General features: G+C 59.0%; 50 protein-coding genes, 1 other RNA gene and 1 pseudogene (1 of these 52 running past the window's edge). 20 read left to right on the plus strand and 32 right to left on the minus strand.

Features of this window, described 5'->3' with window-relative positions; translation table 11 throughout:
- Positions 1 to 1,021: amidohydrolase family protein (locus WKF55_10730; protein ID MEJ7760049.1), on the minus strand; the 1,021-nt coding region annotated here is incomplete at its 3' end.
- A 124-nt stretch (positions 1,022 to 1,145) separates the two neighbouring features.
- Between WKF55_10730 and WKF55_10735 the strand changes: the two genes are divergently transcribed.
- Positions 1,146 to 3,404 (plus strand): DUF5916 domain-containing protein, encoded by a 2,259-nt coding sequence (locus WKF55_10735; GenBank protein ID MEJ7760050.1) that lies wholly within the window; start codon positions 1,146 to 1,148, stop codon positions 3,402 to 3,404.
- A gap of 102 nt (positions 3,405 to 3,506) precedes the next feature.
- On the opposite strand, the gene WKF55_10740 is transcribed toward WKF55_10735, so the two are convergent.
- From WKF55_10740 to WKF55_10770, 7 genes are all read right to left on the minus strand, one after another.
- A complete protein-coding gene (locus tag WKF55_10740; protein ID MEJ7760051.1) occupies positions 3,507 to 4,616 on the minus strand; it encodes a Fic family protein in 1,110 nt (369 codons plus the stop codon).
- Between the two features lie 274 nt (positions 4,617 to 4,890).
- The gene (locus WKF55_10745; GenBank protein MEJ7760052.1) at positions 4,891 to 5,229 is read right to left on the minus strand and encodes a DUF86 domain-containing protein; all 339 of its coding nucleotides are present in this window, start codon (positions 5,227 to 5,229) and stop codon (positions 4,891 to 4,893) included.
- Positions 5,210 to 5,527 (minus strand): nucleotidyltransferase family protein, encoded by a 318-nt coding sequence (locus WKF55_10750; protein ID MEJ7760053.1) that lies wholly within the window; start codon positions 5,525 to 5,527, stop codon positions 5,210 to 5,212. Before WKF55_10750 ends, WKF55_10745 begins: the two co-directional genes overlap by 20 nt.
- A gap of 43 nt (positions 5,528 to 5,570) precedes the next feature.
- Complete coding sequence (locus WKF55_10755; protein MEJ7760054.1) at positions 5,571 to 5,786, minus strand: type II toxin-antitoxin system HicB family antitoxin; 216 nt, start codon at positions 5,784 to 5,786, stop codon at positions 5,571 to 5,573.
- A gap of 319 nt (positions 5,787 to 6,105) precedes the next feature.
- Entirely contained in the window at positions 6,106 to 9,078 is a 2,973-nt protein-coding gene (locus tag WKF55_10760; GenBank protein ID MEJ7760055.1) for a protein kinase, read from the minus strand.
- A 77-nt stretch (positions 9,079 to 9,155) separates the two neighbouring features.
- The gene (locus WKF55_10765; protein MEJ7760056.1) at positions 9,156 to 9,440 is read right to left on the minus strand and encodes a hypothetical protein; all 285 of its coding nucleotides are present in this window, start codon (positions 9,438 to 9,440) and stop codon (positions 9,156 to 9,158) included.
- A 282-nt stretch (positions 9,441 to 9,722) separates the two neighbouring features.
- The gene (locus WKF55_10770; GenBank protein ID MEJ7760057.1) at positions 9,723 to 13,139 is read right to left on the minus strand and encodes a DEAD/DEAH box helicase family protein; all 3,417 of its coding nucleotides are present in this window, start codon (positions 13,137 to 13,139) and stop codon (positions 9,723 to 9,725) included.
- Positions 13,140 to 13,621: 482 nt separating this feature from the next.
- Here WKF55_10770 and WKF55_10775 point away from each other — a divergent pair, with 482 nt between their 5' ends.
- On the plus strand, positions 13,622 to 14,188 hold the full coding sequence (locus WKF55_10775) for a nucleotidyltransferase domain-containing protein (GenBank protein MEJ7760058.1): 567 nt from the start codon (positions 13,622 to 13,624) through the stop codon (positions 14,186 to 14,188).
- Positions 14,154 to 14,585, plus strand: coding sequence for a hypothetical protein (locus WKF55_10780; GenBank protein MEJ7760059.1), 432 nt, complete (start codon positions 14,154 to 14,156; stop codon positions 14,583 to 14,585). The genes WKF55_10775 and WKF55_10780 overlap by 35 nt, the downstream gene beginning before the upstream one ends.
- Before the next feature lie 234 nt (positions 14,586 to 14,819).
- Here the strand turns inward: WKF55_10780 and WKF55_10785 are convergent, their stop codons facing one another.
- From WKF55_10785 to WKF55_10835, 11 genes are all read right to left on the minus strand, one after another.
- Positions 14,820 to 16,004, minus strand: a complete 1,185-nt coding sequence (locus WKF55_10785; protein MEJ7760060.1) for a restriction endonuclease subunit S — start codon at positions 16,002 to 16,004, stop codon at positions 14,820 to 14,822.
- A complete protein-coding gene (locus tag WKF55_10790) occupies positions 16,001 to 17,551 on the minus strand; it encodes a class I SAM-dependent DNA methyltransferase (protein MEJ7760061.1) in 1,551 nt (516 codons plus the stop codon). The genes WKF55_10785 and WKF55_10790 overlap by 4 nt, the downstream gene beginning before the upstream one ends.
- A 149-nt stretch (positions 17,552 to 17,700) precedes the next feature.
- Complete coding sequence (locus WKF55_10795) at positions 17,701 to 18,366, minus strand: hypothetical protein (GenBank protein MEJ7760062.1); 666 nt, start codon at positions 18,364 to 18,366, stop codon at positions 17,701 to 17,703.
- A gap of 286 nt (positions 18,367 to 18,652) precedes the next feature.
- On the minus strand, positions 18,653 to 19,000 hold the full coding sequence (locus tag WKF55_10800) for a hypothetical protein (protein ID MEJ7760063.1): 348 nt from the start codon (positions 18,998 to 19,000) through the stop codon (positions 18,653 to 18,655).
- A 725-nt stretch (positions 19,001 to 19,725) separates the two neighbouring features.
- On the minus strand, positions 19,726 to 21,417 hold the full coding sequence (locus tag WKF55_10805; GenBank protein ID MEJ7760064.1) for a ThiF family adenylyltransferase: 1,692 nt from the start codon (positions 21,415 to 21,417) through the stop codon (positions 19,726 to 19,728).
- A 77-nt stretch (positions 21,418 to 21,494) separates the two neighbouring features.
- On the minus strand, positions 21,495 to 22,559 hold the full coding sequence (locus tag WKF55_10810) for a cyclic GMP-AMP synthase DncV-like nucleotidyltransferase (protein ID MEJ7760065.1): 1,065 nt from the start codon (positions 22,557 to 22,559) through the stop codon (positions 21,495 to 21,497).
- 96 nt (positions 22,560 to 22,655) lie between these two features.
- Entirely contained in the window at positions 22,656 to 23,753 is a 1,098-nt protein-coding gene (locus WKF55_10815; GenBank protein MEJ7760066.1) for a patatin-like phospholipase family protein, read from the minus strand.
- A 108-nt stretch (positions 23,754 to 23,861) separates the two neighbouring features.
- Positions 23,862 to 24,422: a hypothetical protein gene (locus WKF55_10820; protein MEJ7760067.1), complete on the minus strand. Its 561-nt coding sequence runs from the start codon at positions 24,420 to 24,422 to the stop codon at positions 23,862 to 23,864.
- Positions 24,423 to 24,481: 59 nt separating this feature from the next.
- Complete coding sequence (locus tag WKF55_10825) at positions 24,482 to 25,456, minus strand: ATP-binding protein (GenBank protein ID MEJ7760068.1); 975 nt, start codon at positions 25,454 to 25,456, stop codon at positions 24,482 to 24,484.
- Positions 25,457 to 25,959: 503 nt separating this feature from the next.
- The gene (locus tag WKF55_10830; protein MEJ7760069.1) at positions 25,960 to 26,373 is read right to left on the minus strand and encodes a hypothetical protein; all 414 of its coding nucleotides are present in this window, start codon (positions 26,371 to 26,373) and stop codon (positions 25,960 to 25,962) included.
- A gap of 48 nt (positions 26,374 to 26,421) precedes the next feature.
- Positions 26,422 to 26,700 carry a hypothetical protein gene (locus tag WKF55_10835; GenBank protein ID MEJ7760070.1) on the minus strand — a complete coding sequence of 93 codons (279 nt, stop codon included), beginning with the start codon at positions 26,698 to 26,700 and terminating at the stop codon, positions 26,422 to 26,424.
- A gap of 64 nt (positions 26,701 to 26,764) precedes the next feature.
- On the opposite strand from WKF55_10835, the gene mnmG reads away from it, so the two are divergent.
- Positions 26,765 to 28,702 carry a tRNA uridine-5-carboxymethylaminomethyl(34) synthesis enzyme MnmG gene (gene mnmG, locus WKF55_10840; GenBank protein ID MEJ7760071.1) on the plus strand — a complete coding sequence of 646 codons (1,938 nt, stop codon included), beginning with the start codon at positions 26,765 to 26,767 and terminating at the stop codon, positions 28,700 to 28,702.
- Here the strand turns inward: mnmG and WKF55_10845 are convergent.
- The 5 genes from WKF55_10845 to WKF55_10865 form a co-directional block, all read right to left on the minus strand.
- Positions 28,632 to 29,585, minus strand: a complete 954-nt coding sequence (locus WKF55_10845; protein ID MEJ7760072.1) for a DMT family transporter — start codon at positions 29,583 to 29,585, stop codon at positions 28,632 to 28,634. The two genes, mnmG and WKF55_10845, sit on opposite strands and share 71 nt — an antisense overlap.
- 93 nt (positions 29,586 to 29,678) lie before the next feature.
- Complete coding sequence (locus tag WKF55_10850) at positions 29,679 to 31,859, minus strand: hypothetical protein (protein ID MEJ7760073.1); 2,181 nt, start codon at positions 31,857 to 31,859, stop codon at positions 29,679 to 29,681.
- Position 31,860: 1 nt separating this feature from the next.
- Positions 31,861 to 32,868, minus strand: coding sequence for an FkbM family methyltransferase (locus WKF55_10855; GenBank protein MEJ7760074.1), 1,008 nt, complete (start codon positions 32,866 to 32,868; stop codon positions 31,861 to 31,863).
- Positions 32,861 to 33,640, minus strand: a complete 780-nt coding sequence (locus tag WKF55_10860; GenBank protein ID MEJ7760075.1) for a glycosyltransferase — start codon at positions 33,638 to 33,640, stop codon at positions 32,861 to 32,863. Before WKF55_10860 ends, WKF55_10855 begins: the two co-directional genes overlap by 8 nt.
- Positions 33,619 to 33,852, minus strand: coding sequence for a hypothetical protein (locus tag WKF55_10865; protein ID MEJ7760076.1), 234 nt, complete (start codon positions 33,850 to 33,852; stop codon positions 33,619 to 33,621). The genes WKF55_10860 and WKF55_10865 overlap by 22 nt, the downstream gene beginning before the upstream one ends.
- Before the next feature lie 43 nt (positions 33,853 to 33,895).
- On the opposite strand from WKF55_10865, the gene WKF55_10870 reads away from it, so the two are divergent.
- Entirely contained in the window at positions 33,896 to 34,444 is a 549-nt protein-coding gene (locus WKF55_10870; protein ID MEJ7760077.1) for a hypothetical protein, read from the plus strand.
- Positions 34,445 to 34,463: 19 nt separating this feature from the next.
- Here the strand turns inward: WKF55_10870 and WKF55_10875 are convergent, their stop codons facing one another.
- Both WKF55_10875 and WKF55_10880 read right to left on the minus strand, forming a co-directional pair.
- Entirely contained in the window at positions 34,464 to 35,015 is a 552-nt protein-coding gene (locus WKF55_10875; GenBank protein MEJ7760078.1) for a DMT family transporter, read from the minus strand.
- Positions 34,910 to 35,326: pseudogene (locus tag WKF55_10880) on the minus strand (EamA family transporter). The gene WKF55_10875 and the pseudogene WKF55_10880 overlap by 106 nt, the downstream one beginning before the upstream one ends.
- A gap of 144 nt (positions 35,327 to 35,470) precedes the next feature.
- On the opposite strand from WKF55_10880, the gene WKF55_10885 reads away from it, so the two are divergent.
- From WKF55_10885 to WKF55_10925, 9 genes are all read left to right on the plus strand, one after another.
- Positions 35,471 to 36,445, plus strand: coding sequence for an ion channel (locus WKF55_10885; protein ID MEJ7760079.1), 975 nt, complete (start codon positions 35,471 to 35,473; stop codon positions 36,443 to 36,445).
- A 239-nt stretch (positions 36,446 to 36,684) separates the two neighbouring features.
- Positions 36,685 to 37,410, plus strand: coding sequence for an SIMPL domain-containing protein (locus WKF55_10890; protein MEJ7760080.1), 726 nt, complete (start codon positions 36,685 to 36,687; stop codon positions 37,408 to 37,410).
- A gap of 416 nt (positions 37,411 to 37,826) precedes the next feature.
- On the plus strand, positions 37,827 to 38,633 hold the full coding sequence (locus WKF55_10895; GenBank protein MEJ7760081.1) for an AAA family ATPase: 807 nt from the start codon (positions 37,827 to 37,829) through the stop codon (positions 38,631 to 38,633).
- Complete coding sequence (locus tag WKF55_10900; protein MEJ7760082.1) at positions 38,623 to 39,531, plus strand: ParB/RepB/Spo0J family partition protein; 909 nt, start codon at positions 38,623 to 38,625, stop codon at positions 39,529 to 39,531. The genes WKF55_10895 and WKF55_10900 overlap by 11 nt, the downstream gene beginning before the upstream one ends.
- Positions 39,528 to 40,610 carry a BMP family protein gene (locus tag WKF55_10905; protein MEJ7760083.1) on the plus strand — a complete coding sequence of 361 codons (1,083 nt, stop codon included), beginning with the start codon at positions 39,528 to 39,530 and terminating at the stop codon, positions 40,608 to 40,610. The genes WKF55_10900 and WKF55_10905 overlap by 4 nt, the downstream gene beginning before the upstream one ends.
- The gene (locus WKF55_10910; GenBank protein ID MEJ7760084.1) at positions 40,607 to 41,380 is read left to right on the plus strand and encodes a Nif3-like dinuclear metal center hexameric protein; all 774 of its coding nucleotides are present in this window, start codon (positions 40,607 to 40,609) and stop codon (positions 41,378 to 41,380) included. The genes WKF55_10905 and WKF55_10910 overlap by 4 nt, the downstream gene beginning before the upstream one ends.
- A complete protein-coding gene (locus WKF55_10915) occupies positions 41,377 to 42,930 on the plus strand; it encodes an ATP-binding cassette domain-containing protein (GenBank protein MEJ7760085.1) in 1,554 nt (517 codons plus the stop codon). Before WKF55_10910 ends, WKF55_10915 begins: the two co-directional genes overlap by 4 nt.
- Positions 42,931 to 42,977: 47 nt before the next feature.
- A complete protein-coding gene (locus tag WKF55_10920) occupies positions 42,978 to 43,880 on the plus strand; it encodes an ABC transporter permease (protein ID MEJ7760086.1) in 903 nt (300 codons plus the stop codon).
- Positions 43,881 to 43,884: 4 nt separating this feature from the next.
- Positions 43,885 to 44,799, plus strand: a complete 915-nt coding sequence (locus WKF55_10925; protein ID MEJ7760087.1) for an ABC transporter permease — start codon at positions 43,885 to 43,887, stop codon at positions 44,797 to 44,799.
- A gap of 15 nt (positions 44,800 to 44,814) precedes the next feature.
- Here the strand turns inward: WKF55_10925 and WKF55_10930 are convergent, their stop codons facing one another.
- Entirely contained in the window at positions 44,815 to 45,738 is a 924-nt protein-coding gene (locus WKF55_10930) for a hypothetical protein (GenBank protein ID MEJ7760088.1), read from the minus strand.
- A 62-nt stretch (positions 45,739 to 45,800) separates the two neighbouring features.
- On the opposite strand from WKF55_10930, the gene WKF55_10935 reads away from it, so the two are divergent.
- Complete coding sequence (locus tag WKF55_10935) at positions 45,801 to 46,772, plus strand: 1-acyl-sn-glycerol-3-phosphate acyltransferase (protein ID MEJ7760089.1); 972 nt, start codon at positions 45,801 to 45,803, stop codon at positions 46,770 to 46,772.
- A gap of 14 nt (positions 46,773 to 46,786) precedes the next feature.
- Here WKF55_10935 and polA read toward each other — a convergent pair whose 3' ends face one another.
- Positions 46,787 to 49,750 carry a DNA polymerase I gene (polA, locus tag WKF55_10940; GenBank protein MEJ7760090.1) on the minus strand — a complete coding sequence of 988 codons (2,964 nt, stop codon included), beginning with the start codon at positions 49,748 to 49,750 and terminating at the stop codon, positions 46,787 to 46,789.
- 348 nt (positions 49,751 to 50,098) lie between these two features.
- Between polA and WKF55_10945 the strand changes: the two genes are divergently transcribed.
- The gene (locus tag WKF55_10945) at positions 50,099 to 50,668 is read left to right on the plus strand and encodes a hypothetical protein (GenBank protein MEJ7760091.1); all 570 of its coding nucleotides are present in this window, start codon (positions 50,099 to 50,101) and stop codon (positions 50,666 to 50,668) included.
- On the opposite strand, the gene WKF55_10950 is transcribed toward WKF55_10945, so the two are convergent.
- On the minus strand, positions 50,665 to 52,071 hold the full coding sequence (locus WKF55_10950) for a GWxTD domain-containing protein (GenBank protein ID MEJ7760092.1): 1,407 nt from the start codon (positions 52,069 to 52,071) through the stop codon (positions 50,665 to 50,667). The two genes, WKF55_10945 and WKF55_10950, sit on opposite strands and share 4 nt — an antisense overlap.
- A gap of 1 nt (position 52,072) precedes the next feature.
- Between WKF55_10950 and WKF55_10955 the strand changes: the two genes are divergently transcribed.
- Positions 52,073 to 53,050 (plus strand): serine/threonine-protein kinase, encoded by a 978-nt coding sequence (locus WKF55_10955; GenBank protein ID MEJ7760093.1) that lies wholly within the window; start codon positions 52,073 to 52,075, stop codon positions 53,048 to 53,050.
- On the opposite strand, the gene WKF55_10960 is transcribed toward WKF55_10955, so the two are convergent.
- The gene (locus tag WKF55_10960) at positions 53,012 to 53,968 is read right to left on the minus strand and encodes a HAMP domain-containing sensor histidine kinase (protein ID MEJ7760094.1); all 957 of its coding nucleotides are present in this window, start codon (positions 53,966 to 53,968) and stop codon (positions 53,012 to 53,014) included. The genes WKF55_10955 and WKF55_10960 overlap by 39 nt on opposite strands.
- A gap of 76 nt (positions 53,969 to 54,044) precedes the next feature.
- Here WKF55_10960 and pyrE point away from each other — a divergent pair, with 76 nt between their 5' ends.
- Positions 54,045 to 54,596 carry an orotate phosphoribosyltransferase gene (gene pyrE, locus WKF55_10965; GenBank protein MEJ7760095.1) on the plus strand — a complete coding sequence of 184 codons (552 nt, stop codon included), beginning with the start codon at positions 54,045 to 54,047 and terminating at the stop codon, positions 54,594 to 54,596.
- A gap of 11 nt (positions 54,597 to 54,607) precedes the next feature.
- Here the strand turns inward: pyrE and WKF55_10970 are convergent, their stop codons facing one another.
- Entirely contained in the window at positions 54,608 to 55,312 is a 705-nt protein-coding gene (locus WKF55_10970) for a helix-turn-helix domain-containing protein (protein MEJ7760096.1), read from the minus strand.
- A 359-nt stretch (positions 55,313 to 55,671) separates the two neighbouring features.
- Here WKF55_10970 and rnpB point away from each other — a divergent pair.
- Positions 55,672 to 56,055, plus strand: an RNA gene (gene rnpB, locus WKF55_10975) — RNase P RNA component class A.
- Positions 56,056 to 56,388: 333 nt separating this feature from the next.
- Positions 56,389 to 57,036, plus strand: coding sequence for a hypothetical protein (locus WKF55_10980; GenBank protein ID MEJ7760097.1), 648 nt, complete (start codon positions 56,389 to 56,391; stop codon positions 57,034 to 57,036).
- 7 nt (positions 57,037 to 57,043) lie between these two features.
- On the opposite strand, the gene dnaN is transcribed toward WKF55_10980, so the two are convergent.
- A protein-coding gene (gene dnaN / locus WKF55_10985; GenBank protein ID MEJ7760098.1) for a DNA polymerase III subunit beta crosses the window boundary here: on the minus strand, positions 57,044 to 57,671 show its 3' portion. Its footprint extends 482 nt past the window's final position; 628 of the gene's 1,110 nt are visible here — the last part of the coding sequence; its start codon lies off the right edge, out of view; its stop codon occupies positions 57,044 to 57,046.

Here is a 57,671-nt window from a genome sequence, read left to right on the forward strand (position 1 = left end):
TGTCGCGGACGCGGCAGACGAGGTCACGCCCGTTCTGTCCGTGCGCGCCGGCCACGGCATCGGTGCCATACACCACCTTGAGCCCGGGCGTCGCGCGGTAGCGCTTCACGAGCGCCTTTCGCAACACGAGCGCGTTCTCCATCGCCGCGAACCCCGCGTCGTTGTAGTTGCCGATGCCGCGGAAGCGTTCCTTGTGATCGAGGTAGTTGCGGTTCACCAGCTCGCATTGCGGCTCGAACCAGGTGCCTGCCGCCGCCATCATGCGAAGCGCTTCGTCGTCGACGAGCACGCCGTGGACCACTTGTGTGCATCCTGCGCGCACCGCCGCCTTCGCGGCCGAAGCGGCATGGGCGTGGACGATGGAACGAAGGCCCAGCGCCTTCGCCTCGCCGCACGCCGCGTCGAGCTGCTCCTGGGTCATCGTCTGTCCGCCGCCATCGCGGATACTCTTCGACGCGAAGATCTTGATCACGTCGGCGCCCTGCTCCTTGAATCGCCGCACGATCATGCGCACGGAGTCGGGCGGACCGGCGCGCTCACTGAGCGAACCGAGCGAGGTGACGATCCGGGGGCCCGCGAGCACCCCGCGTGCAACGGCGTCGCGTACCGGTGCGTCCTCCGGCCCTCCGACGCTCTGCACCGTGGTGAAGCCCGCCTGCAGCATCCGCTGCGCGTTGCCGGCAGCGTTCAGGATCGCGGTGCGTTCGTCGTCTCCGTCATTGGCCTGATGCAGCTTGCCTTTCGCCGTCACGTACCAGCCCAGATGCACATGTGTGTCGATCAGTCCCGGCGCCAGCACTCGGCTGCCGAGGTCGATGTCGGCGCGTCCGGCGCGGGCGCGCACCGCCTCGATGCGGCCGTCGCGCACGACCACATCCATGTTGCGACGAACGGCGCCCGTGCCGTCGATCAGCGTGGCCGTGCGGATGACAACCGTCCCAGCGCTGGTGGACTGCGCCGGTGCAGGGAGCGCGACGATTGACAGGAGGCTCGCGGCGATCAGGATACGAGAACGGGTCATGGGAGCTCGATGGGCGGCAGGAGAATCACGGGCGGTTCCCAAAATCGCCCACGCATGTGAAAAGCGCGAGGAGCCGTCTAGGTTTCGCCCTTCCCCCGTCGTCCCCCGCCGCACGCTGATCGCCTTGCCTACGCCCACCACACTGACCCTCCCCGCGCTGCTCACGATGCTCTTACTGGGCGCAGCCACCCTTCCGGTGGCAGCCGGCGCCCAGCAGGGCGATGAAGTTGTGGCGTCGCCGGTGCGCGACTACCCCATCGATCCGGAGCGTGCACCGAGGCCGACGATGCACGCGGTGCGCACGTCCCTCCCTCCCGTGATCGACGGTCGGCCCGACGAGCTGGAATGGCTGCGCGCCGATTCGGCGACCGACTTCGTGCAGCAGCTGCCCACTACGGGCGCAAAGGCGCTCTACCGCACGGTCGTTCGCGTGCTGTACGATGCCGACCATCTGTACGTGAGCTCGATCAACTACGACCCCACGCCGGGCCGCGCCATCACGGCGGGGATTCAGCGCGACTTCGCGTCGTCGAACAGCGACGTATTCGCCGTCGCACTCGACACATACGGGGACCGGCGGAATTCCTTCCTCTTCATCGTCAACCCGAAGGGCGCAGTTCGCGATGAGCAGACCTACGACGATTCGCGGACGATCGTTGAGGCATGGGAAGGTGTGATCGACGTGCGTACGGCGAACGTACGCATGCCCTCTGGCGATTCGGCGTGGACCGTGGAAATGGCGATCCCCCTGCGCACCCTGCGCTTCGACGGCACGCGCGATGTGCAGGACTGGGGACTCAACTTCCTGAGACGCGTGCGGCGGGTGAACGAGTCCTCGTACTGGTCGCCCCTGGAGCGACAGTATCGCGTGCATCGCATGTCGAAGGCGGGTACCCTCACCGGCCTTCAGGGGCTGCGGCAGGGGCGCAATCTCCAGATCAAGCCGTACATCGTGGCGTCGAATGCGCAGGGAGCACAGGTGCTGCCCGGCGCGTACGGCACGAAGTCCGACGTGGGCGGAGATCTCAAGTATGGTGTGACACCGGCACTGACTCTCGATCTCACGTACAACACCGATTTCTCCCAGGTGGAGGTCGACCAGGAGCAGGTGAATCTCACTCGCTTCTCCCGTTTCTTCCCCGAACGGCGCGACTTCTTCATCGAGAACGCCGGCGCGTTCACTTTCGGCGACGTGGAGGAGCGCAACTTTCGCACGGGCGCCACGCTCCGCGACTTCACCCTCTTCAACTCGCGGCGCATCGGCATCACGCCCGACGGCCGTCCCGTCCCCATTGTTGGAGGAGGACGCTTGTCGGGTCGGGCCGGCGAGTGGAACGTGGGACTGCTGGGCATGCAGACCCGCTCGCTCGACACGATTCCCGGCGAGCAGTTCGCCGTGGGCCGTGCGCGCCGCAACGTGTTCGGCAATTCCGACGTTGGCGTCCTCGTCTCGAGCCGATCCGGTAACGGGAGCTACAATCGCAGTTACGGCGCCGATGCCAACCTGCGCCCCATCCCGAACATGGTGATCAACTCGTACGTCGCCGCCAGCGATGCGCAGGGTGACAGCGCGGACGGCTACGCGGCTCGCACATCGCTGGGCTATCGCGGCCGGCTGTGGAACAGCTCGGCGATGTGGAAGCGCGTGTCCGACCGATTCGATCCCGGTCTCGGCTTCGTGCGGCGACGTGGCATGCAGCAGTTCTTCGCCACCACCGGCGTGCACGCACGCCCCACGCTGCCGCTCACGCAGGAGGTGAATCCGTATGTGCAGGCAGACTACATCACCGACCTGTCGAACGAGATGCAATCGCGCTCGCTCCAGGCCGGCCTGAACCTCTCCTTTCGCCCGGAGGGTCAGGTAGGGGTGGAGCTGTCGGATGAGTTCGACCGGCTCGACGCCCCGTTCACCATCTATCCGGGACAGGTGATCACGGCCGGGAGCTATGCGTGGCGCGACGCGACGGCGCACTACAGCACGGGCGACGGTCGGCCGCTGTCCGCCACCCTCAGCGCGACGGCGGGCGGCTTTTACGACGGCACGCGGCGCGCGGCGACGACGAGCCTCGTCTGGCGGGTGCTATACAACCTCAGCCTCGAAGGCTCGGCTCAGCGCAACGACGTGACGCGCGGTGCGGGCGCGTTCACTGCTGACTTGGCCAGCCTGCGTGTACGATACGCATGGTCCACGAGCCTGTTCGGCAGCGCGTACACGCAGTACAACAGCCAGACGCGGGCCTTCGTGACGAACGCGCGCATCAACTTCCGCTATCGTCCGCTGAGCGATGTCTACCTGGTGTACACCGAGCGGCAGGACACCAGGAGCTGGGTGCGCAACGAGCGCGTGCTGGCGCTGAAGGTCACGCACATGACTGCCTTCTGACGCTTCCCAGCGTAGCTGCACCACCGCCCAATGTTTCATGTGACGTAAACTGGTGCGTCATTATTCCAGTTCGCGGCATATCATCCGATTCGTATTGCAATCTCATCGCACCGGCCCCTGCATGCCGGGAGCAGTGAGAATGTCGTAGAGCGCCATGTTGAGGTAGAAGCTCGAACGCCCCGCTTTCTCCTTCACGAGGAATCCTGCGGCGGAGAGCTTGTCGAGATACTTCGTCGCCGTCAGTCGCGAGACGCCGAGGTCATCTTCAACAAACTGGATCTTCGTGTATGGATGCGAGAAGATGTTGTTGATCAAATCCTGGCTGTAGATCTTCGGTAGCTCCTGACGGATTCGATGCTTGTAGTCGAGAAGCAGGCTCTTGATGTCTGCCACGGTCCTGATGCCATCGCGTGCAGACTCCGCCACTGCAGTGAGCATGTAAGTCACCCACTCCTCCCACGCATCGTGTTCCCGCACAGATTGAAGGAGCCGGTAGTATTCATCCTTCGTGCGGATGATGTACCGGCTCATGTAGAGAACCGGCACATCGAGCAGGCCTTCCTTCACCAGGTAGAGCACGTTGATGATTCGCCCTGTGCGACCATTCCCGTCGTAGAAAGGGTGGATGGTCTCGAACTGGTGGTGAATGAGCGCCATTCGGATCAACGGATCGACGGCTAGCCGCTCCTCATTCATGAATCGTTCGAGGTCGGACATCATGGGCAGGATGCGGTCCGGCAGAGGCGGAGTGTAGACCACTGCGCCGCGTTCGTTCTTGAGTGTGGTTCCTGGCACTTTTCGGAAACCAGCCTCGTTCATTTCCAGTGCTGCCTGGATGCGGAGGATGTGGTTGTTGCTGAGCACGCCTGTTTTTCGCACTTCTTCGAAACTAACTACCAGCGCCTGACGGTAGCGGAGGACTTCCTTCACCGCCGGGCTCGCACCGCTTTCGGGCATGAGAGCATCCCGGAAAAGCTCGTCATGAGTAGTGACAATGTTCTCGATGGCCGAGGAGTCTTTTGCCTCCTGCATGCCGAGGGTGGCTACGAGGATGTTCTGGTTGGGGATCGACGCGGAGACCCCTTTCAGCTCAGCGAGCTGCCGGTTAGCTCCCGCCAGCGCCTTGAGCACGCCGACTGTTTCGAAGCGCTCCGGCTTCAGGTGATGGAGCGGTTGAGTTGGCACCCGTGTCTTGGTCAAAGGTCTATGCATATCCATAATGATATGTATAGAAAATCAAAAAATCTATACATATTGTGAGAGACATGCATAGTATCGGCGTCTTTTCGATATCAATCGACCGTCGATCAGCCATCGGTACTCCAAAAACGCCCACCGACCGCCCCATGCTCCCAGGTTGTTCACGCCCGGGGCCCAGACGCAGATGCGTAATCGCGTCTTCTGGTGTGATCGGCGGGAGGTCCATTGAGACCGGCGTGTTAACGGTTGGTGGTCTGTCAGCCTAACGCCCGAGTGGCAGCCATCGTTAGCTCGCGTCCAGAATCCGCCGTACTTGATCTCGGAGCGCCGGAATCTTGGTTTGTAACACATCCCAGACGATGTCGAGGTCGACCCCGAAGTAGTTGTGGACGAGGCGATCCCGCATCCGCGCCATGGAGCGCCACTGCACATCCGGATTCGCTTCGCGAATGTCCGCCGGCACCCGCTTGGTGGCCTCGCCGATGATCTCGATACTTCGCACGACGGCGCGTTGGACCGTGGGGTCCTCCTCCAACTGCGCGCGTGACAACCCGGCGCTCACGCCGACGAGATAGTCTGCCTCAGCAAGAATGTGCCGCAGGAACTCACGCGGCTCGTACGACATCCATGGCTTCCGCGAGGATGTGCGGCTTCAGGAAGGGGGACAACGACTCCGGGGTCACCAGCTCGACGCGATGGCCAAGCACGCGCTCGAGGAGGTCGCCGAGCGCAATGAGGTGGTCGTAGGACTTCTGACCGGGGACGAATTCCACCAACAGGTCGACGTCGCTGTCGAGGCGCGCCGCGTCGCGTCTAACCGACCCGAATAGCGCCAGGCGCTGCACCCCCAACCCGAGAATCTCGGCTTGGGCGCTCGTCAGGCGGGCCTGCACATCGGAGCGGGAGGGCACGGACGCGATCATACCCAAATCTAGCCCCAAGCGTCAGGAATCTGGGGGCCCCGGGTTACGCCGCGACGTCCACGTAAGTCGCGCTTGATCGCGGTGGAGGCACCGGCTCGCCTGATTCGCGCAATCCTTCAAGGTGAAATGCAACGCCTTCGCGCATCGTCTTCTCTACCTCTTCGCGAGTAAATCCGGTTGCAATGCAGCCGGGAAGATCAGGAAGAAATGCGGAGTACCCCGTTGCTGATTCCTCGATGATTACTAGATATCGGCTCATAAGTCGTCCTCCCGTGAGCACTCGATGCGCCTGCGTGAGTATGCTCTTCAATGTACGTGGCGCAACGTCATCGTTGCCAGATGTCAACGTTCAGTAGAAATGTCCTCTGGTGCGTTCAGTAGACGTGTCCTCTTGGTTAAGAGAGTAATTCCCAATAGGGGCGGGGTGTGCAGCTTGTCCGGCTCACGGATTCGTGGTGACTATGCGTCTCTTCTTCCGGACAGAATTGCGAAGCACCTCAGCGACGCGGTCGTGAGCGGGGTTGTCGTTGTCGACGAGCGGAAATCACCCGCTGGTATATACGTCATGAGGCAGGGAATCAAGCCGTCGGTCGCGCTCCCCCGGAGCTCAGCCGCACTGCCGCGGCGACTGCCTCCTCGAACCCCAGGCTGGCTCCCTCTGCCGAGGCAGGTTGGACATTGCCCTCGTCGAGCGAGGGGTTTCCGATATAACGGTCGAGAAGAACATTCCAGAAAGTTCCCTGCACCTCGACGCCGATTCGCTGCCATTCGGATTTCGCCGCAGCAACGAGAGGCAGAGAATCAGGATTGTAACCAAGCCCGGCCAACGACATCCCGACTCCCTGAACATCGAAACTCATCTCCAGCCTGTCGCCGAGTGCTTGTGCGAGCACGAGGCTTTTCCCATACAAGCCGAGGCTCTTCGCGCAATCACCCTCGATGAGCGCGCAGTCCGCGAGGAAATGCCATCCGAAATGTTCGCTCCTCTGGTCGCTGTGCGCGCTGGCGAAAGCCAGAATTTCCTTGGAAAGGCGACGGGCTTCGCCAACCTTCGACAGGGCGACCTTCACCTGCGCGAGCGCTACCTTTGCGCGGACGATCATGGCCGGATCCTTCTGCTCCTCCTGAGTGCGCAGGCATTCAATGAGAGTGACTTCGGCTGCATCGTAATCGTTCGCCAGGAATTGCGCCCAGCCAATCCCTTCGAGCGCGAGCGAAACTTCCCCGGGATCGCCGGCCGAGCTCCACATCTCGACCGCCTCGCGCATGAATCTCAGCGAGCCGGCTCCGTCTCCCTGCCATCCAACCATCAATGCCATTCCCCATAGTGCGCGGGCGCGCGAGCGCGATGGAGGACCCGGCTCAGCCAGCGCCGCCGTCATGTGCTCACGGCCTTCGCCCAGATGAGAGCGTGCCCACCAGAACCATCCGAGAGCCCCGGCCAGCCTGAGGTGTGTTTCGGGCCCGCCATCCCGTGCGGAATCAAGCGCGTTCCGCAGGTTGTCATGATCCGCCTCGAGTTTCGGAGCCCAGAAACTCTCTCGCGTATTCCGCTCAGCATACGCCGCCTCAGCGAGCGCGGTGAAAACTGCGAGATGCCGTGCGCGCGCATTCTCCAGCTCGCCGGCATCGATGAGACGCTCGCGCCCATATTGGCTCACCGTCTCGAGCATCCCGTAGCGGGTTTCGTCGGACCCTTCCTCAGGCTGGACGATCACGAGTGACTTGTCGACAAGTCGTCCGACCGTCTCGAGTACCGCAAACTCGTCGGCGCCCGGTTCGCACATGCCCATCCCCGCCGAGAGAGTCCAGCCCCCGGCGAAGATCGAGAAGAACCTGAAAAGGCGCCGCTCGTCTTCGGGGAGCTGCTCGTAACTCCACCGGATTGTCGCGGTAAGCGTCTGGTGCCGCGGCATTACGCCGCGGCTTGAGCCGGAGAGGAGCCGGAACCTGTCGTCGAGACGCGCCCTGATCTGTTCGGCGCTGAGCACTCTAGTGCGCGCGGCAGCAAGCTCGATCGCCAGAGGAATTCCATCCAGCCGCCTGCAGATCTCCGCGATCGCTTCCGCGTTTGCTTCCGTTAACGAGAATCCTGGGGAGGCCATTACTGCGCGGTCCGTGAAGAGCCTGACGGATTCAACGTTCGACAGCTGTGCCGCATCGATCGTCTTCCCGCGCGGCGGGAGCGCAAGCGGCTTCACCGCCACAATCCGCTCGCCACTTATTCCGAGCCCTTCGCGACTTGTCGCAAGGATAGCCACCGATGCGGACGAGGCGAGAAGCGTGTCCGCGACGTCAGCGCACGCATCGATCAGATGCTCACAGTTGTCGAGGACGAGGAGTGTTTTTCTTCCTGCCAGATGCTCGCGGACGACATCGAGAGACTCCTTGCCCGGAGTTTCGGGCAGCCGGAGCATCGATGCGATCGTCGCGGGTAGAAGCACAGCTTCGCTCAACGGGGCGAGATCGACTACCCAGACACCGTCGGGAAAGTCGGGAAGCAGGCTTTGCGCGATTGCGAGGCCGAGCCGGGTTTTACCTGAGCCACCGATGCCCGTCAGGGTGAGCATGCGCGTCTCGCGCAGCATGTCGGCGCACTCCCGAATTTCCTTCTCCCGACCGATGAAACGTGTCCGCTGGTGAGGGATGTTGTTCGGCGGCCGGCCGACCATGGCCAGCGACTCGGGCATAGTCGAATAACGTGCCGTCGCTGCCGCCGACAATGCTTCGGCGAATCGCACTGCTGTTGCCTGACGATCGTCCGGGTTTTTCGAGAGCGCTCTCGCGATAGTGTCTGAAACCGCTCCCGGGACCGACGGAGTGAGGTCCGTGATGGCGGGAGCCGGCGTTGCGACGTGCGCCGCGAGGACTGCTATACCCTGTGTTCCGGGGAAAGGTGGCCTGCCGGCGAGCATCTCGAAGAGGACGCAAGCCAGGGAATAGATGTCCGAGCGACCATCTACCGTGTCTCCCGTCGCCTGCTCCGGGCTCATGTAGTGCGGGGTGCCGACGACGAGTCCCGATTTAGTGAAGCCGGCAGCCTCGGGCTCTACTGCCGCTGTCATTGCTCTGGCGATTCCGAAATCGGCGACGACGGCGATGCCGTCGGCGAGCAGGATGTTCTCCGGCTTTATGTCGCGGTGGACGATTCCGTGCCGGTGAGCGTGCGCGAGCGCGCTGGCGATCTCGCGCGTTAGACGCAGCGCTTCGTCGAGCGGAAGGGTTTTCAGCCGGTTGAGGTGCGCCCGGAGTGACTCGCCTTTGATGTATGGCATCACGTAGAAGAGCGTGTCGCCCTCGACACCCGAGTCGAACAGCGCGACGATGTGCGGGTGGTTCAGTTGTGCCGCGATCTCGATCTCGAGCAGGAAGCGGTCGTGGGCGATCGCGGCAGCGACATCGGGTTTGAGGACCTTTATTGCGACATCACGCCGGTGCTTGAGGTCCTTCGCCAGGTAGACCGTGGCCATGCCGCCGCGCCCGAGCTCGCTTTCGATCCGGTAGCGGTCGGCGAGGAGGCTTGCGAGTCTGTCGGGAGTTGCTTGTGACAAGGTGGGCATGGCCAGGTGATGAGGCTGGTCAATTTGCGGCGGGGTTTCCGGGGAAGCCAGCCGCCGGGTGCTCGATGTCAACGTTCAGTAGAAATGTCCTCCGCTCGCGACACACCACCTCTGTGTCCAAGATCCGCCAACGAGCGCCCCGCTTCGTTTCGTGCCTCAGCCAGAAGGTTGCCAACACTGCCGTCGACGACTGCCTGGCTGATTTCTTCCGGACTGTAAACTCGAGCGCCCTCCAGCGGCGGTCCACCGACGATATCGCTATCGCCCACCTCAGTTAATAGATGCATAAATGCATCATCAGGAAGGTGAGCAAGCTTGAGATTCTTCTCGACCTGTCTTTTCGTGCGCCTCATTTCACACTCCCGAAAACAGCGATGCCCGCTTTGTAAGCGACAATGACTTCGAGGCCAATCCGCAGCTTCTCAATATCCGCGGCGTTGCCCGAAAGTGTTACCTATTGTGAGTTCTCTATAAGATGTCACCCTGTTTCTCTAAATTCTGTCACCCTCTGAGGGGTGGCGACGAGGATGTTCTGGCAGGGCCCAGACACAGATGCGTAATCGTGTCTTCTGGTGTGATCGGCGGGAGTAAGGGCCTCACCGAAAGGGTCGAATAGTCCGGTCGAGGTGCCCGACCTACGCCGCGACCGCTGTCGCCCTCACAGCCGCAAGTGCCGCCAGTAACGCATCAATCTGAGCAGTGCTGAACAGCCCGTCCGGCCCGTGCGGCGTCAGGTCGGTGAACGGCGACTCGTAGAGCCGCGCGGCCTCCATCACGCCATGCTCGGTGAGGTGGTTTACGATCAGATTCACGAACTCGATCTGGCTCGCACTCCAGGTCTTACCGTTCAGAAATCCGCCCAGCGCACTCTTCGCCGCCTCGCGATCCATCCCAACAAGCGACCGCACGAACAAGCCAAGGCCCTGCGATTCGCTCTTCGCGCGACCAATCTCGTCAGCCGCGCCAATTCCGCTCTCGACAAGCATCCGCTCGAGCTCGTCGAGATCCGACACCGTGAGTGCCTTGTTCGACCGCAGCTTGTGAATCGCGACGTGATCCTGATGCGCACGCAGAAACGCCTGCGCCTTCGCCCTGAACTTCGCGTAGTCCGTGCCTTCCCCGAATCCAGGAAGTACCACGTCAGTCTCGCCACCCATCTCATCCGCGAAATCGGTGTAGATCGGCTTGCGCTTCTGCTTGTCGATGAACTTCACGAGATCGCGCATCCGCCGGCGAACGATCTCAAGCATCGGGACCGTGACATCCTCCCACCACTCGTCGGTCTGCACCTCCTGAATCAGCGCCATTTGGTCCCGGACCATGGGAATTGCGGGTCTTTCTTCCAGCAGTTCTGCAATCGCAATGACCTTATCGCGCAACCGCTCGAACCTCGGCTCGGCGCGAAGGCGTGCCAGTTGCAGGTAGAGTATTAATAGATCGAAGCGCTTCGCCTCTTCGGCCTCTGCTTCACGCTCCGACGGTAGTCCCGCGACTTCCTGCGCAAGCTCCGACAACGACTCGGCGGAAAGCACCGTCCACGCCTCCGGCCTGGCGTATTTTTCAACCACCCGGCGCTGCGGGCGAATCACAAAGTTATCGAGGTTCATCGCTGCCACTTCGTTGTGAAGTCGCTCGCTAACAGACCGCCGCACCTGTGCACCGCTGCGAGGATCCCCGTAGGTGGCCGGCGGTTCCTTCACGAGAATTCGCGACGCTTCACCATCGGGGGTCTTGTCCAGCTCGCCGATAAGCTCGAGGCGAGTCGTGAACAGACGCTTGCCAAGTGATGCGCCAACTGACCCGTCGGTGGTGTCAGGATTCTGGCCGAAATACTCGAGGTTCTGGCAGTAATCGAACAGGTAGAAAAACTGCTTGTGCTGCCCGGGGCCAAACAGGTGCGGGGAGAGCCGTGTTCCACGGCCGAGCATCTGCCAGAACTTGGTCTTCGACCGAACCAGCTTGAAGAACACGAGGTTCACGACCTCCGGCACATCGATGCCCGTGTCGAGCATGTCCACCGACAACGCGATGTGCGGCGATTTCTCCCTGTTCGAGAAATTGTCGATCAGGCTTTGTGCATACTCGGTCTTGAACGTGATGACGCGCGCGAACTCGCCTTTGTAGTGCGGGTAGTTCACATTGAAACGGTCGGCAATGAAGTCGGCGTGGGCCTGGTTCTTTGCGAACAGGATAGTCTTGCCGAGACGGTCGCCACCCGCGACCGTCAGACCGCGTGTCATGAGGTGCGCGAGCACCTTGTCCACGGTGTCCTTGTTGAAGAGCCACTTGTTGACCGCCTGGGCCTCAACACGATCCGGCACGTCGCCGTCTTCATCCCATTCCAGCGCGTCCCACTGGTCCTTGTCGTCCTCCGACAGCTCGTCGTACATGATTCCTTCACGCTGGAACTTGAGCGGCACCGAAACAGCTCTTGGCGGAACGAGAAAACCATCGCCCACTGCTTCCCCGAGCGAGTACGCATCTGTAGGTACGCCATCTTCGAGATCGAACAGCCCGTAGGTATTGCGATCCACTTCGTCCTTTGGTGTTGCCGTAAGCCCGACCAGCAGCGAATCGAAGTAGTCGAAGATCGCGCGGTATTTCTGGAACACCGAACGATGTGCTTCGTCGATGATGATGAGATCGAAGTGACCGACGCCGAAGCGACGCTGTCCTTCGCGCGTCTCATCGATCCTCCCCATCATCGTCGGATAAGTCGAGATGAAGACGCGCCCCTCGCCGTCCTTTTCCGTGACCAGGTTCACGGGTGATGCATCGGGCAGGTGCCGCTTGAATGCATTCACCGCCTGATTCACCAGTGCTACTCGATCAGCGAGGAACAGCACCCGCTTGGCCCAGTTGCAGCGCATGAGCAGATCGGCGAGCGCGATCACCGTGCGCGTCTTGCCCGCGCCGGTGGCCATCACCAGCAGTGCCTTGCGGTCGTGATCCTGCTCGAACGACTCGGCGATGCGGCGAATGCCGCGCGTCTGATAGAAGCGCTCGACGATCGTTGGATTGATATCGGCACCCGCGAGCGGCTTGCGACTCGTGCGCCGCTGGATGACAAGCTCCAGCTCGGCTTTTTTGTAGAAACCCTGCACCGCGCGTGGCGGGTAGTTGGCGTCGTCCCACAACCAGTGGTCGTAACCGTTGGAGTAGAAGATCAGCGGGCGCTGGCCGAACTGTTTCTCCAGGCAGTCTGCGTAGAGTTTGGCCTGCTGCTGCCCCGCGCGCGCATCGCGACGCGTACGCTTGGCTTCGACCAAACCCAGCGGTTTGCCGTCGTCACCCCATAGCACGTAATCCACGAAGCCCTTGCCCTTGTTATTGGGCATGCCGGCGATTTCAAACTCCCGGTCCCGCGGTTGATCGAGCGGCCAACCTGCTTCCTTCAGCAACAGGTCGATGAAGTAGTCGCGGGTCTCGGCTTCGGAATAGTCGTGCGCATCGGGCTGCGCGGTGGCCGACTTGCGAGCGGCGGCTACCTCCGCGCGCAGGCGCGTCAGCTCTTCATCGAGCGTGGACTTGTCAGCCAGTAGCGCAGCGAGCTTCTCGTCGCGCTCGCGCAGGGCGGTTTCGAGTTGAAGCAACTGCTCCGCGGTTTGCCTGGGCGCCGCAGTCGCTCGGGGCAGCGCGTTCGCGTCGAACACCAGGCCGGGCGCCGGACGCGCCACGCGGCCATAGGTTCGGCCGAGCCAGTATGCCACATGGAAGAGTTCGCGCACGGCAACCAGCGCGTCGTCCGTTGGGATTGCACGGTGGCTGTGCACTGCGCGATTACCGAGCGAGTTGATCACGCGCGCTTTGCTGAATACAGCTTCGCCCGCTGCCTGTTTGAAGGTCGGGTCGTGGATCAGCGCCGAGAGGTTGTCCTGGTAGGGGAGCTTAAGCGCGGGGTCGTGCTTGTAGACCCAGGCCACTGCCAGCTCGAGCGCGCGACGGGAGTAGAAGCAGGCCGTGCGCGGATCGGCGTGGACTGCGGCTTCCGCCTTGGTGGCGGAGTCGAATACAGTCGGCCATTCGCGCTGGAGGAAGGCGAACTGGGTCACGGTCCTCGCCTCGGGCGCGCACCCTCGGTGTCTGAGCTTGGTGTCACAGCTTGGCACAGCTCCGTGTCATAGCTTGTCATTGTTTCATGCGGCGACTCGTTGCCGGTCACAACCCGGATTGAACTTGGTGCGTTCCGGCAGTCACCGTGAGCGCCTTGCTGGCTGCGTTTTTATCAGGCGGTGTCATCCGAAATTAGCGCGACGCGCTATTCCAGGATAACAGTTCTCATAATATCGATACCGAACGGGCCAGGCTGGCGAACTGAACATCGCAATAATGGCCAATACAGCGAAGAGTGACACTTGACCTAGATATAGGTCATTTGGCATATTTATAGGCCATCAACCGAGAGGACGCGCTGGGACTGCTCACCGACCCCCTGGATACTGCGCTTAGCTCTACCAGTAAGGTGCGGCTGCTTCGTTTGCTGATCCAGCAGGATCGGACAGTGTCCGGTCGCGAGGCTGCGCGACTTACGGGGATGAGCAGGACAGCCATGCTGGCGGCCATCGACGACCTGTCAAAGCTTCGCCTGATTCACAGAGATGAATCAGGACGACAGTTCCTCTGCCGGATCAATCGCGATCACCCTTTGGTCGAGGCAGCGCTTGTGCCTTTGTTCTCCGCGGAATCAACATGGCCGACCATGCTATTCGCGGCGATTCGCAAGGGACTAGCATCTTTCGGAAAGACCGCCATCAACTCTCCCACCACGAGGAACTTCGGGATAGTCGCGGCATGGATTTTCGGAAGTGCGGCGAAAGGGACTGACAAGCCCGGGAGTGATCTCGACGTGTTCATACTGATGGAGACGGAAAAGTCCGTCGAGCCGATGGTCGATCATGTTTCCGAATGCCTCCCGATCTGGCACAGGGAGTTTGGGACAGACGTGCGACCTGTCGTCATGAGTCTCAAGCGGGTGAGAACTGAATTACGCGATCAAAACAACTTCCTCATAAACGCGATACGATACAGCCGGATGGTCAGCGGCGAGATACCTTTCGAACTCAAGCATGGTAAAGCGAACAGCGACGCGAAGAGTAGATAGATCTCAGGCTGCGAACTATGCCGAAGCCGGCCGGGTGTTCCTTGCCAGCGCGCAGGCACTGTCGGATGTTGCCGACGAGGGCGCGCCTTATGGGAACGCTATCGCTTTGCTGGCTATACATGCTTCAATCAGCTACACGGATGCGCTATCGATCGCCTATGGCGAGCGGAAGAGCACCGACGACCACGCGAGAGCGATCGACACATTACGGTCAATTCTCGGTCCCCGGCTGCCACCTGGTCGAGCGAAACAGCTCGGCAAGGTCCTCCTCGAAAAAGACACCGTTTCGTACCAGGGGTCGTACTACACGATTGAAGATGGACGCAGGATTCTGCACACCGCTGAATTGTATTGTCGGTGGGCGAGAGAGCTATTCGAGGAGCGACCCACGGTTTGACATTGCGCCGCGGTCGCGGTCTAAAGGCTCAACGTAAACAAGCGCTTGAAGTCGTGGCCTGACTTCGATGTGGGTGGTGTGATGCGCCTCCAGCAGCAGCGCATGCTGGCTCATGCGTTCGATCCGCGTATTCGACGAGTTGCCCCCTCGAAAAATCGCGCGCCCGCTCGATGGTGGTGAGTGACGCCGTGATCGGGTGCGAGATTGTGAAGAGTGGCGCGAGGGCGGGCACGGCTACAGCTCTCCCCGGAAGGCTCGGTGCTGGAGAGATGAGAAGAGGGTGTCAAGTTCTAGGAGGGAGGCACGGTAAGCAGATTTCAGACTGCTAACTCCGCTCGCGCGACTGGCAAACTCATGCTGGAGAGAAACTGGTGGACGTGGGATCAGCAACTCTCGTCCATACTGTTGCGCGTTGATATTGGGTTGCGCAACCACGCGCTGGCGCACTGACACCCACGAGCGGTAAGCAGCGGAGCGCGTGAACTCAAATAGGTATTCGGCCGACAACTTGTCGGCCTTCGGGCGAAACCGAATCATGTAGCCAGCGAAGACACAATCGCCGTGTATTGGCCGATGAATGTACGTCTTGCCAACCGTCGCGCCCGAGCGGGCGAACAGGACGTCGCCCGCATCGAGCAGATAGCGCTCCCAGTCCCGTGCATCGCCGGACGGTGACACCTTCTCTGCAGCAAGCTCGCCGCCCTCGGTGACATCGGTTATCCGCACGTACCGCGGTAAATTTGAATCGTACTCCATCGACGCTACACCCGCACCGTACTCGCCAGACAGGCTGCACATCTCAGCAAGCGGTGCTACCGGCCAGCCCTTCGGATTCGTGGCGGGGTCGCCGAACATGTCGAGGAAGATTGATTGGGTGAGGGTGTCAAGTTGGGCGAGAGTGGCGCGGCGCTTGGCCCGCAGCGCGTCCGCCCGATCTAGCACGTCCGCAATTCGCCGCTGCTCAGGGAGGGAAGGAAGCGGCACCCGAAGAGCTTTTAACGTCGTCGCGTTAACCCCGGGTTGTGCGAGCCCCCGCGCACTCTTCGTGATCTGTGCCCAGTAGCTTGGGGTTTGAAAGAAACGACTGACGAAGCTCGGCTCTGCGGTATGTCCAAGTCGGACGCGAATTAAGTAGGACGCGAACACCGTCTGCCTCGGACAGTCGCGGATGAGAAAACTCTTCCCAGTCGTGGCGCCAGTTCGCGTGAACACTATGTCGCCCGGCTTGAGCTGCGCATCGGATGCAGATCGCGCGTCGCACTCGCACCATGGCACACTGTCCCAATTCACAGCGCCGTCCTGAATGTCTGTAATGCGAAGGAACTTTGGGCCGACAGGCCGCTGCGAAGCCGAGGCGGTTACACCATACTCCACAGACTCTGTGAGGTCGCCAAGCGCAATGGTTTTCCACGCAGTCACTTGAGCATCCCCTCCAATTCCTTCATCCCTTGCGTGATCTCCTCCTCCAGCTTCGCGAGCTCAGCAAGGATCTCCTTCGGCGCGCGGTGTTCGATCACCTTATGCACCACTTCCTTGTATCGATTGAGCGAGAGGTCGTAGCCCTGCGCAGCGATGTCGGCCTTGGACACGCAGAAGCTCTGCGCAGTGCGCGCCCGCTCGCGCTCGGCGCCGTCTCGCCGCGCCCAGCGCGCCAGCACGTCGGGAAGGTTGTTCTTCGTCTGCTCGTCCTCAATCAGCGCAGTGCGCGGCGCTGGACCAAGTTTGTCTTCTGACAGTAGCGGAGTGCGCTTGTCGTCGAGGCTCCAGCCGTCGGCGTTGACATCGTAGAACCACACCTGATCGGTGCCACCGGAGTTGGTCTTGGTGAAGAACAGGATCGCGGTGGACACGCCCGCGTAGGGCTTGAATACGCCGCCCGGAAGCGACACCACCGCATCGAGCTTCTGCTCTTCCACCAGCAGTCGCCGCAACTCCTTGTGCGCTTTGCTCGAGCCGAACAGAACGCCGTCGGGTACGATTACAGCAGCGCGGCCGCCGGGTTTCAATAGACGCAGGAACAACGCGAGGAAAAGCAGCTCGGTCTTCTTCGTCTTGACGATCGAAAGCAGATCCTTGGCGGTGTTCTCGTAATCGAGGCTGCCGGCGAAGGGTGGATTGGCGAGCACCAGCGTGTAGGCCTCTTCGTCGGCCGCGTGATCCTGCGCCAGCGAGTCGCGGTAGCGGATGCCCGGGTTCTCCACCCCATGCAGCAGCATGTTCATGCTGCCGATGCGCAGCATGGTGTTGTCGAAATCGAAGCCGTGGAACATGTGGTGGTGGAAGTGATCGCGCAGCTTCGTGTCGTGCAGAAGGTTCGGCCGGTGCTCACGCAGATACTCGCCCGCCGCCACGAGGAAGCCCGCCGTGCCGCAAGCCGGATCGCAGATGAGATCGGTCGGTTGCGGCGCCGTCATCTCAACCATGAGACGGATGATGTGGCGCGGTGTGCGGAACTGGCCGTTCTGTCCGGCGCTGGCAATCTTGCCGAGCATGTACTCGTAGAGGTCGCCCTTGGTGTCGCGGTCTTCCATCGGCACACCGTCGAGTAGGTCAACCACTCTGGCCAGCAGCGCAGGAGTGGGGATGGTGAAGCGCGCGTCCTTCATGTGGTGCGCGTAGGTGGAGTCGTCGCCGCCCAGCGTGCGCAGGAAAGGGAAGACATGCTCACCAACGACCGCATACATCTCCGCTGGCGCCTGGTGCTTGAAGCGTGACCAACGCAGCTCTTCGTATGGGAGGCCGCCGTTCCTGCCGATGTCGTCCTTGCCCGTGGGGAAGACGCGGCGCTCCATGGGGACCTTGAGCCGGGCGGACTTGTTCTCCTCCAGCGTGTGCAGGTCGTCGAGACGGCGGAGGAAGAGCAGGTAGGTGATCTGCTCCATCACCTCAAGTGGGTTGGAGATGCCGCCCGACCAGAAGGCGTTCCAGATCTGGTCGATTTGGGACTTGATGGCGCCGGTGATCATGTCATGGTCATTCCTTGTTAGGCACTTGGCCGCACCAATTGTTGGGGATGTTAATCAGCGCCTGGCGTCGGGGTCAGCCGTTGTTGATGATCGGGAACCGTGCTAGGTCCGTGGCGCGCATAACTCTCCAAGCAAGTTGCTGCTCAAATTCACATCGCGAATGGATTACCGCATTGCAGAATGATGAGCCCATACTTTATCGCCAAGTTTTCAATCGTCTCGGGATCATTGAATCCCACGTAAGTAAATTCAAGCTCCCCGACTCCGTCGGAAACTCTTGTGATGGTTGGGAAAACCCCAATTCGCTTGATAAGTTCTGCCTCGAAAGCACGCACATTACTGTTCACACCCTTGACTCGCACTGGGAACCGATACCCCCCGTCCTCGTCTTTCGCTGCGGAGTCCTTGGCTATGCGATACCGATGATAGTTGAGGCGCCGCTCGTAACCGGCTGGCAGGTTGATGTACTTAGGCCGTTCACCTTTCTCCTCACGTCTGCGAGTTTTCTCCGGTATTAACGGCGATCCGCGATGAATAGGTTCGAGATCCACACTGTCCGGACCAATTGTTACTTCGCATCGTAGGATCAAGAAGTCGGGACTACGACGCTCCATTATGTTGTCTGCTTCCAGTTTGAGCTGTTGTCCAGTTCGTGTGTTGGTGAGCTGGATCCTAGTTGGTTTGTGGATTACGCTGTCGAGTCTCCACTTGTCATCAACCTCAGCTAGAGATTGACCTGGGGAGTCTTTTCCGAATGGTTTCGGTCGCAACCGAAACAGAAGGCCGACATTCTTGGTTAATTCCTTGGCATTCATGAGAATCTGATCCGCGCGTACGTGGCGTACCGCATTCAAGGCAGTGCATGGTGTTGAAGGCGTGAGAGACGAAGCAACCAACAGAGTAAGACTCAAGTCAGTTTCAGCGCAAGTTGGGGTTATCCACAACACCCTAAGCCACTTTGCGAAAATCTGCGCTGACGAAAGCCACGAACCCAGCATCGACCTTGGAAGTCCCAAGTACCGCGGCAGTTGTCTATGGCCCTGCGGCGCATACAGCTTGTGCTCAATGTTCAGCACCCTTTTCTGACGAACAACGCGCATATCAACGGGCGCTGTTCGATCCTTGAAAGAATGCTGCGTCGAAATTGCAATGCAACCGCGAAGATTGCGCAGTCGTGGTGAGTTCGTGGCGATAAGACGCCAATATTCGTTCGCCGCCTTCTTGTCGCTTTGCAAGTGTCGCGGCGAAGCACTCAGTGAGCAAATCTTCTTGGAGGCGCGTGAAGCCGCCGATGCGGCAGAGCAGCGTATCATTAGAGTCGCGGGCCACACGTGCCATCAACAGGAAGCTCCTGATGCTGTATAAACGCTTGCGTTGAGCTGCGAACGCTCCAATGAAACGCGGCGGCGGAGCCGCCGGTACCGACAGATCTGCGTTCGACTGCTCCAACGCGTTAGACCGCGTGTGCCTCGAGTGCGGACACGAGGTCTTTGGGCAGAAGCAACGGGTAGGCTCATCCGCGGCGAGATGGTCCCGCCTCTTACCCACCTCTCGAGGCCCAGGTCGATCGCCGAATCTACCTCTCGATGATCTGGTTGACGGGGAGGCTTTACCACAGTGCTGGAAAGTCGTCGACGCGACTGAACCGACTTGCCGAGATTTGTGCAAGACCAACGGCCGATCTCAATTGCGCCTAAGTCGGGTTCGCGTTAGGGAGAGACTCGAGAAGCTCCCGAAACGATCATGGACCGAGACGAATAGACCGTCCGGTGGTTCAACTTGGCCAACGATCACTAACAGAAATCCGCTGAGCGCATGTTTAGATCTGCAGACTGAGTCCGAGATGCTGGCGATGTCGAGGCCAGACGGACCCGGAAGCGCCTCGGGGTGCGTGTGCCAATCGCCCACATAGTGAAGGCCTTCGCCATGGCGGCTATCGATCTCTAGTTGTTCGGCCGCCCGATCGGGAACGTAACTCGTTCTCGTACGTCTGTCGGTGCGACGTGGTCCCGTCGCCTCCTCGATGATGATGTGGGACAGGGAGAGGCGAGCAAAAAGCTGTCCGCCCGCTTCCCGTTGACGCCAACGCATCTGTCTATATCTCCGGAACTTCTGGACGACCTTCTCAGGCAAGACGAGAACTTGGCCCGAACTTCCGATCGGGTATTCGAGCATCACGCACACGTGGGGCAGTCGGGTCGCCGTTCCCATGGCCGCTTAACCAGCGAATTGGCTGTCCCAGGGGTTGCAGTCCAAGAGCCGCCGCACGCCTTGAGGAATTCCTCCTCGCCGCTCCAGACCACTTCCGAGGATTGCGAGACGTCCTGGGTAAGGTATGTCAGAGTCACGCCTGCTATCGCAGAAACGACATGCCCAAGCGCGACTGCGCCGTACGGTTGGTAGTTCGCGCCGCAGGCGGGCTCCTGGCGAACCGTTGCAGCGTTCCAGCTTGTCCTGGTCGATACTGCAACGCCCACGTTGCTCATGCCGCAATTGAAGCAGCCGCCCTCACCGCAGATCGCTACCGCATGTCCCGCGCAAGCAAAAGGCTCGGTCCATCCGTATACGATAGGAAATCGACGGCCGCTCGCTACGTGCCACTCGTTCAATCCACCCTCTGCCTCCCAATCGCCCATCGCGCTGAAGATCAGGGTCGCCGTTGAATACACGTCAGGCGACGTACGCATAACGTCTTGCCATCGTCGGGGGTGAGCCGAGATGTCGCCAACGTGGGGATGATCCCTTCGGATATGTTCGGTGAGCGCTTCCGCCTTGTTGCGGCCGACGGATGACGCGCCGAGGGGATGTCGCGTCGTGTTGGCCCATTTTAGGCTGTCAGGATCTATCAGCGTCATGTTCGACACCCCGGCCTGAATCAGCGCCAAGGCCACGGGGGCACCAACAGAGCCGCAGCCGAGAACAACAACGCGGGCGGCGAGCAAGCGCTCAATGTGAGCGGATTTATTTCGACCGAGAATCCAGTCGGTGTCGACACGCTCGACCGGCGACCATACAACTTGGCCTCCGGCAACGTAGCGCTGAATAAGCATCCGCGCGGGCATCTTGCCTGGCCTAAACCCGTCTTGGACAGGGTTCCGGCTGCGGCCCTTCGGATAGGTTTTGGCAAGCGGACGCCACGCACTCACCACGGCAACGCATGGTCCGTTCGACGTGGGAGCGCCGAGCGCGATTACGATCCGATTCGGATTCGCCTTCACCAGCCGCTCGAGAATCTCGATTCCACCTGCGGACCGGACCAGTTCCAATAGAGCTCCCCCGCTGGCCGGGTACTCCGCGGGCGTCAGCGCAGCATCCAGCCAGAGAAAGAGTCCACCAGACGGCAAGTCGTCGACATCCTTTTCACCGCGACGGTTTGTGAGCCACCGCGAGATGTCTTGATCCGAATCGGCCAGCAGGGCGAATGGTTTCCCGTTCCACACGCGAATTGCCCTTGTCGGCTGCGCAGGAGCAAGAAGGCTGTAGAAGGCCTCGTGCTTCTCCGGCAGCGCCCAATTCCAGTACGACAGAAACTCCTGTCGAAAGTCGTCGGTATTGGAACCTGCAACGCACTCTTCGATCAGCTCACACGCAGAGCCGATGGTCACACGCGCAGCACCCGCAGGATTTGTCGGATCGACTGCGGCCGTACCCGGCAGGAGACACAAGACGCCGTCGCGCTCGACGTGTGGCCACGTCAGAAAATCCGGTCGGTCGATGAGTGCCGCGCGAGGGGCGGAGCGCGGGAACCATTCATCGACGAGGAGATCAAGCCGCCGTGTGCCGTCGCTGAACTGAATCGTGAACCGCCAGCCAGCGACAAATCCGCGTCCCTCGTATACTCGCAACTCGGTAGAACCGAGTTGCACGGCCGAACCCGGAAGCTCTCGGAGCCACGCCGAAACAGCAGCCGTCGCGGACTGAAAGCCTCGCGCCCCGCTCACCCCTACGCGTAGCGTCCGCCGCCCTGCTTCTGGACAGCGTCGCGTGCTCCTTCAGATTGGCCTGACTCGATCAACAGCCCGGCGCTCAGGACTGAAGCAGATCCGGCCGTCGCGGCTTGCGTGCTCTCCTCGAAGCGATTGCTGAAGAAGTCGGTGTTGAACACGTTGTCCCAGCACTTCACCGCCTTCTCGCGCGTGCAGTTTGCCTCGATGAGCGGCGCCAGCCAGTTGATCGCATCCGACAGACGGTCCTTCAGGTTCACCGCCTTCGGATCTTTCTCGCCGTTGGTGATCGTCTCGTTCAAGGTCACCGGATGCTTGACGACCAAGTCGAGGTTCAGACGATCACGAATCGCCTTCATCGTGTCGTAGAGGGCGGCATCTTCTCGGTTGACGTTGCCACGGAAGCACTCCGCGACCAGCTTCGTGATTCCGAAGCCGCTCAGGAGCCTCCAGCTGTTTCGGCTCTTAGCGAACTTCTTGATCTCGCGCGTAATACGGCGGAGCTGACGACCGTTACTCGTGTCGCCGCTCTGACGATTGTTCTCTGTGTCGAACCACTTCGTAACATCGCGCGCGTCCGAACGCTTCCACTCGCTGCTCGCGAGCTCGTAGTGCACGCTTTCCTGCCCGAAGGCATCCCTTGTTACGACCCGTCGATATACCGGAATGTCGATGTGGTACCCAGCGTCGTAGACGACGCGCACGCAGTTCTTCCGAACCTCAGGTCTTGTCTTGAAGCAACCGTCATCGGCTGCGTCTCGAACCATCTGCCGCGCGTCAAGCGGCGACAGATCGCCCCCCTTCGGCCCAACGAGATCGGTCATCTCGAAGTAGACGCCGTCGTCGATGTCGTAGTTGTTCTCGGGATGCTGGGTCATCGTCCTCATCGCGTACGATCCCTGACCCTTGAATTCGATAGGTCTGGGGTTGCTCGCGTTCTTCAGGCCTTCCTTAACGCGGTCGCGGTTGGCGTTGCGCCGGTCGCGCATGGCGGTGCGCTCGGGCTGCGGGAGCGTAATTTCATCGTCGTGATACGCCAGGATGTCATCTTCGCAATCGAACATAGCATTCTCCTCAATACTCAGCGTCCGCGTGCTTGAAGTTCGGCTCCCACAGCGAACGCGGCATGGGTGCACGACGTGGTTTCGTTACCTGATCCTTCAACCGGCCTTCGTCACCTCAGCGGCTGGCGCATCGGCAAACAGCGCGGTAATGAGCCGTCCCTCGCGACTCCCTGCATCGGCACACCGGCTGTTGGTCATGTCAGCGTCGGTGCGGGCCTGATTAGCGAGCGCATCTATTGCCTCGGGCCTGGTATCGTCGAGGTCCAAGTACGGAAGCAGAGCCGCAGGCACTTGATCCCGCGGAAACCGCAGGATTTCGCAAGGCCGGTTCAGATGCTTCACCAGCATCTTGGCGATGTTGTCGTATGCAAACTCCTGGGCGTCGACCGACAGAGCTGCAGCGGCGCCGCCGAATTTCCAGCCTGCGAGGTCGCGGTGGACGTCGGTCCTGGCGACCTGTTCACCTGCCGGGCGCGGACATGTGCCAAGGCAGAAAATCTCGATCGGCTGGTCACGCGGGGACATCGCGAGGGCATCGACGAGGCCCACGAGCACCGGGTTGTTGGCCCACAAGCCGCCATCGACAAACGCGCGGCAACCTTCAACGCCTCCGTCAACGCAATCGACGATCGCGATTGAGCGATACACCGGTGCCGCCGTCGTCGCCAGGCAAACATCGACGAGCCGTGTAAGATCATCGCGGTGATTCGTCGTGGCTGAAAGGTGCGGCGTCTTGAACACCCAACTCCGGTGCTGACTCAGCTCGACGGCGGCAACCGCAAGAGCGATTCCACGTCGTTCGTAGACTTCGGCGAGCGTTGCATTCCCAAATCGGTCGTGCAGCGCCGCCTCAAGGGCCTTGGAGCCCGATCGCAAACTGCCTTTACGGGCGAGTAAGTCGATGCCAAGGTCAACGCCAGCACGCTGAGGCAGGCGACGAGGAAAAATGGCGGGGCCATGCTTCCTGTAGAACTCAACGAGGTCGGCCGGGAAAATTCCAAACGCCAGTGCGCATGCGATGATGCCGCCGGTGCTTGTGCCAACGATCAGGTCGAACGCGGCGCCCACGTCGATCGCTGGAACATCCCGGCGGCGCGCGAACGTGGCGGCGAGCGACGCGAGGTACGCGGCGGTGTACGTCCCGCGCATGCCCCCGCCGTCCAGACTCAGTACACGGAACGGCCGGACTGTCATGAGTACGACCTATACTGAAGTATTGACTTCTGTTTCGTCGGTTTCATTGAAACAGAATGTAAGAGGGTGCCCAAGGAAATCAAGCCGAAGATACGCCGAATTGCCTGATCAGCCCGAAACTCGGATTGAGTAGTAACGGTGTTCCCGCCCCCCGCTGGGCGACGTGCCCTCAACGCGTTCGAGCAACCCAGCCCGCCAAAGGGTCGTGAGTCGGCTTGAGGCCGTGGAGAGGTTAAGGTCCGCAAAAGTCGTCGATGCGACGCGGCCCTCGGACCATGCCTTCTCCAGCGTTGTGAACTGTTCGGCGGAAAGTCGCTTCCCAAGCACAGTGGGGTGAAAGGGGTCATCCGCGACGAGCAACGCCTCCCCTCGTTTTTCGAGCGCGAGGGCGAGGTTTTCGCGAATGTCGGGGTCGGTCAGACCCCTCGCGATGAACAGCAACTTGGGGCGGTGCTTTCGGAGCGTCTCGACCACGGCCTCACGCTGGAACGAAACATCCGAGCGGGTTAGGCCAGAATAGTCGATCGGCACCAGGGTGCCGTCACTTTGGTTAAGCAGCTCAAGGTTGATGCGGCCGAACACCCACGCGCCAAACTCTGTGCCCCAGGCGTCTTTTTCGTCCAAATAGGCCTGAAGCACGATAGGGAACTCGTGCCGATTCCGTTTCATCGGTTGCATCGAAACAGAACCTACGCGAGGTGACTTGGAGCCGCAATGCAGGCGTCGGGCTACTTCGTCCGAAATTCGATGTAGATGTGAGTCCCCCTAAGGCTTCCAACGGAGTTGTCGATCTCAGCGTTGTGGACGGGTCGCTGAATCGTGGCGGGGTGCAGAACAATGCGCGCGTTGGGAGTCCGCACGAAGAGGGTCGATTCGTACCGAGCGGCCAGCGCAGCGCACTGAGGAAGACCGCAGCCGCGGCCTGCATGGGCGCCGTGTCGTGAGAGGCCCTGATTGAACGCCTGAATGACGAGTTCGGCATCGCTTCGCCGGGCTGCTCGTTGATCACGGATGCCTCGAATCGACGCCGGAATCCCGATACCGCTGTCGGAAACTCCGACTTGGATGCGAGGAGCTCGCGACCTGTGGTACGCTTGGAGGCACACGAATCCCGGCAGCGTGGTTCGACTATGGCTGAAAACATTGTCGACCAGCTCCCCAAGAACCGTGAAGACGTGATTCCGAAGCCGGCGCGTTTGCTCGTCGTTGCTTGGGTAGAAATTGACGAGGCTGTCGACCACCTGCCCGACGATCCGTTGCCTCTCCCCGCCCGTGACGCCGGGAATCAGTGGAGCAATCTCAACGAGACCGCTAGCTTGGCCTCTGTGAGAATCGGCACCCGAGATCGCCGGACGCGGCGGAGAGGTGGTGATTCGCGCGGACAGTAGTTGCAGAAACCCGTTGCGATCCAAGTAGCTGAACAGGCCTTCCGGGGTTGCAAACTCTAGATGAATCAATCCAGTGCCGACAGCCGCCAACTGGTTGAGGAAGGACAGCAGCCAAAGGCCGACGCCGGCGGGCACGGCGGCTCGCGCGGGGAACGTGAAAACGACGGCTCCACCAGCGCGGGCATGAGCCACCAATCGATTTCCACGCAGGATGTCCTCGAATTGACCGAGGGAGAGCCACCGAGCGGGAAGCTCCACTCGAAAAGGCGTGGACGCTGCCGAGCGATATCGGCTGCCAACCTCGGGCTTTGTCATCGGGACGCGCCCAAGCCTTCTGACCATGAACCTGTGGGCGCGTTACGAGCGGCGGACGGTTGGAGCCCGAACCATCCGCGCCTATCACTCCCTCGCCCCCACCGTGGCGAGCAAGCCGTAATCGTTCGGGGCCTCATAGCTCTCACCTCACATGTAACTCAACGAAGGGTCCGCGTGGCCTTGAAAGCGAACACGGCGTAATTCATCTGTACAGCGTTGAACACCAAGGGACGCATGAGCACGCGTATAGATCCTTACAGTTCTCAAATCAGGATGACCAACCAGATCCTGAATAGTCTGAATGTCGGCGCCCGACCCCAGGAGGTGTGTCGCAAACGAGTGTCTCAGTGAAAGGCACGTCGCTCGCTTCAATATTCCGCTGGCGCGCATCGCTCACGCAAACTCGCGCTGAACACCGTGTCATGGAGATGGTGTCGCCACCTGACACTGTTACTCTTTTCAACATACGGATTGCTCGAGCTTCTCGCCCACCTTACCTCGGTTCAACTGTCAGGCACTTTACATATCGGGCAACCCCCCATCCTCGGCTCCTTCCCATACACCAGCGTCACCGGCCCCAGCACCCGCGCAGTATCAGTCAGCGCAACACTCAACGTCATCGAACTCCCAACGACCCGTCCGCTAAATCGAGCAGGATGCGTAATCCCGCGGTCCACCGGGTACGCATCGACGTTATACGTCCCGTCTACTTCGAACCGACCATCCCCATCAACCCGTATCGGCCCGCGCGTTTCACCCAACGTGCACCCGATGTGAACATGAGCCGAGCTGTCAGTTGCGATCAGCCCCGCGTTCTCCCCGCCCCAGGTTCCTGCAATATCCGAGATTGGCGCAGCAGGTGTCGCTCTGCACGCGAGTACCACGACGACCGACAACGCAGCAGCAATCCTCAGCATGCCAGAACTCCCTTCGGTAGTGGGAAACGATACTACCCCCCAACCCCCTCACATCGCGTACAGCCCCAGCCACTCCGGCCAGTTCCCGCTCAACTCAAAAAACTCCTCGAAGTACACCAGCCCTTTCTCTTCGAGATACTCCACCACTTCTCCGATCATATCATCCGACGGCAGCGGCCCCATCACCACCAACGCCCCTTCAACCCTGAACTCGGCATCCGTCAGATTGAACCGCTGATCGATCTCCGACCGCGCCAGCCCCGACCGCTCGAACGCTTCCTTCCTGATGAATATCGATGGCAATCCAGCCGGAACGGCGATAGGCATCTGCTCTCTCTCCAAACATGATGAAGCCGCCAATTCCTGGCGCAGGCAGCGTTACCTTCAATGTATGCCAGGCAGACCACACTCACAGTCGGTTGAAGCTCACTTCGACGTCCTCGTAGTCGGCGCAGGACACGCCGGCACCGAAGCCGCCGTCGCCGCCGCCAGACTCGGCGCACGCGTAGGCCTGGTCACCAGCGCGCTCGAAACCATCGGCCAGATGTCCTGCAACCCGGCCATCGGCGGAGTCGCCAAGGGCACGGTCGTCCGCGAAGTCGACGCACTCGGCGGAATCATGGGCCGCGCAACAGACATGGCCACGCTCCAATTCCGCATGCTCAACCGCAGCAAAGGGCCCGCAGTGTGGGCACCCCGCGCGCAGTGCGATCGCGGACTCTATCGCAGAGCGGTACGCACGCTCATCGAACAGCATCAGACGCTGCACACCATCCAGGGCACCGTCGCACGGCTCATGATGTCCGAAGGATCTCGGGTTACCGGCATCGAAACCATCGAGGGACGGCGCTTCACCGCAAAGTCAGTCGTGATCACCACCGGCACCTTTCTCCGCGGCCGCATCCATATCGGCACCACGACCAATCTCGCCGGCGGCCGTGCCGGCGAATCATCGACGACCCATCTCGCCGAGCAGTTGGAAGAAGCGGGACTGACGGTGGCGCGGTTCAAGACCGGAACACCACCGCGCATCGATGGCCGCTCAGTGAGCTACTCAGCGCTCGAACGCCAGGACAGCGAGATCGACCAGTTCGATTACTCATGGTCGCATTTCCACAACGAACCGCGCCGGAATGGCACGACGACTCGCCATCCGGAACAGATGCCATGCTGGATTGCCCATATCGACAGGCAAGCGAAGCAGATCATCGAGGACAACATCAACCTTTCGGCGATGTACGGCGGCGCGATCGCGTCGCGCGGCCCTCGCTACTGCCCCTCGGTCGAAGACAAGGTGGTCAAGTTTCCAAACGCCGAGCGTCACCAGCTCTTCCTCGAGCCGGAAGGTCACGACACCTCCGAGCTATACGTGAACGGACTGTCGACATCACTGCCCGCTCCCGTCCAACTCGAGATCATGCGCACGGTGCCGGGCCTCGAAGACGTTCGCATGAACCGCGCTGGTTACGCAATCGAGTACGACTACTACCCGCCCACTCAGCTCGACGCGACGCTTCAGGTGAAGTCCATCGACGGGCTCTATTTCGCCGGCCAGATCAACGGAACCACCGGGTACGAGGAAGCCGCGGGGCAGGGAGTGGTCGCTGGACTCAACGCTGGCTTGTCCGCACTCGAGAGGGATCCTATAGTCTTCGGCCGCGAGACTTCGTACATCGGCGTTCTCGTAGATGATCTGGTTACCTGCGGTGTAGACGAACCCTACCGCCTCTTCACATCCCGCTCCGAGTTCCGGCTCACCGTCCGCCAGGACAACGCACTCGGCCGCCTAGGACATTTTGGAATCGAGCTCGGACTCTATTCATTAAAGGAGCGCGAGACAATCGACCACCGGCTCGACGAAGAACGATTGATTCGCGAGCTCGCCGAGCAGACGACTATCTCACCGTCGCAGGCGGCGCCGTTGCTGGCTTCAGCGGGAAGCGCCGCCCTCGATCAACCCGTGAGAATCGTGGAGCTCGCCCGCAGGCCCGGCGTTGCACTGAAAGATCTGCTCGATGCCGCGGCAGTGAGCAATGATTTCTCCGCGGAGGCGATTCTCACCGCCGATCTGGAGATCAGGTACCAGGGCTATTTCGAGCGGGAGAGAGAGCAGGCCGAGCGTATGAAGCAGATGGGTGGCTTTCCGCTTTCATCCGATCTCGCGTACGACGGAATGAAGTCGCTCTCTTTCGAGGCACGGCAGAAGCTCGCCACCGTACAGCCGCGCACGCTCGCGCAGGCCGCGCGAATTCCGGGCGTCAGTCCGAGCGATATTCAGAATCTGGTGATCGAAGTGGAGCGGGGAAGACGGAAGCCGGCGACTGTTTGAGCGGCGTGGCTCCCTGACGTTGTAGGAGAATCACCGCGCCCGCGATAAGTGCTCCGCCCGCTAACACTTCGAGCCCGAACTGATCCCCCAGAAAAACAGCTCCGAGTAGTGCGGTAAAGAATGGCTCCACCGTCGCGACGATACCTGTCGTAACGGGGCCCAATACCTTCAACCCCGCCATCAGCGCACCAAATGCGATGACGGTGCAGATGAGTGAAAGCATCGCGACGTATCCCCAGAGCTTTGGAGTGTCAGGCACCTGTAGCTCTCCCGTCACCAAGCCGGCGATGAAGAACGATGCCGCTACCCCCGCGACCAGATAGAACGTCGCCGTCAGCGCCGGAATTCCCTCCTGCGCGCTGGCAACAGAAGGCAGATACAGCGCGTAGAGTATGGCAGTGCCGAGCGCGAGGGTTACACCGATCGGGTTGAGCGAGCCGGCGCTGGGGGTGCCTACCATCACGACGATTCCCACCATTGCGATGACGAGCGCAACGGTCCTCATCAACGTGAGCGATTCCTTCCCGCGTGCAGCTGAAATCGCAGCGAGCCACGCAGGATATGTATAGAAGAGAAATGCCAGCGGCCCAACGGGGATGTAGTCGAGCGCAAGCAGCGAAAGGTAGGTGATCGTCGCCTGCGCCAACCCTCCGATGAGAACCAGCCGGAGTGCCTGTCGCCTGGTGATTCGCGCCGGCGGCGCAAGCTTCATCAAAACGAATAGTGTCAGCGCGCCCAGCAGATACCGCCAGAACATTGCCGCGGCGAGCGGCAGCCCGGCGCGAGAAGTCAACAGTACTATTGTAGTGAGCGACCCGAAGCAGCACGCCGACACGACGACGAGAAGTGTCGCTCTTGCAACGGATCTGGGTGGCGAAGTCATGCCCGAATTTAAGGGCTTTCTAATGCAGCTTCGCGCCCCTGTTTGCCCGCCATCCCACTACATTGCGATTCCCCCGTATGCCCTACGACCCGTTCAACGTCGAACGCAATCGACGCTCGGAAGCCGATAGACAGGACCACTTTCCAGCCTCACAACTCGTAAAAACCCCTTCCCGACCGCTCGCGTACAGACGCTTGCATCGGTGACCTGGGCTTCTGTCTGCGAACCCCGTCTGGGACTGAAAAACCCGAACGCGTACTGATCAGTGTAGCCGCACCCTGCGGGAGGCATGCCGTCGATCATCGCCATTCCCGAGAGTGCGGGTGCGGCCAGCGAAACGATGTTGCACCGTTCCGGCTCAGGCAGGAGGTTCCAGAAAATGCTGTCCGATTGTGGAATGAACAGCGCTGTAATCCGCTTCTGCGCACGAGGCAGGTCGTCCAGTGTGCGGAGGGCCGAGATGAGTCTGTAGCGGGGAGAATGTTGCAGCCCGGTCCGGAGAATTGCCTCGTCGCTGGAGTAACCCCAGGCAACGGGCGGTACAACTCCAGCGAGCGCGTAAACGTCACGCCGTATCGTGAGGTTCTGGCGCAACGCCGTTTCCTGCGCGCGTGTCACGTTGCGCAGAGCAGTACCGAGCAGCGGCAGCGCCAGGAGCACCAGCGCGACATTTGAGAGGCGCATGCCTGCGATCAATTGCGTTTTCGCAGAAATGCCGGACAGCGCATCCGGGTTCCGTTGGGGCCTGGCGAGCCACCCCGCTCCCATAGCCATGACGAGCGGCAGGGCGATCCAGCGTTGTACGTCGGAGAAATAGAATGCCGAACCGCCGTGGATCTCGAGAACGAGACCGGGAATGAAGCCAGCCACGGCAATCGCCGCGACAAGTTCGGCGTCGAGAAGCCGCCGGTCGCGAAACCGCGCGACGAGATCGCCTGACGTGCGAACGCCCTCCTCCCGCGCACGCGCAACTACATAGACCCACGACCAGAAGAGATGCACGAACGGAAACCAGATCCACCAGCCAGGCTCGATGCTCGATCGCATGAATGCGAGAGGCACTACTCCCTGGTTCTGTGACGGCAGCGAGACCACGAAGTACAACCCGACTGCGGTAATCACCGAGATTCCCGCCGCTGCAACCACGAGCGTATCGCGCCACAAACCCTGACGCAGCGCAGTCCAGCCAACCGCGCCCAGGGTTAGGATCATCAACGAGACTTTGAGAAACCCAAGCGCGGCGAGCATCAAGGGCAGCGCTACCAGCAGGAAGAGGGCAGACGGGCGGCGTCTGGAAACGATGGCACCCGAATCGTGGAACACGAGCAGCACCGCCGCGACAAAGAGGAAAACGGGCAACCCCGTGGTGTACGATTCGGAAATCAGCACGTGTGTATTCCAGATTCCCATTGCCGTGAGACCGGTGGATGGAATCACCCCGATCGTACCGGCCAGTAGCGCTCCGCCCGCGACATAGTCCAGCTCCAGCGGCTTCACCGGTGCTCTGCCCCTGCGTCGCAACGCCGCACGCACCTCCACGACGAACAGCAGAAGCGCGAACCCGAATACGGGAATCATTACGACCGTGGGGCCGAGGTTGTAAAAGGACAGGAGGTCCAGCGCGGCGAGGTCGGCCCACTGAGCGTGCAACCACGAGGCGCCGTAGTGATAGGGTATGTAAGGGACTCCATCCACGCCGGTGCTGGGAATACCGTACGCCTGAATCATGTTCCCGACAGCCGAGTTGAACAGCGCGTCGTGATGAACGTTGCCGCTGGTGGCCAGGGCCTCCTGAAACAGCGGATGCTTGTGGCGCGAGCTCCAGGCGACCCCCCCCGCCCATCCGAAAAAGAGCGACGCGGATCCGATTATTGCCAGCGCCCCGGCCAGTCCGATGGCCTTGAACCAGCGAACCATTACCCAGACGGCCGCACTCACTCCAAGCGCCATTATCAGAGTGGAGGGCGCCGCGCCAATCCTGTCGGCACTCGCGCCAGCCAATGACGTCAGCGCGATGGCGACAAGAGACAGGAATGGCTGGCATTTCCACCATTCCGGCGTACCGGCTGCGACCCTGTCCATGGACAGGCGAGTGGACGCATACAGCGGAACACAGATGATAAAGAGCGCGACACCGAGCGTTACGACGACCGGAAAGAGTGGATTGCCGAAACCGGATCGTGCGAGCAGATAAAGAACCGACAGAATCAGCGCGCCAACTATTCCGAAAACGGCAGCGCTCGCTCGTTCCCTGAACTCGATCGACTCACTCATCTCAGAGAGTCTCTGAATCGGCGCGGGAGAGCACCAGGTCTATTCGCCTGTCACGCCGCTCCAGGCCATCGCGAATCCTGCGCGGAGCTCTCACACAGGCAGGCCACATGTAGCGCCAGGGCCAGTAGCTGTTCTCCACCTTATAGACATTGAAGCCGGAATCAAGAAATGGCCGGAGAACGTCGATCGGGCGCTTCGTCTTGTCGCGCCACCAGCGGGGCGAAAGCTCCAGAAGTATCTCGAGGCTCGGGGGCGCTTCGCGAAGCATCCTGGTCATTCCCGCGAGCACTTCGTCCTCTCCACCCTCGACATCGATCTTCACGACACGAACGCCGGAGAGCTCATGCTGCCGGAGAATTTCGTCGAGCGGTAGCGCCTCGACCGTCGCCTGACGCGGCCTCCCCCAGCGGTCGACTGTGCTCGAAAGGCCGGTGTTGTGGCCCGGACCCCCATAAACCGGAAGCGAGCCGGCCTGTGCAGCCGCCGCCATGTTCACTGTACGAATATTTCCCGGCTCCCCGTTTCGCCGCAACGAATCATTCAGGTGAGCAAATACTGCTGGCGATGCTTCGACTGCGACCGCCAGTCCCTCCGCACCGATCCTGCCGGAAGCCAGCAGTGTGAAATACCCGATATTCGCCCCAACATCCACAAACACGTCGCCCGAAGTGAGGCGGCTCCGAACCAGCTGCGTGATGTCCGGTTCCCAGATACCGAAGACCCACAGGTACAATTGAATCAGGTCCGGAGGATGGCACTCGAACATCAGACCATCAGTCGCGGGCGCATCAACCGTGATCGGCCCCTTCACCGCGTGCCTCAGCCGCAGCAGAAACACGATCGCCGAGAAGGGCAGCAGCATCAGGAGAGTGATTCCCACCTTGCGCGCCGTGCTCACCTGCAGATCGTTGGTACGAAGCCGCCGCACTGATGTCCTGAGAGCGTTCAGCACCCCCGCAAATGCCCGACTGGTCCCTGCGATGCGGGGCGGTGCCAGGTCGTCAGCCATGTGATTGGGGAAGCGTCCGGCTCCCTGGTCCAATGTACTTCCAGTAGATCCTCGCGAGAGTAGCGGCAACTACGAACCGATCCGTGAGCCGGAGCTTCGAGCCCTTTACGTCGCGCCAAACCATCAACGGGCACTCGAATATGACATCGCGCACCGAAGGAAGATCGCTCGCGCGTCGGGCCTGAACCTCCCGTGCGATCATCTCCACGTCGAAGATCCAGCCCCCGATGAACGGTTCCTGGAGACGAGACACGAAACCGTCCGTCACACGGAAAAGCTTGGCGCCGCACTGTGTATCGTAGATTCCCACTCCGAGCGTGGCAGCCGCGGCGGTCGCGAACACCCGACCCATGTAGTGCCGGGCAAGATTCCGGTGGACATGTCTGCCCAGGAGATTGACGCGCGACCCGAATACCATCTCGATGCCCGGCCGATCATCCATCAGCTTCGTGAACACCGGAATGTCCTCCGCCGGCGTCGCAAGATCAGCGTCCCAGAACCCCACGTAATCAGGGTGAGCGGCGCACGCTTCGAGCAGACCGTGCCGGACAGCTTCGGCCTTGCCGCGGTTTCCCGGAAGCGATCGCACCAGGAGCTGGGTTGGATTTGATTCCCGGAGCTGCTCAAGGACCTTCAGGGTGTCATCCGTGCTTCCGTCGTCCACGAACAGAAGTCGAACGTCCGGATTCGCTGCCACGAAAGCGCTGAACGCCGCCGTATCCAGGCGCTGCGCCTCGTTATAGCAGGGAATCACCACGATTGAGTTTGACATGGGATGCGGGAGAATGTATGCGCAGCCCGGTCATTTGGCAGCCGGTCAAGGCGCGTCGGGACTTTCGCGCCATCCAGAAGCACGGCGATAGTGATTGAGTCCTTGTGCACATCCATCCCGAGCCCCTTGGTTTCATCGGTCTCATCGGTCTCATCGGTCTCCAGTCCCTTATCGCTGAGCGCGCCAAGCTGCCGCAGCAAGCCTTGGTTCATATTTGTTCTCGCATCGGCCAATTTGCTTTGCTTCGGCACGCCTTTGTGCCTGTGCAACCGGGGCCTCCCCGCACATCTCTACGAGCCCGGCGAACGCAGGATCATCGAATACCGTATCGACGAGGGGAAAACAGTACGCGATTTCGCCGAGCAGCCGCCGATTACCCCGCATGAAGCTGCGCCGTTGCTGGCGGCTGTAGCAAGCTCGGCAATCGATCATCCCGTGACGATCATCGAGCTGGCCCGCAGGCATGGCGTCGCCCTCGGCGATTTGCTCGAAGCAGCGGGAGCAGGCGAGAATATTTCCAGCGAAGCTGTACTCAAGGCCGATCTGGAAATCAGATATGAAGGCTATTCCGAGCGGGAGCGAGCGCAGGCCGAGCGGATGAAACAGATGGGGGATTTCGCGCTCACTGCTGAGATTCCGTATGACGGTATGCAGTCATTGTCGTTCGAGGCCCGGCAGAAGCTGGGGTCCATTCAGCCCCGCACGCTCGGTCAGGCCGCGCGCATTCCGGGAGTCAGTCCGAGCGACATCCAGAATCTGCTGATCGAGTTGGAGCGGGGAAGACGGAAGGGGGCTGTGGGCTAGGGGTAGGTTTGCCCTGCCATTAGAGCAGAATCACCGCACCCGCGATCATCGCGCCTCCGGCGAGCACCTCTGGTCCGAGTTGATCGGATAGAAAAACCGCTCCGAGAAGAGTTGTGAAAAAGGGCTCGATCGTTGCGACGATGCCAGTCCTGACTGGCCCCAGTGTTCTCAGCCCTGCGAGCAACGCCCCGAATGCCATCACTGTGCAGAGGACAGCAAGTAGTACGACGTATCCCCAGAGTGCTGGAGTTTGCGGCAATCCAAGCTCTCCGGTTGCGACACCAGCGATGAGGAACGACGCCGCAACTCCCGCAACGAGATAGAAGGTTGCCGTAATTGCTGGAACGCCCTTCTGCGCGCTGGCGATTGCCGGCAGGTAAAGCGCATACAGCAGCGCCGTACCGCCGCGAGCGCCAGACCTGTAGGATTGAGCGAGCCTGCGCTGGGCGCGCCCACCATTACTACGATTCCTCCCATGGCGATCGCAAGCGCAATTACTCTTGTTGAAGTGAGTGGTTCCTTGCCCCGGGTGGCTGAGATCGCCGTCAGCCAGGCGGGATATGTATAGAATAGAAACGCGAGCAGTGCCACCGGCATGTAGTCGAGTGCAAGCAGTGACAGATACGTAATGACTGCCTGTGCCAGTCCTCCGGTCAGCCTGAGCCAGGCTGCCTGACGTCGGGATATCGCAGCACGGGGCGCGGTTCGCACCAGCATCATCAGAATTAGCGCAGCAAGCAGATAGCGCCAGAACATCGCCGTGACGAGCGACATGCCGGTGCGCGTTGCAAACAGAACGATTGTAGTGAGTGAACCGAAGCAGCAGGCAGATACGACTACGAGCAGTGTTGCTCTGGCGACAGACCTGTCGGTTGATTGCATGTGCACCAATGTACCCGCGCTGTGCTACCGAGCCGAAAGCACGCCGGGTTTCTGGCCACGATTGCACGGGTTCGCCATTATACCGTATCGATCGAAGCAGATGCTGCGTTATATGGCAACGAGTGTAATGAGGATTCGCGTCACTTGAGCTCACCCACCATTACCGATCTGGAGGCCCTGAAACCTTCGGCGCCCGAGGATCCCTCGAAGGATCTCGGATTTGGATCCGAGGTGGCGAGGGAAAGTCACAAGCGGCTGTTGAACCGTGACGGGAGCTTCAATGTCGCGAGATACGGGCTCAAGCCGTTCTCGGCGCTGAGCTTCTATCACTGGTCGTTATCGGTAACCTGGCCGCGCTTTCTCGGATTTCTCGCGGCTGCCTATCTCGTCATCAATCTTGTGTTCGCTGTCGGATACCTGCTTTGTGGACCTGACGCCATTCAGGGGCTGCCCGCAGAAACGATGGGCGGAGAATTTCTGCGGGCATTCTTCTTCAGCGTCGAGACTTTTGCGACTATAGGGTATGGCCATATCGCGCCGGTCGGAGTAGCGGCAAACGTGCTGGTGACCATTGAGGCACTTCTCAATATTGTCGGTGTCGCACTCGCTACCGGAGTAGTGTTTGCACGGTTCTCGCGACCGACGACGAAGATCATTTACAGCCGGAACGCTGTGGTCGCGCCTTATCGCGGGATATCGGCGCTGATGTTCAGAATTGCGAATGCAAGGAGCAGCCAGATCATCGAAGTCGAGGCGACGCTGATCCTGAGCCGCATCGAGCTGACCCAGAAAGGTGTCGCGAGGAAGTTTCACGACCTGAAACTGGAGCGGACACGGGTGGTGTTCTTCCCGCTGAGCTGGACCCTTGTGCATCCTATTGACGAATCCAGTCCACTCGCGGGGCTGACCGCTGCGGATCTCGAGGGAAGTGATGCCGAGATTCTCATTCTTCTGACCGGCACCGATGAAACTTCCTCGCAGACCGTCCACTCGCGATCCTCTTACAAGCCAGCAGAAATCATCTGGAACGCCAATTTCGCGAGTATTTTCAGACGGAGTGACAGGGAGGGGATAATGGGAATGGATGTCAGCCGGCTCCATGATGTGGAGCGTCTGTGATATTATCGAGCCCCGAGGTATCATGTGGTTTTCCGTGGTGCCGGTACGCACCTGCAAGCTGCGGGCGCGATGACTCACAAAGCCGTTGACTTGGGAGGTATGGTGGAGTGTGCAAGTCCGGCTGTCCAAACACGTCTTACTCCATGGTGGTGTGACGCTCGTTGTTTTGGCGACCACCGAAGACTACGTGCTCTTTGTCTTGTCTGCGTTCGCTCACAATTCTATCAGATCCAAAAACCATGTTGAAAATTGCACTTGTCGCTTGTAGTCTTATTTCGGCGCCACTATCAGCACAAAATACCGACATTAATGCGTCATTTCCAAGTACTATTATGGTAGTGGCGCGAGGTGAGGTAAAAGTTTCGCCGGACCGTGCAGCAATTCAGATCAGTGTGCAAACAAAAGCCCCAACCGCAGCAGCGGCAGCTTCCCAGAATGCTGTCAAGCTGAAGTCAGTGATCGATGCAATTCGGGCATTGGGTCTCGCTGCCAATCAGGTTACCACCAGCAGCTACAACGTTTATCCCGAGCAGCGTTATCAACCAAACCGAGAGCCGGTTATCGTAGGCTACAATGTGACCAACACACTTCTCGTCGAAGTTCGGACGTTGACGCAGGTCGGCCCTGTCATAGATGCTGCGCTGGCAAAAGGTGCGAATATGGTCACATCGCTGCAGTTTTTCGCTTCAAACACCGAAGCTGCCAGGCGCGAAGCCATTGCGCTCGCAATCCAGAAGGCTAAAGCTGAGGCCGAAGCAGCAGCGCGCGCTGCCGGCGGCACTCTTGGAAGTATTATTGAAATCGGCATTGGGGCTTACCATCCGCCACCGCCGCGCCCGCCGATGATGATGCGTTCGACAGCGGGTGACGTTGCCGCGATGGCAGATACTCCCATCAGCCCGGGAGAGCAGACAGTGGCTGTGGAGGTTACCACTCGGTGGAGCTTGGTCGGCGGTACACGCTAGCAGGGGGCGCCAAATCGATTGCGTTTCATTTTCACGTGAAACAATTTTTACGTGACACATCTGGCGCTCGATTGGCTTGCCTATCCTATCCTCTTTCGGTATTCGGTCGAGAGGGGTACCCGGCCGTCGTTGTGGGTTGCGGGTTGCGGTTAGCGGTTAGCGCGTAGCCATGGAACAGGTAACAGGTAACGGGTAACTGGTAAACAGGTGACAGATTACAGTTTACCGGTAACGGGCTGTGCAGCACCCTCTAAGGGAAAATGCGTGCCCGCAAAAGTGAGTCAAAAACGCTCGACTTACCTAGGATCCCGGTCCTATCTCTACCAGTCGCGAGTCGTGTGTGTGGGCTATCTGCCTGATTCAATGCCAGCTCTCCGTACATTTGCTAAAATCAACTTCGAAAAGCGGGCAGGGGTGTGGGTCACGTCATTGCAATCGCAAACCAGAAGGGCGGAGTCGGCAAAACCACTACCGCCGTTAACCTCGCGGCGAGCCTCGCCGTCGCTGAACAGCGAACACTGCTCATCGACGGCGATCCACAGGGAAATGCCAGCAGTGGCGTCGGATTGCGGGTAGCGGAGCCGCGACTCACTCTATATGAAGCGCTGATCGGCCAGACGACAATCGACAAAGTTGTAAAAACCGCGATCCAGATACCCGGTCTCGACGTGGTACCCTCAAACTCAGACCTCGCCGGCGCCGAGATTGAGCTTGTCGATCGTGCCGACCGGAATCTTGCAATGCGCGATGCGTTGTCGACAATCCGCGACAACTACGACTTCATTATCATTGACTGCCCGCCATCGCTGGGGCTCATTACGCTCAATATCCTGAGCGCCGCGGACGCTATCCTCATTCCGCTACAGTGCGAATACTACGCCCTCGAAGGCCTGACCCAGTTGCTGAGCACGGTAACCCGGATTCAGCATGGCGCCAATCCAGACCTTTCAATCGTCGGAGTTCTGCTCACGATGTACGATGCCCGACTCAATCTCTCGCGCCAGGTCGCCGCGGATGCGCGCGCCTATTTTGACGCTACGGTTTTTGAAACCGTTATCCCCAGAAACGTTCGGCTCGCCGAGGCGCCGAGCTTCGGTAAACCGATTATTCTCTACGATATTACATCGATTGGTGCGAAAGCCTATCGGTCACTCGCAACCGAGCTGATGGCAAGAACCGCAACGGATAAACATCATTTAACAACTGAAAAATATGGCAACTGACAAATCTACTCAGCGACTCGGCCGCGGCCTGGACGCGCTGTTCAACGCGAAGCCGAGCGACGATGTAACCAGTGAGGGAACGAGCGCCCTCCGCGAGATCGCAGTCGCCAACATCAGCAGCAACCCATTCCAGCCGCGAAAAAACTTCGCTGCCTCCGAGCTGGGTGAACTTCAGGAAAGTCTCAAGGCCACCGGCCTGCTGCAACCGATTACCGTCCGTCCCGCACCAAATCAGACAAACAGATTCGAGCTGATAGCCGGCGAACGTCGCCTGCGGGCTGCGGCCAACATCGGCTGGAAAACGATAACTGCGGTCGTCAAAGATCTCACCGATCAGGAAATCCTGACCCTGGCACTTGTAGAAAATCTCCAGCGCTCCGATCTCAATCCCATCGAGGAGGCAGAAGGCTACGATCGGCTGATCAAGGAGTTCGGATATACCCAGCAAACTGTCGCGACGATGGTGGGGAAGGACCGATCCACGATTGCAAATGTCCTTCGGATTCTCCAGTTGCCTGCCGCCGTACGCCAGCTTCTCCGGGAAAACCGGATCACCCCCGGGCACGCCCGCCCTCTGCTCGGACTGAAGGACGAAGCAATCATCATCGCCCTCGCAAAAGAAATAGTCAGCAAGGGATTGAGTGCGCGCGACGTGGAACGGCGGGCGAGAGAAGGAGAGAGCGCCCGAGCGACAGCACGTCGAGGCAGGCCGAAACGGGTTGATTCACGCTCTGCAGAACTGAGGAGCATCGAAGAAAAGTTCAGGAAATACCTCCAGACAGATGTGACGATAACATTGAAATCCAATGAAAGGGGATCGATCAGTATCCATTTTTATTCCGCTGACGACCTTGAGCGGCTCAGCGACCTGATCGGGATAGCCCGTACTCCACAATGATTCCACAAGCGTGCAACCTCGTGCCATCGCACTACTTACATACCCGGTCAACCAATTTCGACCGTAAGTTGTCCACATGGATCTGGGTGGCCGGATTAATTATCTTCGGCGCTTGTTCGGGTAACGGGGGCGAAACTCCGCCCAATAGCCAAGCCACACTGAAAGTCGCCCTGCTGACCCCAGGCCCGATTTCGGATAAATCCTGGAACGGCGGCGCATACGAAGGACTGATGCGCATCAAGGACAGCCTCGGCGCTGAAGTCAGCCATATCCAGACCCGCACACCCGCCGAATTCGAAGAAAACTTCCGGCAGTACGGAGCAAAGGGATTCGACATTGTGTTCGGTCACGGCTTTGAATTTCAGGACGCAGCGGTCAGAGTCGCACCATCGTTTCCTAAAACGGTTTACGTGACAACCTCCGGAACCCGAGTCGCAAAAAATGTCACTGGAGTGGAGTTCGCATTCGAGGAAGCATCATACCTTGCTGGAATCGTGGCTGGCGCAGCAACCAAAACAGGCACTATTGGCGTAATTGGTGGCACGGAGCTCCCGCCGGTAAAACGAAGCTTCGCCGCTTTTGAGCAAGGCGCCAGATCAATCAATCCCGCAGTCAAAGTGATTGTCTCATACATCGGAAACTGGGACGACATCAGCGCCGGAAAGGAACAGGCTCTCGCGCAGATTTCACGGAAGGTCGACGTGATCTTCCAGAACGCCGATGCAGCTGGCCTCGGAGTTTTTCAGGCAGTTAAAGAGGCAAACGGCGTAAGAATCATCGGATCGAACGCCGACCAGAATCAGATCGCCCCTCAACAAACCCTCGGTAGCGTCGTCATTGACCTGCCGCGAGCATTCCTGATGATCGCCCGGGAAATCAGCGAACCGAACTTTACCTCCCACGTATTTGCACTCGGCATCAAGACCGGCGTCGTGAAACTCGTGCTGAATCCAGTGCTCGCATCCACCGTGCTGCCTGCAACCAAAGCCGCTATCGACTCCACGACAAAGCTCATGGTTGCCGGCGCATCGACGAGCCCTCTCGATCCTCGTGCCACCAACAGTGAGCCCGCAAGGTGACAAGCACGGCGGAGATCGTTGACTATCTCGACGAACTCCTTGAAACTGCAACGACGCCCGATTTTCCCAATGCTATCAACGGGCTACAGCTGGCCAACACCGGAACTGTCAAAAAAATTGCGGCATGTGTGGATCTCTCGACACGATCAGCAACAGCTGCGGTAGCGGCAGGTGCTCAGCTTATGCTCGTTCATCACGGGATGTTCTGGTCCGGCCTGAGACCTCTCACCGGCGCGGTCTACCACCGCACGAAATTGCTGATCGAGCACAACGTAGCCGTCTATTCGTCGCATCTACCCCTGGACAAACACCCCGAATTCGGGAATAACGTCCTGCTGGCCAGACATCTTGGACTCAATCCGACTAAGGATTTCGCAAAGTTCAAGACAATCAGTATCGGTGTGAGAGGAGTGTCCGACATTCTTACCGCCGACATTGTAGATCGAGCCCGCACGTTTGCGAGAGAAAACGGCGGTGATGTGGTATCGACTTCCATTCCGCCTGAAAGACAGACACTTCATTGGGCCATCTGCACCGGCTCCGGCGCGTCTGCCGACACACTTCTCGAGGCGTCAGCACTGGGCGTCGACACCCTCATTGTCGGCGAGGGACCTCACTGGACGGCGATCGAAGGCGATGAATCAGGCATCGCAATCATCTATGCAGGCCATTACGCCACTGAGACGCTGGGCGTGTTCGTCCTTGCGCGTCATGTTGCCGATCGGTTTCAGCTCGAGTGGACACCAATTCACGCGCCTACCGGACTTTGAGCGCATCCGCTTGCCCACCGGCGGCAATTCATGATCCAAGCGACAGCGGTCAGATATCGCTCGACATGCTGGAAATATCGAAAAAGTTCGGGCATCAGGTAGCACTCGACTCTGTCTCGCTGAGTGTAAAGCCCGGGACCGTCCATGCCCTACTGGGCGAAAATGGCGCCGGCAAGACAACGCTCATGCGGATTGCCTTCGGCCTGATAAAGCCTGACTCGGGTGCTATCCGAATTCGCGGGCACGAAGCGAAGTTCACGTCCCCGGCTGACGCAATCAAACGGCGAATCGGAATGGTTCACCAGCATCACGCCCTGGTGCCATCGATGTCGGTTGCGGAAAACATCGCGCTTGGAGGCAGGGGACGATACAGATCGGACCGAACGGCTGAACTTGTACGCGCCGTTGGCGACAGAACCGGCCTTCGTCTGGAACCCGATAGAATCGTAAGCACACTCACGAGTGCAGATCGCCAGAAACTGGAAATAATCAGGGCATTCGCTCACGATGTTTCCATCCTCATCCTCGACGAGCCCGCAACCATATTATCGGAGGCTGACGCCCGCGATCTCTTTGTGCAGCTGCGCGTCTTCGCCGGGAATGGGGGCAGCGTAGTGCTGATTACCCACAAGTTGCGTGACGCCATGAAACACGCCGACGAAGTGACGGTGCTGCGTCGCGGTCAAAGAGTCCTGAACGCATCGGTTTCGCAACTAACCGAGGCATCGGTGACAGCAGCGATGCTGGGACGGCCTGTTGCAAGAGCGGTGACGCCCGGCCGCGACAGGCCGGCAACTACACTCGAACCGACGATCGTGCTAAAGGATGCCGTTATTTCGTCCACCGGCGGAGTTGACAGCTTAAGCGCTATAAATCTCGAGATTCGTGGCGGGGAGATTGTCGGTATTGCAGCACTCGACGGGGCAGCCCGATCACTGCTGCGCACAATCGCCGGACGTACCATGGTTGTTTCAGGATCGGTTTCCATTCCCACAGCCGTGGGATTTGTCCCCGAGAATCGACAGGAGGATGCAATTCTTCCGGATGCATCACTGTTCGACAACATCGCGTTGAAGAACTCGGGACAGCGAAATGGTCTCCTCGACTGGCACCATATCCGGCAACTTACGATGAACGTCGTACATCAGTTCGATGTGCGAACAGATGACCCTGGCCAGCCGGTAAGCACGCTTTCGGGAGGTAATCAGCAGCGATTCGTACTCGGCCGGGAACTCCAGGGAAATCCGGCAGCGATTGTTCTCGAAAATCCCACTCAGGGACTCGACGTTCAAGCGGCTGCCGACATCCACCACCGATTGCGTACTGCAAGCGACTCTGGCTGCACAGTGGTTTTTTATTCAAGCGATCTCGACGAGATTGCCGAGCTTTCGCATCGGGTCTTTGTCGTCAACAACCGGAAACTGCTTTCTGTTGAGCCGGAAAGGTATGCAATCGGCCGGGCACTGCTCGGTGTCGAGGGCGTGAATTCCAGTGACCGTGCCGCGAACAATGGCGACCCGCGTTATCGATCAGCAGATCAACACCAATGATGAACTGCTTTGCAATAAGGTGCTGATCCACCAATGATGTCGCAGTCATGATCGAATACGTGCTACTCGGCGATGCGCTGGTGAGAGCGACCCCGCTGATTATTGCCGGGCTGGCAGTTGCCGTCGCTTTCCGCGCCGGAGTTCTGAATATTGGCGCCGAGGGACAGTTGCTGGTTGGTGCCGCCACATCAGTCGCTGTCAGTGTGAGCGCAGCCGCTATCGGCATCGCCGTCATTCCACTTGCACTGGTGGCGGGCGCTGTTGCCGGTGCGCTATGGGCAGGTATTGCCGCTGAGCTCAGAAGGCGATTTCATGTGCTCGAGATCATCAGTACGATCATGCTCAACTTCATCGCGCTGCACATGGTGTCGTTCCTGGTAAGGGGTCCGCTCCAGGAGCCGTCGCGAATCTATCCGCAAACCGAATCATTACCACTTGCTGCGCAGCTTCCGATCATCGCTCCCGGAACCCGCCTGCACCTCGGGTTTCTCATAGCGATCGCCATCGCTTGTCTGCTCGCGTGGGTCTTTCGGAGTACCGCCGCCGGCTTTCGCATCCGGGCAGTCGGCTCTAACCGCAGCGCGGCCGCCAGTGCCGGAATGATCAATGTCGACCGCACCACATATCGCGTCTTCCTCATCAGCGGTTCTCTTGCCGGCCTGGCCGGCGCTGTTGAAGTGAGCGGGGTGACGTTCGCCCTTTACGAAAATATTTCTCCCGGATACGGCTACACTGCCATTGCCGTTGCGCTGATCGCCGGGTTGAAGCCGACACGAGTGATCGCGTCAGGCATCTTCTTCGGAATTCTGGAAACGGGTGCTGGCGCGCTTCAACGCGATTTCGGAATTCCGTCATCTACAGCCCTGGTCACCGAAGCGTTACTGATTCTGCTCGCGATTGGCCTCGCCAGCATTCGTGGCCGGTCGACGCATCCGTTCTCAAGCAGGTGACTCGTTGAGTGCATTCGAGGCGTTCATGGAAGGGACGATCCGCACGGCGACACCCCTTGCGTTTGCGGCGCTGGGCGAGACAGTGGTCGAGCGCTCTGGCTTGATAAACATCGGCCTCGAAGGAGCGATCATTGCTGGCGCATTCGGGGGATTCGTGGCAGCAGGATTCGGGGGAGCGTGGTTTGGGTTTGCAGCCGCCGGAATCTCGGGGATTGCGGTTGCATTGGTTTTCGCGTTCTTCGCCGTCCGTCTGAGAGCAGATCAGATAATTGCCGGAACCGCCATCAGTCTTCTCGCACTCGGAATAACCGCAACTCTCAACCGTCTTCTTTTCGGAAGCGATTCATCCACGGCGGGCATTTCCACCATGGAGACATTGCCCATCCCGGGTTTGTCATCCCTTCCGATCATTGGACGTGCCCTGTTTTCGCAACCTCCCATTACCTACCTGCTTTACCTTGCCATTCCAGCAACCTGGTGGTGGATGTACCGCACCCATGCCGGCCTTGGCCTCCGAGCAACGGGTGAAGATCCGCGGGCCGCGATCGTCGCTGGAGTTCCGGTAAACCGGCTACAGTATGGTGCGGTCCTGTTTGGCGGCTTCATGGGCGGTATTGCAGGCGGCACTCTCGTGATTGCGCAGGCAGGCAGCTTCGCCGAGGGGATGTCGGCAGGACGCGGCTTCATTGCAGTGGCAATCGTGGTATTGGGGCGGTGGCATCCGGTGGGAGCAGCTGGCGCGGCAGTCGTATTCGGCGCAGCCAGTGCACTTCAGTATCTGTTTCAGGCGATGGGGTGGTCACTGCCATATCAGGTATTTCTTGCCTTGCCTTATGTCCTGACGCTGCTCGTCCTGGCTAGTGTCACTGGCCGCGCGAGCGCACCCGCGGGTCTTGGGAAGTGGGGCACCACCGACTGACCTTTTCCCTCCAGTTCAACAGCTCGTGTACGCGCTCTTCCACATCACGCGCCACTGACCTCCGCTGACACGTTCGAGAAGTCCTACTCTCCATCCTTCTCCGTCCTCGAATGTTACGGCAATCGCCGTCTGTCCTGTCTCCACCAGGTTCATGACTGCCAGTATTTCGTTCGTTCGGACAGAATCCTCGGCGCCCGATGCGCGTGATTGAAATACTTCACGATACGATCCGCCGGAACGCTCTGCGATTACAAGAAAATGCTCCTGCCTGGGGTTGGCTTCTTCGTTGATCTTTCGCACCACGCTGGCGATGAAACCCCTGGTCGACACGACGGGGAAGCGGTATGCCTTCCTTACGGAGAATGGAAGTCCGTGAAAGGCCGAATCGCCTCGTTGGGAGTAGGGCATGACAATCCGTAAGATTTCCGCAGTAAATGCAGCGGAATCCGCGTCACTCATGCCTTCGATTGAATCGAGTGGTACTCCTTTCATGCGGCCTTCCTCGAACCCAACCCGCCACGGCCGTTTCGGGCGCTGGGAAATCCTGCCTTGCGGCCATGACTGGCAAGAGTCTGCGCTGGTCGATGCGCCGGCCGCCTGAAATACTGCTTCCCCTGCGAGCCCGCCAGGACCAAAAAGTTCGACACGCGAGTTCGACAGCACAGAAGAGTCAGACTGTCTCGAGCTGGCGAGCGTGTTATCAGTCAGTCCGGGAAGAATCACTGCCGCGCTGAGGGGATCATTCGTCGTGGAAAGAATTAGCGCCGGTCCCGCTGCCTCATCCCAGCCAGTGCTCGGTAGCACCGGAGCAACAACGGCTGGCGCGCGAGCGCTCATCGCCGCGGAATCCGCTGCTGCCTTTCTGGAGTCGTCATCACATGCGAGAACGGCGGCATACAGGAGAATGGCTACTGGAACGACAACGCGACGCGAATTCATAAGTGGTAATTTGCAGTCGCTCATGGAAACCCGAAACCATACATGATCCGGTCTGGTCCTGCATGATGTACCGGTTGATGCACTGGGTCACCGGCATAGCGCTGCACTGGTTTTACTCGAGCGTGCGGGTGGAGGGACGAGACCGGATCCCCGGAGACGCTCCAGTACTCCTCGCCGCAAGCCATCACAATGCTCTGGTCGATTGCCTGATCGCGGTGTGGCTCGTCCCTCGCCGGGTGACCATTACCGCTAAAGCCACGCTCGTTGATAATCCGGTAAATGCCTGGCTTTTCCGCATGCTTGGAATCGTTCCCCTCAGACGGGCTGGAGACGAAAAGAAGAAGTCTCCGACTGCCGGGCTCGACGCTGCGCGCAACGCCGGGGCGTTTGGAAGCCTGCTCGACGTGCTGGGCAAGAATGGGATGGTGCTCATTTTTCCGGAAGGGAAGAGTCACAGCGAGCCGGCACTTGCGCCCCTCAGAACAGGAATCGCGCGGATCGCACTCGAAGCTCGCGATGTGCGGAAAGTTCGCGGCCTTCAGATCGTTCCGCTTGGGCTCAACTTCGAGGAGAAGGGCAATCCCGGAACCGCTGTTCTGGCTGAGGTCGGTGAGCCGATTCTGATGGATTCGATGGGGGCGGTGGATGTTGAGACACTTACTGCCGAAGTCGCGCGAAGATTGAAGGCCGTGTCCCTCAAGTCACCCGTGGCTTCAAGCGAAGAGGGAGAGATAGCGGGCCGTAGCAGCGGTGCCCGGCCGTTCGTTACGATCGCGGCTGCGTGGGGAGAGCTGACGCATCGCCACATAATCAACTTTGCACGCGAACAGGCGCAGAAACGGGGGCGGAACGCCGACGACCCGGCGATGCTCACCATGATATTCGGGCTTCAGCTGATACTGATCTCGTATGTGGTTCAGTTTGCCGTTCTGGCCGCGATGTTCAATGTCTGGGTCGCCGCGCTGTACGTCGCGACATTGCCCGTTGGCGCATACTGGGCTGCCTTCAAGAATCACCATCGCCCCTCGGAGTAGCGGTCGAGCAGTACTTACTTCGTTTCGACCCAGTTGATGCCTGTACCGACGTCAACCACCAGTGGTACTGAGAGTTCAGCTGCATTCTCCATCTCAGCGCGCACGAGCTCGCTTACTGCTTCGAGTTCCTCAGGGGGTACCTCGAACACCAGCTCATCGTGTACCTGGAGCAGCATTTTCGCGGCGAGGCCCCGGGATGCAAATGCGTTATGAATCCGGATCATCGCGACCTTGATGAGGTCGGCCGCCGATCCCTGGATCGGTGAATTGGCCGCAGTACGTTCGCCGAATGCACGGATGTTGAAATTGCGCTCGCGTAACTCCGGGATGTAGCGGCGGCGACCAAGTATTGTCTGTACGTACCCGTGCTCCCGCGCGAATGCGACCATCGAGTCGAGGTAATGTCTCACACCGCTGAACCGCTCGAAATACCGAACGATGAACTCCTTAGCTTCTCCGTGCTCGATCTTGAGCTGGCGCGACAATGCGTGCGCACCCTGCCCGTAGATGGTGGCGAAGTTGATTGTCTTCGCCCGGGACCTCATCTCGGATGTGACATCATCCAGCGGGACATCGAAAATGATTGCTGCTGTCTGGCGATGGATGTCACCACCAGCATTGAATGCCTGCACGAACGCGGGGTCCTGCGATAGATGAGCAAGAAGCCTCAGCTCGATCTGTGAGTAATCGGCCGCCATCATCACCCATCCCTGTCGGGGAATGAACCCCCGCCTGATGTCCTTACCCAACTCCCGCCTGATAGGGATGTTCTGAACGTTCGGGTCACTCGACGACAGGCGGCCGGTTGCGGCGACGGTCTGGTTGAAGGAGGTATGGAGTCGGCCTGTGCGCGGATTGACCAGTTCCGGAAGCGCATCGAGGTACGTGTTCTCGAGCTTGGAAAGCTCTCTGTATTCCATCAAAAAGCCCGGCAGAGCGTGACCGGCGTCGGCCAGTTCCTGAAGAACGGTGACGTCAGTCGATGGGCCGGTGGTCGTCTTTTTGAGGACCGGAAGGCCGAGCCTGGTGAATAGGATTTCTCTGAGTTGAGGATTTGAGTTGATGTTGAACTCGGTTCCTGCTGCTGCGTAAATCTCTTTCTCGACCGCCTCTCGCTCCCGCCGAAATCGTTCCTTGAGGGATCGAAACCAGGGTATGTCGATCGTTATTCCCGTCCACTCGACTTCTGCCAGCACATGGACAAGCGGGATTTCCATGTCGTCCAGAAGTGGCTTGAGTTGGGCGCTATTTAGCTGAGGTTCAAAGATCGCGCGGAGCCGGAGAGTCATGTCCGCGTCTTCGCATGAGTAGTCCCGTGCCGCGTCAATCGGGCACTCATCGAATGCGACAGCCGCCTTTCCCTTGCCACAAAGATCGGCGTAGGAGGTCATCGTATGATCCAGGAATTCGACAGCAAGGACATCGAGCCCATGTGACCGACGGCCTGGGTCGAGCAGATAACTGGCGAGCATTGTGTCGAAGTCGAGGCCTTCGAGGCGTACTCCTGCCCGCCTGAGAATGAGCACGTCATCCTTCGAGTTCTGGGCAGTTTTCTTTACGGCAGGGTCTTCGAGCAGATCTCGCAACGGCCCCATTTCTGGGAAATTGAGGGGTGAAAGGTTTATCACTGGCGGGTCACTGTCGCGAGACTGATGCCTCTCTGCCAGTAAACGGCCCGCTTTCCCTGTCCCGACCGGCAGTTTCGGCTGTACCCGACGCGCCGAGAGAGACGCTTCAGGAAGGTCGTCACCTCCCCTTACCAAACCCCGGTCTTCGCTGGAATCGGTGGGAGATCTGTCTCCGGCGGCATCCATCAGAAGCTCGCCCTGATGCCCGCGCCACCCTACGTGGCGAAGCGGAAAGTAGTAGGCCTCGCCCGGACCGACCGCAATGGAAATGGACACCAGGGTAGACCGCAATGGATCCGCTTTCTGCGGACTGTCGAATTCAATGACCGTCTCGGTGTCGACAGCAATGGTACCGACAGTCCTCGCCCGTTCGACGACTTTGACCATCTCTTCAAGGGTATCGACCGTGACATACGAGACCGTTTCCCTGACAGCCGCAATCCGCTCTGGCGGAGGCGCAACCGTCTTCACAAGCGTGTGGAACTCGAGCTCTACGTAGAGCTCTCGCAGTCGGTCATGATCGCTGTCATGGATCTGCATCGATTCCCGGTCAAATTCGACTGGTAAATCGTCGCGTATAGTTACTAATTCCTTCGACAGCCGGGCATTATCCGCAAACTGCAGCAATGCTTCACGCGGACGTTTTTTCGGGATCTCGCTGGCGTGCTCGAGAATCGATTCAAGACTTCCGTATTTTGCGACGAGCTCGCACGCCGTCTTGTCGCCGATTCCTTTCACCCCCGGCACGTTGTCCGACGAGTCGCCGACAAGAGCCAGGTAATCGGTGACCCTCTCAGGGGGAACGCCAAGCCGTTCGCTGGCGTTCTCTACTCCCACCCAATGCTCTTCAACTCCAGCAGGGCCGCCCCGGCCAGGATTGAGCAGCCATACACCGGGCCTGATGAGCTGCTGAAAATCCTTGTCACCCGATACCACAACCACATTCAGGTTCTGCTCGAGCCCCTTGACGACGAGTGTGCCAATCACGTCATCAGCCTCGTAGCCCTTTAGAGCTATGATGGGAATCCGGTAGCCTTCCAGGAGCTGGCAAATGCGCTCCATTCCTCGGTCGAAATCGGCTTGAAGCTCCTCAGTGAGCTTTTCCCTCGTGGCCTTGTAAGCCGGATACACCTCGTGCCGAAATGAAAGTCCCGAGTCGTGGACCCATGCCAGATATTCTGGCTTGTGAGTTTGCAGCAACCGCTGGAGAAAGCTGGAGATGCCCCACACGGCAGAAGTGTTTTCGCCTTTGCTCGTTGTCAGAGGCCGGGAGATGAGCGCATAGAAGGCACGATAGATGAGCGCATACCCGTCGATCAGGAAAAGCCGCGGAGAGTCGGGAAGGTTCATGGCGGAATATACAAGGCCTCATAACCCGGTTATCTGACATGGTAGCGCCAAAACTCAAGGATTTCCGGAATCTCGCGACATACGGTTGTCAGGCTCTTTGCCCTGTCTATGATACTATTCCCAAAGAATTCTAGATTGTCCTACTCGGCCGAGATGGAGCGGGTGATTCCCTGAGCATGTCTTGGCCGCGCTGATGGTGGGAGCCTTTGGAACAGATCGCTCAGATGAATCAACACCGGCCAGCCGTCTTGTAAACACGCCCAATCCAGCCGGTTCTCTGGGCCTGCCCAGAGTGAGCACATTCGTACCGCCGGTGAATCGCTCGCAACTGCTCGCGCTGCCATGATCATGGTTCACGGAAGAAGCGCGACTGCGGAGAGCATTCTGACGCTGGTTCCCGCTTTCGATATGGATCGCTTTGCTTTTCTCGCACCACAGGCGTTCGGCAACACTTGGTACCCGAATTCGTTTCTTGCGCCACTTCAGTCCAACGAGCCGGGACTATCGGCGGGTCTTCAGGCAATGGGCAGCGTCATGACAGTTGCGCACACGGCTGGTATTTCGAATGAGCGGATCATACTACTTGGATTCTCGCAGGCGCTTGTCTCGCTATCGAGTACTCCGCTCGCAACCGCCGGAATCTATGGCGGGATCGCATGCCTCAGTGGCGGATTGATCGGACCCGATGGAACTCCGCGCAACTATCCCGGCAATCTGGGAAATACGCCAGTTTTTCTGGGCTGCAGCGATGTCGACCCACATGTGCCCGCAATACGCGTGCGGGAATCCGCCGCAGTAATGACGGAAATGGGAGCCAGCGTAACGCTGCGCCTGTATGCAGGCATGGGACATCCCGTAAACGATGACGAGATTACCGCCGTGCACGCCATGATGACCAAACTTATCCGGTCTTCCTAACGCACCAGCAAACGGGCATTCAAGTTCTGGAACTCCGTCTCACTGGATGGAGTCAGACGCCACCGACCGATTCCGGTTTCATCATAAAAAACGAGTCGCACCCTGTGTTGGGTGTACTCCCAGTATTGAAGCCGGCCACGCTGGGTAACCGAAGTTCTCGACAGTGGAGCGTTGGTCGTCTGCTCATAAAGCTGGTCCGGCTCTCCAAGCGACACGAAGACCTTGCTGCGATCGGCAAGAAAACCGGTCCTGGCGGGCCCGTCTTCCCGAAACCTGACCGCAGCCTGCTGCAGTCTGGCAAAATAGGTCTGAAGGCCTTCATGCTCAGGGGTAGCCGGCGCGGGATCACTTGAGCGAATGAATTCAGCCCACGCTGCCCCACGGCGGTCGACAGGTGTATCCCGGAGCGATCTGATACGATCTGGTGCCGCGTAATATCTGAGCTGAGACAGCAGATCCTCGAAAGAAAGAAGCGGAATGTCGCTTCCAAAACTGACAAAGACTGGCGTTCGGACTGTATCCGTGGCATCGCTACGTGTGAACGTGATATTGGCAATGCCAATACCAACACGCGATATAGGAATTTTCACCGCACCACTCAGAAGATTCCCGTGTCTCAGCAGTACCGTTGTATCTCTGAACGTCGCTACGCCACGATCATTCTGAACAACGTACGACACGGGGAGACGCGCCTGTTGGCCGTACCCTTCCAGATACACTGTGACAGAGCTATCCCGTCCAAAGACAGCACTGGATCGGGGGCTGGCCAGAATTTTGGGAAGCGAGTCAAGCGCCAGTCTGGGCACAGCTTCGTAAGCAAGCAGCGGTGTCGATAACCGGCCACCAGTCATACGTGGAACTGTAACCGCACCGTCCTGAGCAGAATTGCGATTGCTTGCAACGTCTCTGACGAGAAACGAGATGTTGTAGTCCGATGGGGGAATCCGAAAGTAATGCTGAAAGATCACGCTCTCGTCGGTTCGATTGACTTCCTTGAACGTGGCAACCCGCACCACCTCCATGGTGTTTACCGATTTTACTTCGGTTCCGCCTTTCGTCAACCTGACCCGCACCTCATAGGGGGCACGATACGTTTCGCCGTCCCTTATGAAGCTGAGCGCCCGGTTGGGTATGGATATGCTGACTAGCATCATCGTTGAGTCAGGTGATGCCGTTGCGAAGTAGGCAATCTTCCCGACGTACGAAATCGGAGTGTTCGTGGCGATGAGGCCCATCTGATGATAGACCGCACTTGGGTCGTTGGGCAGCGACGCCCCAGTGCCAGACGGAAAGGGCGGTGGCGATACTCCCACCGGCGTGTTGGACCGCTGGCTTGCGCACGCAACCCCCGTCAGGGCCACAGCACACAGCAGGGCAGATCGAATGATTCCAGTAGCAGGCATTATGGTATCTACCCTATCCAGGCAAATCGGTTTCTGTTACCTTCGCCGCGTGTCTCAGCAGAGCTTGGTAGGGTCTAAGATAGCCGGGTATACGATTCAGAGTGAGGTTGGCGAAGGCGGTACAGCGACAGTCTTCAAAGCCACTCATTCGGTCCACGGCACTGTGGCACTGAAGATACTCCGGGAAAAACTGCGCAGCGACCGCACCGCAGTCGCAAGATTCGTAAGAGAAGCACAATACGGCACTCGTGTCCAGCACCCCAACGTTGTACGCACGATCGAGATCGGGGAGACTGACGGCCTTCACTTTCTCGCCATTGAATGGGCAGCGGGAGATCTTCTCGAAAAGTATGCGAAACAGCACGCGCCCCTGCCATCCGAAGAAACGGCCGTCATCATATCCCAGATTGGAGCTGCAGTTCACGCATCGCACTTGGCTAACATCGTCCATCGCGATCTCAAGCCCGAGAATGTGATGTACGATGCAGGAACCCAACAGGTGAAGCTGCTCGACTTCGGAATTGCAACAGATGTTGAGTCACCTGCAGATGAAAGACTTACGAGAGCAGGATTTTTTGTTGGATCACTGATGTACATCGCTCCGGAAGCACTATCAGGAGAAATCGTCACGCCGGCTGCGGATCAATACAGTCTGGCGACCATTGCATATTACCTGTTGACTCGGTGTCTCCCCTATACCGCAAAGGCGCCACGAGAGATGTTCACTCAACTTCTCACTCTTCCGCCGATATCACTCAACGCGGCGAAAGAACGGCTGAAGTTCAGTACAACATTTGAAGCCGTCGTGATGAAAGCACTCTCAAAAGATCCTGGCGCTCGTTATCCGGATGTAATGACGTTCGCCGATGCTTTCAGGCATGCGGTTTCATACTCATCCTTACCCGAAAAGCAGGAAACGCCTGCTGATGATACCGGCATTTTAGCCAGAATGCGGGGAATTCTTCGCCGCGGATCCTGACTCCGCACCCATAACAGGAAGCCAGAGTGTAAACGTAGAGCCCTTGCCCGGCTCACTAATCAGGGAAAGCTCACCGCCCAGCAGTCTGGCCAGACGTCTGGAGATTGAGAGACCCAACCCTGTCCCCCGGTTGGAAGGAGCGGATCGTGAGGCCGACTCAACTTGCTCAAACTCCTCGAAAACTCTCTGAAAATCCGCACTTGAGATACCTATTCCAGTATCTATAACCTGGACTGAAAGCCAGGAATGCGGATAGCGTTCAGAATCTGGCAAATCTCGGGATTCAAGGTAGTCGACTGGAAGTCCATCGTTCCTGGCACTTTCCAGCGAAAGCAGGCGTGTTTTGACGACAATTGTGCCACTGTGTGTGTATTTCACGGCATTACCCAGAAGGTTGACCAGGATCTGACGTAGATGGGTGGGGTCACTGTGTATCCTCGGCAACGCGCTGCCCATTACAAGAGACAAAATGAGATTTTTCTCATTCACGAGTGACTCCATCTCGCTTGCGACATCCAGAATAAATGGCCGGATGTCGAGAGTCTCATTGTGTACCTCCAGTCGTCCAGCTACCATCTTTGCCAGATCCAGAATCTGGTCGACCAAGTGTCGGAGATGATTCGCAGATACTTCGATTCGCTCGACCGGCTTAACCTGTCGTGGGGAGAGATCACCATATACACCTTCCCGCAAGAGGTCCACAAAACCCACGATTGAGTTCAGAGGTGTTCGTAGTTCATGTGACACATTCGCCAGAAAGTCATTCTTCATCCGGTTTGACCGGAGGAGCTCAGCAGAGAGTCGTTCGAGCTCCAACGAGCGCTCCACTAACCGAGCTGCCTGGCGGCGTTCATGCTGCAGCAACAAGGCAAGACCCACAACAATGACGGCGACAATCAGATAGACCAGCGGCTGCATCTAACCCCTTGCAATCAATCACGAAATTCAAACCCTGTAATGACTGCCATGATACCCGTGAATAACTCGGCACGCCATGAGTGATCGAGACAGCCTCATTCGCCTTCTTGCCGAAAGATCGGTCAAGACAGGGAATTTCGTACTCGCTTCGGGAAAGACGTCCAGCGTTTATGTCGACGCCCGATTGACGACGATGAGTCCCGATGGGTTGTCCCTGATCGGGCCGCTCGGACTCGATACGATGATACGTGCCGGATGGAAAGCCGAGTCGGTTGGTGGTTTGACACTGGGTGCCGACCCGATCGCTTACTCCATCAGTTACGCCAGTGCCAGACTGGAGAGACCGATTCGAGCGTTCACCGTTCGAAAGCAGGTAAAATCACACGGAGCCGCAAATCTCATCGAAGGGCCCTTTCGCCCAACCGACAGTGTGGTCATCGTCGAAGATGTAATCACAACCGGAGGATCGGCTTTACGCGCTATTGATGCAGTGGAACAGGCCGGTGGAACTGTCATGGGGGTGCTGGCACTTGTCGACCGCGAAGAAGGTGGACGGGAAACGATCGAGGCAAGAGGCCTCGATGTTATCACCTTGTCGCGGATTACTGAGATTCTCGCTCTCCAATAACGATACCAGGGTCACGTGCCCGAACGTTTTGGTGGCACTTGGCGAAGCTCGTGATTTCTCTGACGAGTGATCCAGCCTGGACTTGTTGAGGCAGGATGGAAATCACGCAAAGTTTCGACGTGCGGAATCACTAGTTCCCGACGAAAATACTGAACCATACCAGCTCCATCGTATGCCTCCCGAAAGGCTACCGGCGATATTTTCATGACGGTCCTGATATGGCGCCCAAAGCTCTGGGGGGACGAATAGTCAAGATGGTTGGCAACGCTCGCAACAGATAAACCCGGGTTCTCAAAGAGTCTAGCTGCCCGGATGAGCCGGGCAAGCGAGAGATACCGCTTTGGTGCTGGCAGATGTGCACGAAAAAAACGGCTCATCAGGGTGCTTGGTAGAATGTGAAGTTGTCGGGAAAGTTGTCGAACAGTATGAATCTGAGGTGTATGGCTGAAGAGCAGCTCAAAGAACCGCCAGCAATCGGTGGGCGCGCCAGTCAGGTCGGAACTGAGTTGCCCCAATGCCGTTCGCTGCAGATCACTTGAACGCTCAGCGGCAAGAATATCGCGAAGTGCCTGCCAGCCTGAAGGCTGACGAGCATCAATGAGAATTCGAACACCGAGTTGACCCAGCTCAAGGACATTATGTGGTGTCGAATAGTGAGTCTCAGTCAACAATGCCATCGCGGGCACACGCGGAAACTCACGAACCATTGCTGCCATACGAGCACTACCCTGATGTCCATACCGCGCAATGGAGATCAGAATAGCGCCGGCGCGTCGCTCTCTCAGGTCACAGAGAACCTCTTCGAGTGACTCCCTGTGAAGCGCGGAGTAGAGACCTTCTGCAGCGGCATCGACCCTGAGCCTTTCACCTGGTGTAAGCATTGTCGAAACAGGCATCAGTTTGGAGGACAACTTGGGATGAGGTGACATTGCTACTCCGACGATAGGTATGTATTCAGCGATGCCAACCAGTATAATCCGTATGCGTCAGTCAGCCGTCAGCGTACAATGATCTTGAAAAGTCAGGGATCACTACGTTCTTTCCCTGCGACGTATATATATTCCCATGGAGCTATGTAATCAGCCGGACGGTCGCGTTTTTGTATCGATATGATACTAAACCGAGGAAAGTCCGGGCTCTGTGGGTAGATCGCCAGATAACACCTGGGCTTCAGAGGAGCGATCCTCCGTTGACGGACAGTGCCACAGAAAACAGACCGCCGCTCTTTTGAGCGGTAAGGGTGAAAAGGTGGAGTAAGAGCCCACCGCGTTGGTGGTAACACGAACGGCACGGTAAACCCCGGTTGGAGCAAGGCCAAGTAAGCGGCGAGAGCACCCACCTCGATTAAGACGCCGCGGGTAGGCTGCTAGAGAGTGCGAGTGATCGCACTTCGAGAGAAATGACCGTCACGGTGGTTTATTTCACCGGACAGAACCCGGCTTACAGGCTGATTACGCACGTGACAACCCTTTGCGGATCTGATCCGTGAAGGGTTGTGTGTCAAGAAAGGATCAATCTTTTACGACTGGGAGAAGACCAATTGATCGCCAGACATATCCTTCGCTGGTGTCCTCTGTTTTTGATCCTTGGTTGCGGCAGAACGATATCTCCGGAGCCGACAGTCCCAGACCGGGGCAACGTAACTGTCCCACCACCTGCAACTCCTGCGTCACCTGTGTCTGGAACCACTCGATCCTGGGTGCTTACGTCCGACGCGAGACCACACGTATACACTGCAGTCACGAGCGTCGTATTGGAGTTGGGAGCTGAAGCAGGCTCAGGTCAGGACTCAATGACCATTTCAAGCCGATTTGCCCTGAGCTTTGACCGTACCAATCCATCCACACCGATATCCGGTAATGTGGAGCGTTACTCGATTGAGGCCGGAAGCAGAGTTGGATCAATACCCAACGTCGTAACCCCGATCGTCTTCTCCGGAAACATCACAAATGGGCAGCTCAGTTTGAAGACAGTGGGACCGATATCGGAAACCACTGCGGCGCCGGTATGTCCAAATTCAGCATCTACCGCAATTGCCGGAATTCGTCGTATCACATTTCTGCTGCCCACACAAATCTCACGTGACATGACATGGATCGACAGTACGTCGTCGACCACTTGCCATGGCCTCACTCCGATTGATGTCACCCTGAGTTCCACCTATAAAGTCATGGGTGACACAAACCATCGAGGCAATGCCGCGATACTCATCGAACGAACAGGAGTGATTTCGACAGAAGGACAGGGCTCTGATGGTCAGCACACGGTAGCAGTCACCGGAAATGGGTCGACTGCCGGTCGGTTTTATGTCGACAGAGTTACCGGCCTGTTGCTGGGATCAGAGGATAGACAGGCAATGAAGATTATTGTCGCTTCGTCGGGCCGGCGACAGCAATTCAGTCAGACTGTCGTTGAGCGAGTAAACCTCGACAGCCAATAACGAATCGCTAGTCCACCAGGCGGAGAGGCATCACAAGACAAAGATAGGTCGCTGAATCCGACCAGCCTTCTGGCTCGAGAGTAGCGGCACGCTCTGGTGCTTTGAAGGTGAGACGAACTTCATCCGTCGGGATATACCTGAGGATCTCGAGGAGATAGCTGGCATTGAAGCCAATATCGAGTTGGTCTCCCGTGTACTTGATTGGAAGCTCGTCCTGGGCTTCACCCAGATCCGGGGTTTGCACACTGAATTTCAGCATCCCCGAGTTAAACGACAGACGAATCCGATGCGTCTGATCGGAAGCCACCACCGACATGCGTTTCAGTGCACTGATCAATGATGCCTTGTCGGCAATAGCTACACGATCATTATCCCGCGGAATCACCTGATCATACGGTGGGTACGGACCCTCGATGAGCCTGGTGTACACCGCGGTGAAGGGCGATCGAAAAGCGATATGATTCTCACCTCGTCCGATTTCCAGTTCTTCTTCAGCAGGAAACAGCCGACGCACCTGCTCGAGCGCCTTGGGCGGAATTATCAGATCGTTCGATCCGGCACTGGATGTGGCTGGTACATCCATTTTCGCCAGTCGGTGACCATTTGTTGCCACCATGCTCATTCGGTCCGGCCTG

It is taken from the genome of Gemmatimonadaceae bacterium, from assembly GCA_037721215.1.
Classification (GTDB): Bacteria; Gemmatimonadota; Gemmatimonadetes; order Gemmatimonadales; family Gemmatimonadaceae; genus UBA4720.

What these genes read in the sequence shown, in the direction of transcription:
- WKF55_10740 (MEJ7760051.1), bottom strand. Translation starts at nt 4,616, where the DNA reads ATGCATAGACCTTTGACCAAGACACGGGTGCCAACTCAACCGCTCCAT.
- WKF55_10745 (MEJ7760052.1), bottom strand. Translation starts at nt 5,229, where the DNA reads ATGTCGTACGAGCCGCGTGAGTTCCTGCGGCACATTCTTGCTGAGGCA.
- WKF55_10750 (MEJ7760053.1), bottom strand. Translation starts at nt 5,527, where the DNA reads ATGATCGCGTCCGTGCCCTCCCGCTCCGATGTGCAGGCCCGCCTGACG.
- WKF55_10755 (MEJ7760054.1), bottom strand. Translation starts at nt 5,786, where the DNA reads ATGAGCCGATATCTAGTAATCATCGAGGAATCAGCAACGGGGTACTCC.
- WKF55_10765 (MEJ7760056.1), bottom strand. Translation starts at nt 9,440, where the DNA reads ATGAGGCGCACGAAAAGACAGGTCGAGAAGAATCTCAAGCTTGCTCAC.
- WKF55_10775 (MEJ7760058.1), top strand. Translation starts at nt 13,622, where the DNA reads ATGAGCAGGACAGCCATGCTGGCGGCCATCGACGACCTGTCAAAGCTT.
- WKF55_10780 (MEJ7760059.1), top strand. Translation starts at nt 14,154, where the DNA reads ATGGTAAAGCGAACAGCGACGCGAAGAGTAGATAGATCTCAGGCTGCG.
- WKF55_10790 (MEJ7760061.1), bottom strand. Translation starts at nt 17,551, where the DNA reads ATGATCACCGGCGCCATCAAGTCCCAAATCGACCAGATCTGGAACGCC.
- WKF55_10795 (MEJ7760062.1), bottom strand. Translation starts at nt 18,366, where the DNA reads ATGAATGCCAAGGAATTAACCAAGAATGTCGGCCTTCTGTTTCGGTTG.
- WKF55_10810 (MEJ7760065.1), bottom strand. Translation starts at nt 22,559, where the DNA reads ATGTTCGATTGCGAAGATGACATCCTGGCGTATCACGACGATGAAATT.
- WKF55_10815 (MEJ7760066.1), bottom strand. Translation starts at nt 23,753, where the DNA reads ATGACAGTCCGGCCGTTCCGTGTACTGAGTCTGGACGGCGGGGGCATG.
- WKF55_10820 (MEJ7760067.1), bottom strand. Translation starts at nt 24,422, where the DNA reads ATGAAACGGAATCGGCACGAGTTCCCTATCGTGCTTCAGGCCTATTTG.
- WKF55_10825 (MEJ7760068.1), bottom strand. Translation starts at nt 25,456, where the DNA reads ATGACAAAGCCCGAGGTTGGCAGCCGATATCGCTCGGCAGCGTCCACG.
- WKF55_10830 (MEJ7760069.1), bottom strand. Translation starts at nt 26,373, where the DNA reads ATGCTGAGGATTGCTGCTGCGTTGTCGGTCGTCGTGGTACTCGCGTGC.
- WKF55_10835 (MEJ7760070.1), bottom strand. Translation starts at nt 26,700, where the DNA reads ATGCCTATCGCCGTTCCGGCTGGATTGCCATCGATATTCATCAGGAAG.
- mnmG (MEJ7760071.1), top strand. Translation starts at nt 26,765, where the DNA reads ATGCCAGGCAGACCACACTCACAGTCGGTTGAAGCTCACTTCGACGTC.
- WKF55_10845 (MEJ7760072.1), bottom strand. Translation starts at nt 29,585, where the DNA reads ATGACTTCGCCACCCAGATCCGTTGCAAGAGCGACACTTCTCGTCGTC.
- WKF55_10850 (MEJ7760073.1), bottom strand. Translation starts at nt 31,859, where the DNA reads ATGAGTGAGTCGATCGAGTTCAGGGAACGAGCGAGCGCTGCCGTTTTC.
- WKF55_10855 (MEJ7760074.1), bottom strand. Translation starts at nt 32,868, where the DNA reads ATGGCTGACGACCTGGCACCGCCCCGCATCGCAGGGACCAGTCGGGCA.
- WKF55_10860 (MEJ7760075.1), bottom strand. Translation starts at nt 33,640, where the DNA reads ATGTCAAACTCAATCGTGGTGATTCCCTGCTATAACGAGGCGCAGCGC.
- WKF55_10865 (MEJ7760076.1), bottom strand. Translation starts at nt 33,852, where the DNA reads ATGAACCAAGGCTTGCTGCGGCAGCTTGGCGCGCTCAGCGATAAGGGA.
- WKF55_10890 (MEJ7760080.1), top strand. Translation starts at nt 36,685, where the DNA reads ATGTTGAAAATTGCACTTGTCGCTTGTAGTCTTATTTCGGCGCCACTA.
- WKF55_10900 (MEJ7760082.1), top strand. Translation starts at nt 38,623, where the DNA reads ATGGCAACTGACAAATCTACTCAGCGACTCGGCCGCGGCCTGGACGCG.
- WKF55_10905 (MEJ7760083.1), top strand. Translation starts at nt 39,528, where the DNA reads ATGATTCCACAAGCGTGCAACCTCGTGCCATCGCACTACTTACATACC.
- WKF55_10920 (MEJ7760086.1), top strand. Translation starts at nt 42,978, where the DNA reads ATGATCGAATACGTGCTACTCGGCGATGCGCTGGTGAGAGCGACCCCG.
- WKF55_10930 (MEJ7760088.1), bottom strand. Translation starts at nt 45,738, where the DNA reads ATGAATTCGCGTCGCGTTGTCGTTCCAGTAGCCATTCTCCTGTATGCC.
- WKF55_10935 (MEJ7760089.1), top strand. Translation starts at nt 45,801, where the DNA reads ATGATGTACCGGTTGATGCACTGGGTCACCGGCATAGCGCTGCACTGG.
- polA (MEJ7760090.1), bottom strand. Translation starts at nt 49,750, where the DNA reads ATGAACCTTCCCGACTCTCCGCGGCTTTTCCTGATCGACGGGTATGCG.
- WKF55_10945 (MEJ7760091.1), top strand. Translation starts at nt 50,099, where the DNA reads ATGGTTCACGGAAGAAGCGCGACTGCGGAGAGCATTCTGACGCTGGTT.
- WKF55_10950 (MEJ7760092.1), bottom strand. Translation starts at nt 52,071, where the DNA reads ATGCCTGCTACTGGAATCATTCGATCTGCCCTGCTGTGTGCTGTGGCC.
- WKF55_10955 (MEJ7760093.1), top strand. Translation starts at nt 52,073, where the DNA reads ATGGTATCTACCCTATCCAGGCAAATCGGTTTCTGTTACCTTCGCCGC.
- WKF55_10960 (MEJ7760094.1), bottom strand. Translation starts at nt 53,968, where the DNA reads ATGCAGCCGCTGGTCTATCTGATTGTCGCCGTCATTGTTGTGGGTCTT.
- pyrE (MEJ7760095.1), top strand. Translation starts at nt 54,045, where the DNA reads ATGAGTGATCGAGACAGCCTCATTCGCCTTCTTGCCGAAAGATCGGTC.
- WKF55_10970 (MEJ7760096.1), bottom strand. Translation starts at nt 55,312, where the DNA reads ATGGCAGCAATGGTTCGTGAGTTTCCGCGTGTGCCCGCGATGGCATTG.
- WKF55_10980 (MEJ7760097.1), top strand. Translation starts at nt 56,389, where the DNA reads ATGACCATTTCAAGCCGATTTGCCCTGAGCTTTGACCGTACCAATCCA.